This is a genomic window from Ruegeria sp. CDSA246, from assembly GCF_059611225.1.
On sequence record NZ_JBXWPD010000015.1, the window covers coordinates 57,672 to 113,011 of the forward strand.

Sequence of the window (55,340 nt, forward strand, 5' to 3'; positions counted from 1 at the left end):
GCACCACTAGGGCTGTGGACCGTGTCGATGCCACCTGATGCAACGGGTCGGTTTTGATTGTTGAGACCAACTGCTTGAAATTTGCGGCAGTCAGCATGGCTCAGAACCGTGTTGGTTATCAGGTCTAGTTGCTCAAGCCCAATGGTCAGGTTGGAGGAATAGGGTTCCGCATGCACACGATTAAACCCAGCCAGACCTGAATTGGTGAGCGTGTTGACTGCGGCACCAATTGTTGAGCCACTACTGAGCCCCGTCCCCGGTGACGTGTTTGTGGTATTAGCAACCGCTCCAGCGAGGTTGCTGGCATTTGGCGAACTGGTAACTGCCGGGTTCTGCGGCAAGCTTGAGACCGGTTGTGCAGTGAATGCAATGTCGACCTGACCATCTGCCGTGGGCGTATTGGCTATCGTAAGGTTAGACAAAGCTGGCAGAGATCCACCTGCAACGAGCGTCGGTGAGTCTCCATCAAAACTTGAAGCTCGAAAAACAGTATAATTGTTGCCGGCAGCGTAGTCTTGCGCAGTCAGGCCGGGCCGAGCAGCTTCGACTTGTATGGTAGCTTTGTTGATACCAGTGACTGCGTCTGTTGACGAAACCAGATCCGCATTTTGTGCCGCTGTGGGGTCGACTTCCGACAAAATCGTCGACCCTGCATCGAAGGAAATTGCACTATTAATATTCAACGTCCCAATCGAGGAGCCCGGTGAAAGAACAGCGCCATTTCTCACGTTGAAATTGAATGCGTTCACGGTGCCGTTGCCGGCCAGAGTACCAAAGTTATCAAAATCGACCGTGGTCAGACTGCTGGATGCATCGAGTCGTAGCGTTGTGCCGCCACCTATCACCATATCGCTAGTGGCCGACATCGAACTGTTGGTCAGAGTAAAATCAGACGCTTCAGCAACTCTTGTCTGAATATTGAGCACACCAAAAGCGATTTCTGTCGCGTTAGTGACTGTCAAATCATCGTAGGTCAATGGAGTATCTGACTGGAAGTAAACCTCTGTAGGATCAACATCGCCACCGTTTGCAGGTGCAAATGTCATGGATCGTCCTGATCCAATCGAAGTCCCTACAATATTGACTCGTAGTGTGCCGTTGATTTGCGTCGTCAAGGCCTCCCGTGAAACAAAGTCGCCGCTCCCAGCCGCTACATCGACGTTCAACAAAGTCAGTACCGATGCTCTGTCTGGATTTTGACTCTGCCCCGGGACATAAAGCTCAATTTCCCCAGAAGGCGTTATGGAAGAATTACCAATCAGAAGCGCCGTGATGGGTCCGTTTGGAATTGGCAGGCAGGTTTTCACAGTAGAAGATATCGTCTGCCCGCTAAGAATAGTCTCTGTTCCAGCAGTGTATTCGTCACGGGGAGCACCAACTTCGACGCAAGATTGCGAACTTTGGGCCCAGGCATCGCCCGGCAATAGCAAATAAGCCAAGGCACCCAACGTGGAACTAGAGACAATTAAGCGCTGAGCGTACCTTGCTGAATTTGCCGGGTCCTTTGTTTGCATTAGCGTTCTCCCCTAACTACACAAGTTAGGCTACACCCGTTTTTGATATGCAGTGCATTTTTTTTAAGTATTTCGGAAAAGTCGAACGATTGACTGCTTTGGGCTCAAATCTGACGTCTGAAGTTAAATGACCCCGCACAATTTCGTGCGGGGTCCTTCTGTGTTTTTCCTGTTGAGTTTAGTTCCCACCAGTCACCGACCCGATCGACCAGAACATCGTCTCGCCCGAGGCATCGTCGACACCGTCATTGTCGGTCATCACAAACGCTTCGCCCGAGGGCAGGATGGCCAGACCTTCGATCTTGTCCAGAACGTAACCACCGGTTGAGGTCAGGTCAGGCAGCAGGTCGCGGACCTCTTGCTTGCTGACCACGGGCAGGGGACCGCCTAACGGGGCCGGGGTCATCTCTGACAGCGGGATACGGTAGACCTTTTTGGTCACGGCGCGGTGGTCATGTTGATTGTCGCGCTCGATGACATAGACATGGTCACCAAATGCCACGATTTCCGACAGGCCAACCCAGCCTTTTTCCGGGTCAGCCTTGGGATAGTGCACTGCACCCCATTCCTTGGTGTCCAGATTGTACGCGACCAGTTTCACGTGGTTCTTGGGGTCGTCCTTCCATTCGCGCTGAACGGCCATCCACAGGGTGTCGCCAACCTTGGTGATGCCCTCAAAGCCAAAACGCTTTTCGACTGCCATCAGTTCCGGCGGCAGGCCGATCTCGCCTTTGCGATCCTTGATCAGGCCATCAGCGGACACGTGGTAGATCGCGTGCGGGATAACACGGTCGGTGCGCCCTTCGGAGGCGACGTAGAATCCGCCTTTACCGTCCAGCGTGATGCCTTCCAGATCCAGCTTCTGCGCCGGGTTGCCGTCCTGACGGTGGATGCGGATCACATCCACGATGCGGGCGGGTTTCTGGCTGGGGTCGATCTTGAAAATCGAAGGCTGGAAGCCATAAAAGCTGTCGTTGACCGCGTAGATCATGCCGTCCTCATCAGACACCAGACCGGACAGCGCGCCCCAGCCGATCAGCTCATCCGTGCCTGCGGACGTCAGATGCGGATAGGTGGCCGGGGCGTCCTGATATTCGTAGATCTTCACGTGTGCACGCGGGCCACCGTCTTCGATCAGGTCCTTTTCATTAGCCGAGATCAGCAGGTTACGTTTCGGGATCGCAACATAACCTTCGGGACCAACGCCTGAAGGCAGCAGCTGTTTCAGAACCGGGTTGGCCGGATCGGTGGCGTCATAGACACCCACGACCGAGGCGCGCTCGGCTCCTACAAAGATCATTGGTGTGTCACCGAAGGTCGCTGCGGTCACACTTTCAGGCTCAACACCTTTGGCGTCCGAGCGTTTGTCGGGATAGTGACCGATCTGGATGATGGCTTTCTCGAAACCGGTACCGTTTTCGTAAACTACGGCGCCGTCCTTGTGGAAGATCGTCCAGCCACGCGAACCGCCCTCGTAGTCGCCTTCGTTGGCGGTGGCGAAGTGGTTCTCGTCGACCCATTTCACCGCGTCCGGTTCACGCAGACGGCCCGGCTGACTTTCGGTGAAAACCAGTGCGCCGCGCTCATCGGTGGCGTCGATACCATCCAGATCTACGCTACCGGCCGAGAAATGGCTGATCACCTTGCCGTCTTTGTCCACGACCGCGATGTGGTTGTTTTCCTGCAGGGTGACGACAGTTTCGCCCAGACTATTGATGTCCACGAACTCGGGTTCGGGGTCGGTGGAGGCAACGTCGGCCAGACCGGTCAGCGAGGCCATCTTCATGCCCGCGCAATCCAATGCGCCGTCTTTCAGCGGCACCAGAGCCAGTGTTCCGGCAGGCAGCTGAGGGAGGACCCCGTCGTTCAGGTCTTCGTCACGCTCATTCTCGATGGCTACGGAAACAAAGTTGCCATCCGGGGCAATCGCGACACTGTCGGGCTGACCACCCAGATCACAGGCACCGGTTTCCACCTTGCCCGCAATATCGACCGAGATCAGCTTGCCCGAAGGGACAGTATAGCTTTCCGAAGTGTTCACGCCCACAAAAGCCGTCGTGCCAACAATCCCCACGGATGTCGGCTCACCACCCACGTCCATCGCACCCAGTGGCGCGGGGTTCGCGGGGTCGGTGATATCGACCATACCAATCATACCCAGCGGGCTGTCCGTATAGACCAGCGTCATGCCATCAGCAGTCGCCGCGATGATCTCGGGCGAGGTTTCGCGGGTGGTATCCGCCCCCTCGGCCATATTTTTGACGACGGGGAAAGACGCAATTCGGTTGAAATTCATTTCTGCCGCTGCCTGACCGGCGGTCAGGGCAAGGGCAGATGTCAGGCAGACACAGCGCAATGACATCGGGTGGTATCCTCTCTCACTTGGATGAGAGGGGGATGAACGCGGGTCATTGCAGGAATGTGACGGTTTGTTTGCAGTTTTGTGACAAACCAAAAGGCCCCGGCGCTGTACACCGGGGCCATTTTCAGATCAGACCGACAGGCAGACGTACTTCATTTCAAGATAATCTTCCATGCCGTGATGGCTGCCTTCGCGGCCCAAGCCGGATTGTTTGACACCGCCAAACGGGCCGAGCTCGGTCGAGATGATACCGGTGTTCACGCCGACGATGCCGTATTCCAGCGCCTCGGCCACTTTGTATACGCGGCTCAGGTCCTTGGCATAGAAGTAGGACGCCAGACCAAAGATGGTGTCATTGGCCATCGCGATCACATCGTCTTCGTCCTCGAACTTGAACAGCGGTGCCAGCGGGCCAAAGGTCTCGTCCTGCGCGACCATCATGTCCTGAGTCACGCCAGTCACAATCGTCGGCTGGAAGAAGGTGCCACCCAGATCATGCGGTAGACCGCCGGTCAGAACCGCGCCGCCCTTGTCGGTGACGTCCTTGATGTGCTCTTCAACCTTGACCACTGCTTCGGCGTTGATCAGCGGGCCGGTGGTTGTGCCTTCGGCCAGGCCGTCGCCGATCTTCAGTGCTTCGACCGCCGCTTTCAGCTTGGCCGCGAATTCGTCGTAAACACCGGCCTGCACATAGATGCGGTTAGCGCAGACGCAGGTCTGGCCGTTGTTGCGGAATTTGCACATCATCGCGCCTTCGACGGCCGCATCCAGATCGGCATCGTCAAACACGATGAACGGCGCGTTGCCGCCTAGTTCCATCGAGCATTTCATCACCTGATCAGCGGCCTGTTTCAGCAGGATACGACCCACTTCGGTCGAGCCGGTGAAGGTCAGCTTGCGCACGCCGGGATTTTCGCAGAATTCCTTCCCAATCTCGCTGGCGCTGGAGGACGGCAGAACGTTGAACACGCCTGCCGGGATACCAGCCTGTTCGGCCAGAACGCCCATGACCAATGCAGACAGCGGTGTTTCCTTGGCCGGGCGCGCAACAAATGCGCAACCTGCTGCCAGCGCCGGAGCTGCCTTGCGGGTGATCATCGCATTGGGGAAGTTCCACGGCGTGATCGAGGCCGCAACTCCGATCGGCTGTTTCAACACCATGATCCGCTTGTCGCGCTGATGGCCCGGGATCGTCTCGCCATAAACGCGCTTTGCCTCTTCGCCGAAAAACTCGATGAACGACGCACCATACCCAATCTCACCAACGGCCTCGGCCAGCGGCTTGCCTTGCTCGGCGGTCAGGATTTTGCCCAGATCTTCGGCGTTTTCCATCATCAGGTCGTACCAGCGACGCAGAATCACGGCGCGTTCCTTGCCGGTCAGCTTGGCCCATTCCTTTTGCGCGGCCTCGGCCTGTGCGATCGCGCCGGCGACCTGCGCGCGGCTCAGGTCCGCGACTTCGGCTACGACGTCGCCGCGCGCCGGGTTGGTCACGGCAAAGGTGCCATTGTCCCCGTCGACCCACTGACCGCCGATATAGGCTTTGGTTACAAGCAGATCGGGGTTTTTCAGGATTGATTTCAGGTCGGTTGTCGCGTCCAGCATGGGTCAGCCTCCGGCAATAAAAATTTGTTAGCACTCAAACATGTGCCTCCCGGATTGTCTATGGCCACCCGTGGGGTCAGATCAATCCAGTTTTCGTATGGTAAACGTGACGTTTTTTGCCTACCGGGGCGCATTCATGCGATCTGAGGTCAAAGTGTCAACCCGCCTATCTTTTTTTCGTGGAGTTTGCCAAAGTTCCACAGGATTGGATGCCCAAGGGGATGTAAATGATCGTAACATCCCCTATCTTGTTGGGTGCATAAATAAAAAAGGAATAGGACAGATGTCGAACCAGCAGTTTGATGCGTTGATTGAGGAAACGCAGCAAAAAGTGCGCGAAAGCCAGTCTCAGATCGAAGGACTGACATCCCGGATTGAAGCCGCGCGTTCTAAGATCGGCTCTGCCGAGGCCGACATCGACATCGAAAATGCCACGCTTGAGGACGTGCACGCCCATACCGAGGTGATGAATGCAAATATCGCCGAGCTGATCATGGGTCTGGACGACGTCACCAGCGCCTTTTCCAAGGATTTCGATGAGATGCGCTCGAAGTCCGGGTGGGAGACGTTTGTCGGCATCTTCTCGAAAGGCAAATCAGAATCGATGCGGCAGGAACGGATGCGTACCGCCAATATCGACGATAAGCTGCAGGACCTGATCGCCAAATCCGACGTGATCGTGCAATTGCTGCAAGGGCAGTTGTCGGTGCTGGAAGAGCAGCGGGTGAAGGTCGAGGAAAACCTGACCGGTACGCTGGACGACCGCGAGGCCACTGTTGCTGAACTAGAGGCGCTGCGGGCCGAGATTCAGGATATGGATCCGACGATCATCACTCTGGAAAACAAGATCAGTGTCGAACAGGACGCCGCCGCGCGTACGCAGCTGGAAACCGAACTGGCCGAGCTGAACAAGCAATACAACGCCAAGGTTCAGGAAGAGCAGGTCAAACTGGCCAAGTCACAAACGCTCGAACGCTACATCGAAAAGGGCAAGACCTGGGTCGACTCCTTACAGAACCAGGCGGCGACGCAGATGGTGCTGATCAACAAGCTGCAGACAGACACGCAACAGCGTGTGGTGCTGTATGACGCCCTGACCAAATCGCTGAAAACCGCGCAACAGCAGGACGTGGCCCACCGCATCAACGAGATCGGCGTACAGACGGATCAAGAGGCGCAAACCGCCATGGCCGCCATCGGCACCGCGACCAACCAGAAGATGGCCGACATGCTTGAGGCGCATGAGGACCATATGGTCTTTGCCCGTGATGTGCTGGAGAAAAAGGCCAAGGCAGACGAACGCTTTGCCCGCCGGTTCGCCTCGATTGTGGAGAAGCACGATAAGAATCTGTATGGGGGCTGAGGTAGTTGTTTACCAAAACCGTTCGCAACAAGATCGCCCGCATAGTTGGGTACTCATCGCTTTTTCTGTGCCTGTTAGGGATTTTCTTGGGGACCAACGCGGTTCTTGTCATTGGAATTTGGGGTTGCGCGTTCGCGTTTTGCATCGTGTCGCCAATACCGAGTGGCTCAGATGCAAGAGAGATTGGCGAAGAGCACAAAATTAGTTTCGCCAATGCAATTGCGGTCAAAGCCGTTTGGGGTTCAATGTTGAGGAAATATGGCTTTTCCATTGTTTGTTTGGCCATCGGCACCTTTGCGCTGCTCCGTTGGGGCGTACCGTGGATTGGAATTCTGGGAATCTATGCGACTGCATTTCTGAGCTTTTTCAAATCAGCCATAGTCGAAGTTGAGCAATCGCAAGTCAGCACATGACAGACCCCACCCAAGACCATGTCGGCCTGACCGACACCTTCGCCTCGCGCCGCTATTTCCGCAAATTTGAGGTGATCACCGTGCACCTCCTGCGCGTGGCCGCGACGATGGAGGCTGAGGGCGCGATCAGCAAGCAAGAGGTGCGGATCGTATCGCGCTACCTCTCGGGGCTGCTCTACACTTTTCGCGCGCTCAGCATGAAATACCTGCTGGTCGGGCGCGATACGGGCCGGTTCTTTGGCAGCCTGGCTATGGACAAGCGCGACAGCGGCTTTCCGGTGGCGGCCGAGCTGCTGACCATGGCCAATGACGCGCAGCAGGCGCAGGTGCATCTGGCGAATATGCCCTCGGAAGACGACCTGAAAACCGACATGGTGCGGACGATCATTGGCAATCAAGAAATCCCCACCAAACTGCAATTCGCCCTGTCGCAAAGGCTCTATTACGAGGAATTGCTGAAGGGTCAGCTGTTCTGGGCCCGCAACGATCCCGAATGCCACTGGATCGGGAATGAGGGCGAACGGCGCAAGTTCATGATCCACTGGGCGGTCTATGACAGCCAAATCAACCTTCCGGTCATCTACCTGATGCAACTTGAGGACAGCGGCAAAACCGCCCTGCCTAAAGACCAGCGCCGCTGGCCTGTAGTGCAGGCGCATCTGATGGCGCAAAGCTTAGGCGGTCTGAAACTGGTGACCATTGCCAAAGGCTTCGATCAGGATTTCGACGACCTGCACCCCAAACATCTGCGCCGGATCCATGTGGGTCCGATGTATTCCTCGGCCTATACCGAGCAAACCGGCCCGTTGCGGCAGGTGCTTGAGGACGCACAGGCACCGCAAGGGCAGGACTGGGCGCTGGCCTGGACCACTGAGGAGCTGGAAAGCGAAGAGGTGATCGAAGAACGCGCCGGGTGGTTTTCCACAGTCGAGCGCGAGGTTTTTGCGCTGGACCCGTTCGGCGGGCAGGGGGCCGAAACCGGGGCTACGCGCACACAGCGATCAATCATTCTGCCCCAGCGCCCGTTTCAGGTGCTGGCTGAACGCAACCCGCCGGGATTTGGGGATGTGCGCAAATTCGTGGTCAGCAAGAGCGGGCAGGTGCTGCGCTATTAGTTTGGCCTCCGGCGGGAGTATTTTTGAAAAGATGAAGCAAGGGCGGTTTTGAAATGAGTTTGACGTCAGATCAGATGGAATTGCGCGAGGACGATATTCGCAAGCATTATCCGGCAGCGACCGCCTTGCTGAATGGGTTCGAACACGCGCCACGGATAGCCAAAGCGGTTGAGGTGGCGACCGAGCGGTCTCCGGGCGTTTCAACTGGACGGCGGTTCCGCTCCACGACGCCGGGGCTGGTGACACGCCGAACCGTGCGCGCAGCCGGAGTGCATCTGGTCGAACGAATTGAGGCCTCAGATGATGGCGATGTGTTGGTCTCGCCGCCTCAGGCGACCACGCAGCAGGCCATCCGCCGCGCCATTGCCATCGCTCTGGCTGTGGGTGAGGCCTATGCGGAACAGACCTCGCTGGCTGATCTGAAACGCGCGAATCTTGCTGGAGACTTGCCCGCCGCGCGCAAGACCGAGTTCTCGGAACTGCTGACGGCGGAAGCTCTGATCACCTCGCACACCTTCGGAAATGCACTGGCCTATCTGATGTCCTCGCATCTGGGTGAAACCACCGCCGATATCGGTGAGATCGAAGAGGTCCTGACCGACAACGGCCAACTCGCCCTGCACGGCGCGCTGTGGGAGCTGGATCAGACGCTGGCCAAACACGCGCCCGACGATGCTCATCTGATCGCTGCGACCAGCGCCTATGCCGAGCAACTGATGGAAAAGGCCACCCTGCGCGCGCAATCCGCAGGCCATCTGGCCCCGTTCCAGAACGCCGCCTGGCATATTGAAGCCGACGACCTGACGATCCGAGGGTTCGAACCGGCCTCCAAGGCCAAATCCACCACCCTCACCATGACGTTCAAGAAACCGAACGAGGTGGTCGGCAACCATATCGCCAAGTATCAGGCCATGAAGCTGGCCAAGATGGTGATGGCCTATGACTTCGACCGCCGCCTGAACCCGTTCGCGGAACTCGGCGGGTTCATCTTTACCTTCATGGGCGACGGCAAACCGGGCACCGGCAAAACCACCCTGATCCAGATGATGGCCGGGCTGATCAACGACTATTGCCAGAACGCGGGCTATCCGTTCCGTTATCAGAACCTGAGCACCGACAATATCGACAGCTATCAGGGCAAGTCCGGCCAGAACGCCAAGGCGTTTATTAACACGATCATCGACCCCTCAGTCATCGGGTTCGGCACCATCGACGATATCGACCAACTGGCAGGCAAACGCGGCGACCGGCAGTCGTCAGCTGGGCAATTGGAAATCACCGCCGTGCTGATGGAGAGCTTTGCCGGCGCCAACACCGTCGTGCGCGGCAACTGCACCTTTGGCATGTTCTCGAACTACCCCGAGAATGTGGATGACGCTCTGCGCCAGCGGGCGGGCGCGCGGTTCCTGGTGGACGGGCCGCAGACGCGCGAGGATTACATCGACATCCTGCACCTGCTGATGGGCCGCAACCACGACATCCCGCTGGGCGAACACGAGGCCTATGCCGCGCAGGAAATCAAAAAGGCTGTCGCTGCCAGTTTCGAAAGTCATTCCCGCCCGCACGAAGAGGCTCTGCTGCAGGTCTATGACCGGGTCTCCAGCGATATCGGCCAGATGGATACGATTGCCAAGATGGGCACCTACCTCAAGGCGATCCAACAAGCGGACGAGCGCTTTACCGGCCGCGCGATCAAGAACATCACCGACGCGGTCAAGGTCCGCGCGATGGATTTCGAACTGCCCGATGAGTGGATGGAGAACCCCGACCTGTTCCTGTTCCGCGACTACGACACCAAAAAGGCGATGATCGAAGAGCTGCGCCAGCCGATCACGGTTGAGATGGTGATACAAGAGATCAACCGCTACGCCGACAGTGAGTTCCGCTATGCCGACAAGAGCGACGAGGTAGCCATCGAAAACGCCGTTCGCGAGATGGGCCGGATGGAAGAGGCCAAGCGGCGGTATTTGGAGGGGAAGAATGCGTAGCGTTATCGCGGCAACCATTACCCTACTCTGCTTACCGCAAAAATTCGAAAAATGGACTTTAGAAAAGAGGTTTAGGTATTCTCAGCGGTTATGGAGAAACTTAGACTCAACCATAAAATTTGCTATTTGGATAACAGCTAGCTTTCTTGTGCTGATTTTTCTTTTTTCCTTCGCGTCGGGTTGCCCAGAGGGGGCAGAGTGCTCCGGGTCAAAGTACTCTTATTTTTGGTCGGCCAGACCCAATGAGGTCGGTGACACGCTTGCTGGCGTAGCTGGTTCATTGGCCTTCTTTTGGTTGATTGTGACAGTAATGCTGCAGGGAAAAGAACTGGCCGCCCAAAGGAAAGAACTGCGTTTGTCGCGTCAGGAGTCAGCAAAGATGGCGGATGCACTTCAGGAGCAGGCTGGAGTGTTTCGGGACGAGCTGAAGCAACGTCAGTTCCTGCAGAAGAAAGAAGAGTTGGATGAGCTTCTTAAGGCGTTAATAAATAAATCAAAAATGGCTCGGAAGGAGAAGTATGTCTGGCACTTCCATGACCAGCCCAATTCGTTGATCAAAAGGAAGCGTTCTCTTTTGATCGTCCCGGATGATGAACCTATTGATCAAGTCGTAAGGAGAATATCTTTATATGTTAAAGGGACTTACCACATTTTGGATGAGGTTGCTTTTCAAGGTAAATTCTTGGAGAAGCCAAAGTATCCCGAACGGTTGTACGACCTCTTGGAGGTGTTGGAGAAAATAATACTTTTAAAGCGAGAGTTGTCGGCGGCCCAAAGAACCAGATTTTCGGAGCTTGAGGTCGAAGCGTTTTATGCCTCTTTGAGAGATATTCACGGCAACGACAGTTTTTGGGAGAGCGCATAACTGTGATCCGCCTCATCGAAAAAGGCCTGATGTTCGGCAACCTCGTCCACATCTCCAGCCCGGCTCTGGTCGAGCGGTATAACCGCGCGTTGCAGCATCTGGCGGGCAAGACCACGGCGCTGACGGATTTCCATGTCGATATCTCCGGCTATTCGCCGGAGGTGGGGATTGAGCTGGAGGATGAGCTCTACCTCAACCCCAACGGGGTCAACCGGCAGTTCATCCTCCTGACAACCGAGCAGAAACGCGCGCCGCTGCTGAACGTCAAATTCTCAACCTCGCGCGATATCCTGCGCGAATTCATCGAGATGAACGAGGCGCAACTGTTTGCCCTGACCGCCACCGATGCGGTGGCCGGAGAGCTGGTGAACTCGGTCATCAAACTCACCACCCCGCGCGATCTGCTAAACCTGCGCAAGATTGAGGTTGAGGCTGACACCGCTGGCGGCACCCTGCGCAAGGCACAGCAACTAGCGGGCATGGTCGAACGGTTCAAAACCGAAGAGGATGCCTGGTTCGACGATGTTCTGATCGCCAAGATGATCGAAACGGCCAAAGAAACCGGCGACGTCACCCGCAACCCCGTCCGCCTACGTCATACCGCGTTCGAGCAGCGCAATTTCTGGACAGCGCATTTCGACGGGCTCTACCTGTTCCCGGATCTGGATCACCCGGCGGTGATCTGTATGGGCGCCAGACCCGACGATATGCCGATCAAATACGTTTTTGACCCATCTCAGCGGAACCAGATTGCCAAGTTCCTCGGGCTAAACGGCTTGGTCGAAACGATCATCGATGCGCGCGGTGTCAATTCCGCCGCAATCTTGCAGCAAAAGATGGATTTTCTGACCGTAGACGCCGCAGCCGATGCAGGCGTTGACCTGACAGGGTTGGATCGCGGTGACATGCGACGGCTGGCGCGAAACCATTCGGATCGTCTGCCCGAGGCTTATCACGGTCTGGCACAACTGCTGCGCTGGGCGAAGGATGGCGGACCGTGGCCGCGTATCACCTCGGATCACCCGGCCTATTTCTATACGTTGCGGGCAACCAACACACCGAACCGCGATCTGGTGAACATGTTGCTGGCGGAACTGGCCCCGTTGGACCCGCGTCAGGTGTTCATTTGCCATAAGGAACTGTTCTACCGCACCTATGCGACTTGGCCCGAGGCTAAAAAAGCCTATGTTGCCGACTTCCTTGCGCGCGAGTATCAGGTGGATAAGGCTGGCGCCCGGGCCGCACTATTCGGCCACGAACCGGACATGAGCGGCAATGACCGGATCAGCGAAGACATCATCGCACGCGTCGGCCCCTGGGGCGCAGTAGGGAGAAGTTAAATGTTCGTCGCGCTGCGTTTTTTGATCCCGTTGCTGGTCGTTCTGACGGTCATTTATGTGGGCGTATCAATCTATTCCCGCTGGGTACGGCGCAGTAAGCTGATCGCCCATTGGAAAAAAAAGGGTCTGACCGGCGACCGCGATGCATTTGTCCAGCGCGGGCTCAAAAAATACGACGGATCGTTTCGCCGCAAACTGATCCTTGGGGTTTACGTGGTGCCGCTGGGCCTGATCGCAATCCTGATTTATGTTACGAATTTCATGTGAGGGTTTCGCTGATGCGTTACGTCAAATGGGCTATCATCATCATGTTCTGGGGCACGATTGCGGCGGTGTTGAATTACACCCTTCCGCAGCACGATGTGGTACGGATTTCGGATACCTATGAAAAACGGATCGACCCCGGTGAGAACAGCATCTTCTGGTCGGTTCATGACGTCGGCAGTGATGCGACAACACCAAACCGCGATGTGTTTTTCATTCAGACCCGCAAGACCAACGGCAAGGTCATGGTTTATCGGAACGAAGACACCGGCTGGGGCTGGCCACCTTATTTCAAACTAAACTCGTCGAACCTGCAGGCCGAAGCAGCAGACTTGAAATCAACAACCGAAGCGCCTCGCTGGGTGGTTGTTCGCCACTACGGTTGGCGCAGTGAGTTCCTGTCAATTTTCCCGAATGCAGTAAAGATTTGGTCAGTAGACAGCCAAGACGTTCGGATCATTCCCTGGTTCAATATCATTTTTCTGACCGTTTTCTTCGCGATTGTTTGGGCCCTTTGGGTCCGCTGGCGCCGGTTTCGCGAGGCGCGGGTCGATCCCGTGATCGAGAATATGGAAGATGGCCTTTATGCCGCCGGCGACGCCATAGAAGAGCAGGGCAGCAGGTTCAGAAAATGGCTAAACAGCTGGAAATCCAAATAGGTTTTGGTGGGGCCATTTGGCCTCTCCGTCAGCCTTGGCGGTGACCTGTTGGGCTGAGTTCCTCAGCGTACGATAAATTCGGCGTGCAACGCTCCGGCGGCTTTGATCGTCTTCAGAATGTCGATCATGTCCCGGGGCGACACCCCAAGCGCATTCAGACCTGCCACAACTTCGGACAAGGTTGCCGCTTCGGGTATTTCAGCCAGTCCGGTGCCTTCCTCTTCTTCTATTCCCGCGATTGTTCTGGGCACCACAACGGTTTCACCTCGTGCGAAGGGGTTGGGTTGGACTGCGATCGGCGCTTCTTCGACCGTGAGCGTGAGATTGCCCTGCGAGACCGCCACACGGGATATCCGCACTTCCTGACCCATCACAATCGTGCCCGAACGCTGATCGACCACGACGCGGGCCTTGGTTTCGGGTTCGACCAGAATGTTCTCGATTCGCCCAAGAGCGTGGGCAGTCGAAATTGCCCGCGTTGCCGCTATGTTCAGCTCAACTGTCCCGGAATCCCGCATGATGGCCACTGCACTGTTGAATTCGGAATTAATGGCAAGCTCGATCCTGCCTGCCGTAGTAAAATCAGGCTCTCGCAAAGCAAGGCGCATCTGGGTAAGCGCCGATAGTTCGAAATCGATTTCACGTTCCACCCTTGCCCCAGAGGGGATCACGCCGGATGTGGGAACGCCCTGCACCACCGAGGCAGCCTCTCCCTCAGCCGACACGCCGCCTGCCAAAACGGTGCCTTGCGCAACAGCGTAAATCTGCCCGTCGGCGGCGTTCAATGGGGTCATTATCAACGTTCCACCCAACAGGCTTTTGGAATCTCCGATGGCAGAGACCGTCACGTCGATTTGCCCGCCAACACGTGAGAAAGGCGGCAGGCTTGCTGTCACCAGAACGGCGGCCACATTTTTGGGGCGAAAATCCTCACCGTTGACGTTGACGCCCAACCTTTCGAGAATGTTGGACATGATCTCTTCGGTAAAGGGTGAATTTCTTAGCCCGTCACCGGTTCCATTCAGCCCTACAACCAGACCGTAACCGACCAGATCGTTTCCGCGGACTCCGTCGAAGTCCACCAAATCTTTCAGTCGGATAGCGCCGGCGGAGGCCAGGCCAGGAAGCAACATCAGAAGAAAAACAAGAACTCTCATCTCAGGAAATTCACTAGTGACAGGTTCGCGTTGCGAACGGTGACCGAATACACGCTTTCCAGTTGGAACTGCACGGTTTGCAACTGAGTGGCGGTTTCATAGGGATCCGCCGCGATCAATGTGCTTCGGCTGCTTTGTAGGCTAGTCCGCGCCGCGTTATTTCGTGTTTGCGCCTGTTCGATTCGGGCCTCGGTCGCGCCGACATCGGCGCGCAGCCCCACCAACTGATCCTTGGCGTTGACCAGATCGACGCCCAATTGTTTGAACAAGGCCGTTCTTTGTTGCATCGGGACATTCAGACCGCTGTCCGCGACCACGGCTGCGACCGCGATGTCGCGAAGTGCAGCTTTGATGGCTGGGTCGGTCGCTGTCACAGGAATTGAAACGCTTTCATTCTCGGATATCTGCATGGGGGCCAGTTTTGTGCCGGATCCCTGATAAATTACCGCATCGAACCCGGTAGGATCGTTGAACCAATCCTCTGCCCTCTGCCGGATGTCCGCGACAGTAGCTGCGCCCGTCAACTCGGCCTCTAGCGCGGTGATCAGCGTGTCAGCGGACGGAAGCGGAGAGACATCCGTTGCGGTGCCCGAGTAAAGGCTGCGCCCTCCGGCGCGGGTGTTCAACGCGGACACGATTGCGTCCAGTTCGTTTCTGGCCTGAGCCGACGCGTTTTCGTGGGTCACCGCCTGATTCGAGGTGCCAAAGGACAGAAGTGAGGCGGTAATCCCCTCAACAGCGCCGGCAACTGTGTTCAGGCTCAGCTGCATCGCATCCGTGAACAACCCGGCTTCGGCGGTCGATACTTTGAACGCATCCAGTCTGGACAGGCTGCGATCCAGATCCAGCAGATGAGAGTAATCACCGTCCAGATGGCCAGGCAAGTCCTGAACCCGTCCGGATGACAATTCGTAGGACAGTGTTTCGATCTGGTTTTTGATCTCGGTCGACCGGGTTCTCAGCGTCAAACCACGCGCCAGATCACCAATGGATGTCAAATTCATCGTCATAACCTCAGCAAAGTGTCCATCATCTCATCCAGGGTCGAGATGAGCCGCGCATTCGCGGCGTATGTCTTTTCGATCTGCATCAGGTTTTGCAGTTCGGTGTCGGTATCCACGCCACGTTCAGCTTCGATCTTGGCCATTTCCAGTTGCGAGTGCTTGGCGAATGTCATGCGCCCCTCGGCGGCATGGGCGTTTGCCCCAGCCTTAGACAGCAGTGCCTCGGCAATTTCCGCAGCTCGCATGTTGCCGGTGCCATATAACCCCCCGGCAACAGGACGGGCATCGTTCAGGACCGCGCTAAAGGCCCTCAGCTGCGTTGCATCGCCTGGATCCCCCGGAGTGGCGGCGCCGAGGCCCGTCCGCAATTTCCAGCTGTCACCACCAGCATCGGGGTCCAACGCCACGTTCAAGCGTATGCGCGAAGCCAATCCGATTGCCGCAGTTGCGTCGTAGCGATTGCCATCATCGGTGAACACGCCGGGATCAGTTGCCGCGACGGTCGGATCAAGACCGGCGGTCTCGAACCGTTCGATCAGGTCTTGGGCGGCGGTGTCCAAGTGTACTTGAGCCTCAACCGCCAGTTCATCGCGAATCTCGAACTGAGCCGCCAGCGCACCGCCCCTAAGCTGCGCACCATTGCCGCCGGTACGCACAGGCTGCCCGTTCATTTCAAGACCTGACAAAAGGCTGTTGGCAAATGTCATGTGCGGCTTGGTTTCGCCGGTAGTCGTAAAACTGAATTCTGCTGCCTGCCCCTCTAAAAGGATCAGGCCGCCGTCTGAATATAGCGACACACGGTCGTTATCCCGCGCTACGACTTTGACCGGCATCAGCTCGTTCACTTGATCAATCAATACTTGACGCTGATCGAGCAAGGCATTGATATCGCTGCCGGAGTTCTTGATGCTGGGGATCTTATTGTTCAGCTTTTCGATATCCTGCAAGGACTGGTTCAGGCGGTTGACCTGCTTGCCGATGGTCCTGTCTGCGTCCGACCGCGCCTGACGTAAACCTTCGGATGCCGCGTTAAGGCTGTCCGCCAAATCCCGGGCAGCGCGGGCCGCCTGATCCAGCCGCACTTTGGAATCGGGCAAGCTGGCGGCCGTTGTCATATCGTTCTCAAATTCGGTCAACCGAGAGGCAAAGGATTTGGGGTCATCAACCGAACCCACAGCCTTATCAAAACGGGTGTAGAACTCTGAGATTGCGCTGGCACCGGCAAGACTTGCGTCGGAATCGCGCCGGTTGGCGATCAGGGCCGGGTCCTGATGGCGCGTCACACCGACGGTGCGCACGCCGTTGCCTGAGATCGGACTTGTTGCCAATTCCAGCGAGCGACGCGCATAGCCCGGTGTCAGGGCGTTGGCGATATTGCCCGAGACAACTGCGGCCCCGCGGCTTGCGGCGGTCAGACCGCCCAACGCGTTGTTCAATGCTGTCGTCATGTTCATCGGACAGGTCCTTTCCCTAGCTCAAAGCCCCGGATCAACGTTTGATGTTTGTGGTTTCCTGCAGCATCTCGTCGACGGTCTGGATCACTTTGGCGCTTGACGAAAATGCCCGTTGCGTCTGGATCATTGATGTCAGTTCAGTTGCAACATCTGTCGTCGATTCTTCGCGCGCAAAGGACACCAGATCGCCCGTTGGCCCATCGCCCGCGTTCCAAAGGAAGAACGTTCCGCTGTCGTGGGATGGGGCATAGGTCTGATTATCCAACGCCGTTAGCCCATTCGGGTTGGGAACATCGACAAGCGGAATCTGGTACACGCGCCGGCTAACACCGCTGTCGTATTGCGCGTAGACATACCCGTTTTCATCCACTTTCACGCCTGTCATCGTTGCAACGGGGGCACCGTCGCGCGTGATCGATACGGGGGCAAATGTATCCGACAGCTGGGTAATTCCATCTTTGTCGCCAATCTGACCGATATTAATCTCCATCGGCCCGCCATCCACGTTCACCACAAAACTGCCATTTGCCGGATCGTAAGCACCACCCGAAATGGTGGTCACGCTGGCCAGCGTGCCGCCTGCGGTTCGGCTGTCGGTGAAGGTCAGGCGGTACTCTCCGATCACCGCACCGCCAGATGCGGTATCGCGCAGTGTCATCGTCCATTCATTGCTGGAGCCCGTACCGGGCACGGTCGGGACCAATTCAATATTCACGGATTCCGATTTTCCGAGGTTGTCAAAATACTCAACAGACAAAGGCTGTGCGTCACCCGGTGCGCCGGCATCCGTCGCCGTAGCCGGAAGGTTCATGCGAAGGTTCATGCTTGTGGTCGGTGAACCGGTTAGTTGGTTGACGCTGAGTTTGACGGGTTCCAGCGCAGCTGCCGTATCCCTTGGCACATTAGGGATCGATCCGTCCGGGCCAGCGGGCCAACCCAACAAAACAAGCCCCGATTGCGTCACCAGATGACCCTGCTCATTGGTGCGGAACGAGCCAGTTGTGGTCAGAAGCATCTCATTCGAGTTTGACGCCACCTGAGAGCTGGGTCGCACGGGCAGCAGGCCACGGCCGCGCACTGCCAAATCGGTTGAATTGTTCGTTGTGACCAGCGATCCACGCTGGTCGATCATGCGTTGACTCGTGGTTCTGACGCCGCCTGCCGAATAGCTTCCACCCTGACCGGAGGTGACCATCGAGTGAAAGTCGGTCTCAACCCGTTTGTAGCCAAAGGTGGACGAGTTGGCGATATTGTCAGAGATGGTCGCCAGCCGGTTCGCGTTGGCCTTCAAAGCGGCCACACCGGCATTCAGCGAAGAGGAAATTGTCATTGGCACGCCCTTCTGTTGCGTCAAAACGTGATGCAACAGCTAACGTGCTGGCCCTTAACAGCACGCTAACAGGTAAAATGCGTTCTATCCTTTTGGGTCTAGGGCGTGCGCAGGAAAATGATCTCGATCCGGTTGTTGCGAACCGCCATTGGGTTTTTTGCCGTCAACTCGCGGTCCGCGTGGCCCGTGACCCGATCCAGCCTTTCGGCGGACAAACCCTTGCCTTGCAGCATCTGACGCGCTGCCTGCGCGCGGGCCGTCGACAGATCCCAGGCCGGGTTTTGCGCCAGGACAACCGGCGACGCACGCACATGTCCTTCGACGGCGACTGCATTCTGCACCAGGTCCGAAGACCGCGCCACCAGCAACGCCAGTGCGCGCATCATGGCGGTGGGCTTATCGGTCCCCGATTCGAACAGCGGCTGATCCTCGGTATCGAACAGTTCGACAACCAAACCTTCATCTGTGACCCGCGTGACGATGTGTTTCAGGACCTTGTCCGAGACCAGGCTTTCACCGGTGCGCCCCAAAAGCTTGGCTTCAAGCGTCGAGAAATCCTCAAGGTTTTCCTTGCCGCCCTCGGCGTTCACGCCAACCGAACCACGCGCCTGCCGCGCAACGGTTGGGCTTTTCTGGCTGGCACCCGAGCCGTCCATCACCATGGTTTTTTCCGAGAACATATTGTTGCCACCAAAGGCCCCGCCCCCGCCGCCTGACACCGGGTTCACGGGGATTGTCGGAGAAAAGTAATCCGCCAGTCCTTTGCGTTGTTTTTCCGTCGTTGCATTCAGCAGCCACATCAACATGAAGAACGCCATCATGGCCGTGACAAAGTCGGCATATGCGACTTTCCACGCGCCACCGTGGTGACCATCGCCACCGGACACACGTTTCTTCTTGATGATGATTGGCGCCGCATTGGATTGCGCACCCATCTCCACCACCTTTTTATCACCCGATACCGAGGTATCAGCGCAGGTCTTAAGGCAGGCTTAACGTTTAAAACTGTCGAGATATCTCTACTGAGCCAAAACGGTTCCTGCCCTACGCAGGATCAGCTGCAGGTGGTTGAAGCTGTTCTGGATGTCTTCCGTTTCGGGTTTGGCAAAAAAGCCGTCCAGGTCATCATGAACACGCACCGCTTGATCGAGAAGTGGGTCCGCGCCCTCGGAGTAAAGCCCGGCCCTGATCATAACTTCGGATTGCTCATAGCTGCCAACCAGTCGGCGGGTTTGGGATATCAACAGGTTCTCTTCCGCCGTGGCCGCACTCGGCAGGCTGCGCGAGACCGAGCGGCTCAGGTCAATGGCCGGAAACCGGCCGCGTTCGGCGATCTCACGGCTCAGGACAATGTGGCCGTCCAGAACGCCACGCAGGATATCGGCAATGGGTTCATCCATATCAGATCCTGCAACCAGAACGCTGAACACTGCTGTGATGTCGCCCTGCTCTTCCGTGCCTGTCCCGGCCCGCTCGCACAGGGCGGCAATTAAAGGGGTTACAGAAGGGGGAAATCCGCGCAGCGAAGGCCGTTCGCCCATAGCCACGGCAATCTCACGATGCGCCTCGGCAAACCGAGTGACCGAATCCGCCAGAAACAGCACGTTCAGACCCTGATTGCGCAGGTATTCTGCCACCGACATCGCGGACCAGGCACATCGGCGGCGGGCCAAGGCGGACTGATCAGACGTTGCGGCCACAACGACTGACCGCTTCATTACCTCGGAACCCAGTGCATGTTCGACAAACTCGTTGACCTCGCGCCCACGCTCACCCACCAGCGCGACGACGACTGCATCCGCCTGCATAGATCGCGCCAGAGTTGCCAGCAAAGTGGACTTTCCCACGCCCGAACCTGCAAACAAACCAACGCGCTGTCCCTGAACCAATGGCAGCGTGGTGTTCAGCATAGCAAGACCAGTTTCCATTCGGCCACCCAGAGGTTTGCGATCGACTGCCGCTGGCGGGGATCGAATGATGTCGTACGTTTGGATGCCCTGCAGCAGCGGTTTTCCGTCCAGCGGCTGACCGAACGGGTCAATCACCCGTCCCAACCAGTGCATACCCGGCGCAAAGGCGGGTGTTTGCAGCAGAATCACCCTGTCGCCAAGGCAGACCCCGTCTGGTGCCATGGCGGGCAGCACGTGGATCATATCCGATTCGACACGTAGAACTTCGCCTGCCAGATCCGGCCCATTGCGTCGGCGTAAAGTCACATGATCCCCGATCCGGGCATGGGTTTCGAGGCCCTCAACCTCTATGACCCCGCGCGCGACACTGGCCACTCGTCCCATATGGTGCATGGCAGTAAGGCGGTCGAATTCGCATTTCAAAAGCATCGGGTCAAGATCGGACATCGTGGGTTCTCCAACGGTTTCTGAAAACGGTTTTTAAAGGAATCGGGGTTAAGCCTTGATTGAAATTGATCGAGGGAGAAGCCCCGATGTTCTATGACCTGAACGTCTTTAAGACCGCGTACGCAATGGCAACCCATGCCGGGCAACGGCAATCCGTCATTGCACGAAACATGGCCAATGCGGATACGCCAGGCTACCAGCCCCGCGATATCGAGGATTTTCAGAAAGCCTTCGAAAGCTCGGGTCGTGAGGTCGCCATGACTGCGACGCGGGCGGGTCACCTCAACGGTATTGGCGGCCCAAAACCTTGGGCTGAGATTGAAGCCTCGCCTTCGGGTGACCCAAATGGCAATGGCGTTTCTGTCGAGGAAGAGATGCTAAAAGGCGTTGAGGTCAAGCGTCAGCATGACCGTGCCCTGGCGATCTACAAATCTTCAATGAACATTCTGCGCAGCAGCGTCGGCCGGGCATAAGGGGGCCATAGGATGAGTGACTTTTCCCATTCTCTGACGGCCTCTGCCAGCGCCTTGCGCGCACAGGCCGCGCGTTTGCGCCATGTGTCCGAAAACATCTCGAACGCGGATACGCCGGGTTATCGGCGCAAGACGGTTCCGTTTGAGGCCGTGAACAAAGGCGGCAACGAAATGGTGCAGGCTGGGCGGGTCAAGCTGGACCGCCGCGCGCTGTTTCGCATTTACGACCCAAGTCATCCGATGGCCGATGACACGGGTCACTATCGTGGCTCGAACGTCGATCTGATGATCGAGATCGCCGACGCCCGCGAGGCGCAACGCAGTTACGAAGCCAACCTAAAGATGTTCGATCAGACTCGTCAGATGTCGTCGAGCCTGATGGACCTTCTTAGAAAATAAAGGACACCAAAATGGATATCCGAGCAATCAATGCGGCCCAGAGTTATGCGGGCGCGCGCCCCGCAACGCAAGCTGACCCAGACCATGCCGGAATGGCCCAGGGGCTGCGGGCAGGGTTTCAGGACTTTGCCGCGACGCTGAAACAGTCCGAGCAGATGTCGCAGGCCGCAATGACCGGGCAGGCCGATCCGCATGCATTGGTGCAGGCGCTGGCGCAGACCGAACTGGCGGTGGAAACAGCTGTGATCGTGCGCAACAAGGTGGTCGAGGCTTACCAGGAAATCCTGCGGATGCCGGTCTGACGCAATGCTCAGCGAAGGTCTGTTCTATGACATCGTACGTCAGGCGCTTTGGGTCGCGGTCATCACCTCGGTTCCGATCCTGGCGGTGGCGCTGGTTTCGGGCCTGATCGTTGGCCTGTTCCAGGCGCTGACCTCGGTGCAGGAGATGACGCTGACCTTCGTGCCCAAGCTGATCGCCATCGTCATCGTGTTCTGGATCTCAATGGGCTTCATGACCCAGACGCTGGTCACGTTCTTCGCAGGAACACTGATCCCTTTAATCGCAGAAGGTCGCTGATGGATACCGCCTATGTCACCCTGTCCCGGCAATCGGGTCTGATGAACGAAATGCGCCTGGTGGCGAACAATATCGCCAATGCCAACACCACCGGCTACCGCGCGCAAGGTTTGGTTTTCTCGGAATTCGTACGCGATATGTCCGGAAACCCGTCCCTGTCCATGAGCCGCGCCGAAGTGCGCAATACGTCGCTGCAGCAAGGCGTGCTGACCGAAACCGGAGGGCAGTTCGACTTCGCCATCGAAGGGGATGGGTTCTTTATGGTTGAATCCCCCGCGGGCAACCGTCTGACCCGAGCTGGTGCGTTCTCATCCAACGCGGACGGAGATCTGGTGACAATGGACGGGCACCGTGTGCTGGATAGCAATGGCGCGCCCGTTTTTATCCCGCCGGACGCGGCAACCATTGATGTCGGCAGCGACGGTACGCTGAGTGTCGACGGGCAATTGCTGGGACAAATCGGTGTTTACCGCGTTGCCGATCCCAAAACACTGGTGCGCGAAGGCAGCACGCAGTTTCGGGCCGAGGGCGATATTGAACCAGTCGAAGAACCTGTGGTCGTTCACCGTTTTCTCGAAGGATCGAATGTGAATGCCATCGCCCAGGTCTCGCGCATGGTCGAGATCCAGCGCGCCTATGAATTGGGGCAGAGCTTTCTGGAGGCCGAAGACGAACGTGTGCGCGGTGCGCTCAAGGCGCTGATGCGCTGATTTGTACAAGGAGAATTTGACATGCGGGCTTTAAAAATCGCGGCGACGGGAATGACGGCGCAACAGATGCGAGTCGAGACGATCTCGAACAACCTTGCGAATATGAACACCACGGGTTTCAACGCAAGGCGCGCCGAATTCGCCGATCTGCACTATCAGCAGATGGCACGAGCAGGCGCGGTCAATGCCAATGACGGTACGGTTTTGCCAACAGGTATCCAGTTAGGTCTTGGGGTTCGCCCGGCGGCGGTGACCGTGCAGCTATCGCAGGGTGCTTTGTCAGCCACCGGAAGCGATCTGGACATCGCCATCGAAGGGCGCGGTTATCTGGAAGTGACGCTGCCCAACGGCCAGTCCGGCTATACCCGCGATGGCAGCCTGAAACGATCAGCCGAGGGGCTGATCGTAACATCGGACGGGTTTGCCGTAGCGCCCGAGATCACCATTCCCGACGATGCGCGGTCGATCTCGATTAACCCCGCGGGTGAAGTTTACGCCTATTTCGATGACGCGCCAGAGGGGCAACTGCTGGGAGAGTTCACTTTGGCCAGTTTTTCCAACGCCAAGGGGCTCGAGGCGATTGGCAGCAACCTGTTCAAAGAAACCGAAGCTTCGGGCGCGCCCGTGGTTGGCGCACCCGGAGAGGATGGGATGGGCACGCTGCGGCAGGGCTATCTCGAGGACAGTTCGGTCGATGCGGTGCGCGAGGTTACCGAACTGATTGAGGCACAGCGAGGATATGAAATGAATGCCAAGGTCATATCCGCCGTCGATCAGATGATGGGCGCAACGACGCAGGTGCGGTGATGCGGGCTCTGAGTTTTGTTCTGGCCTTGACGGCTCCGATCCCGGCAATGGCTGAAATTGTGGTGTCGAAACGCACCATTCGGGCCAAGGAAATCATTTCAGCCACTGACCTGGAAACCAAGGATCAGATGGTTCCAAACGCGGTGAGCAATGTGGACTTTCTTGTTGGGCAAGAGGCGCGCGTCGCCCTCTACCCCGGGCGTCCTATTCGTGAGGGCGATTTCGGTCCGCCTGCAATTGTGGATCGAAACGATCTTGTCGTTCTTGTTTTTGACCGCCGCCCCCTGTCCATCACCGCCGAGGGTCGCGCGTTGGGCCGTGGCGCGGTCGGGGATCGAATCCGGGTCATGAACCTGTCGTCACGCACAACCGTAACCGGACGTATCCGGTCGAACGGCCAGATCGAGGTAAAATGATGTCAGTACTTCCTAAAACTCTGTTGGTTGCCGTTCTCACCTTGTCGGGCTGTGGCCGTGTGGATCACCTTGGCAAACCACCAAGCTTTACGTCCAATGATGAGTCGCCGGAACATGTGGCGATGCTTTGGCCCGGCTTGCCTTTGCATACGCAGCCGGCGCGCAGTGTCGACAAATCCTCGCTTTGGAGCGGTGGTCAGCAGTCTCTGCTGGGAGATCAGCGCGCGATCAAGAAAGGGGACATCATGACGGTCGTGATCGAGCTGGACGAAAAGGCCGAGATATCGAATGACACCAACCGATCCCGTAGCGGCTCGGAAAGTCTTGAGGTGCCGGGGCTGTTTGGCTTACCGCAACGCGCGGCCGAGCACCTGCCAAATGGCGCATCCCTGGACGAAGCCGTGTCGATCGATTCCTCGTCGACCAGCAAAGGCAAAGGATCAGTGAAGCGAAAAGAAAAGCTGACATTGCGGGTGGCCGCGACCGTGATTGATGTTTTGCCAAACGGTGTGCTTTCGATCTCGGGCTCGCAGGAATTGCGCGTCAACTTTGAACTGCGTGAGCTTTTGGTCGCGGGCTATGTGCGCCCTCAGGATATCTCGCGTCAGAATGAGATTACCTACGACAAGATCGCGTCGGCGCGTGTGTCTTACGGTGGTCGCGGTCAGATCACTGACGTTCAGCAGCCCCGTTACGGGCAGCAAATTCTGGATTCCATTCTACCATTCTGAGGGGAGGGAGTGATGAAAATACTGATCCCGGTCGCCCTTCTTTTCGCGGGCTTGGTTGGCGGCATCGCGGCAGGCGTGTTTCTGGCCCCTTCGGACAATAAGGCAGAAATTGCCAAAGATATGAACGTCGAGTCAAAACAACACAAGACTAAGAAGAAAGACCCGAATGCCACGGCAAAAAAATCCGGCAAAGCGGACAAAAAGGAAGGTTCAGGTACCTATGAATATCTGAAGCTGACCAAGCAATTTGTTGTTCCGATCGTGGAATCTGATCGGATTGCAGCACTTGTCACCATGTCGCTAAGCCTTGAGGTCACACCTGGAATGGCCGAGCCGTTCTATGCCTCGGAACCCAAGCTGCGTGACCGCTTTTTACAGGTGCTGTTCGACCACGCCAATACCGGTGGTTTTGACGGGAACTTCACCCGCTCGGATAACCTGGCCGTCTTACGCCAGGCGCTGCTGGATGAGGCGCGCAAGGATTTAGGGGACGATGTCTCAAAGGTTCTGATCATGAGTGTGAACCGTCAGGATACGTGACGGGTCGGCCGGCCCTGGTTAGATCACGGGCAAATCCTTATTGGGTTTTTTGCATAAATTGGAAACCGCCTGCTTGCGCCCGAATGCGACGCGCAGATTCGTAAGGGCTGTCAGCTTTTGTGCTCGTAACCGCGCAAGCTGCATGTTGAGCTGCCTGCGTGTCGCCGATTCCCACCCGTTCCAAAGAGCATCCGTTCCGGTAATACGGTAACCTTCCGCAGACGCTGTCTCTTGCCGGGTTTGTTGGACTTGGGCGTCAAGTCGGGCCAATTGTTGTTGTACCCGTGCCTCGGCCTCGAGCAACGGGCGCAGGGATTGGAATTCTCGCTGAAACGCGGCTTCGGTAACTTTTGCCAGATCCTGTAGCTGCTTGCGGTTCATCAGATCTGCTCCTTCGCCCGTTTGCGCATCGCCTCGGCAAACCGAATAGCGGCGGCAACGGGGCGATAATGCTCTTCCGAGACCTCCTGCCCGATCTCAACAGTGGCGTGCAGCGCACGTGCCGTTGGCGGATCGGGATGGATCGGGACGCCAGACGCCCCGGCGGCCTCGCGGATCGCGGCGGCCACGGAATCCACGCCCTTGGCCACGCAAACAGGTGCCGATCCGGCGGTTCGGGACCATTTCAGTGCGACGGAAAAATGGGTCGGGTTGACGATCACGACATCGGCTTTTGGCACCTTGGCCATCATTTGATTGGTTGCGATATCCTGGGCGCGCTGACGACGTTGCTGTTTTACATGCGGGTCGCCTTCGGCATCTTTGGTCTCATCCTGGATTTCCTTGCGCGACATCCGGTTCTTGCGCATGTGTTCGGCGTATTGCCAGATGTAGTCGACCACACCGATGGTCAGAGCCACCGCAATGACGATGAACATGAACCGAAACAGCAGATTCATCATAAGCATCACTGAAGACTGGGCTTGAGTCGCGCTTGCAGACAGAATCTCGCTGAGGTTGGCCCGCAGGAAAAGCGCCAGGCATGTGCAGTAAATCACCAGTTTTGCAAAGCTCTTGGCAAATTCGAACAAGCCGCTGCGCCCGAATTTGTTCTTGGCATTGGACGGTATCGAAATGCGCGACATCTTGGGTTTCAGCTTGGTGGGCGCAAAAACCAGCGCACGTTGCGAAATCAGGCTGAGCAGGACGGCGGCGGCGGGCAGGCCAAACAGGATCGAAACAGACAATGCAGCCGTCTGCAGCATCCCCCCGACGGGGCTGGACGCCGAACCTGTTGTCAGCAGTTGGCCAAAATCATCTGCCTGATCAATCAACACGACAAACAACGTTCCCATGTTGCGCACCGCGAATTGCCCCGCAGCAAGCATAGCAACCAGCAAACCGACATAGGCCGCCACAACGTTCAGGTCGTTGGACTTGGCGATTTCCCCTTTTTCGCGCGCCTTCTGCAGCTTTTGCGGTGTCGCCTCAAAGGACTTGTCACTGTCGTCGTCCTGATCGCTCATCTTTTGACCTCAAGCGGGTTCACAATGAAGGCGAACAGGGCATCGGACCACACTGACAAAATCAAAGGGATGCCAGCAAACAGCAGAAACAAACCCGCGAAGGTGATCGCGGGGGCACCGACAAAGGCCACCATCAACTGAGGCATCGCCCGGTTTATGACCCCAAGCGCAAGGTTATAGATCAGCGACGCGATGACGAAGGGCATGGCCAGGCTGAACGCTAGACCAAAACTGCGCGCGATGTGTTTCACGCCCCATTGCGACATATCCGGTGCCAGCGGAGCAACGCCCATTGGAAACAGCGTGTAGCTGTGGATCAGAAATTGCGCGACGCGGATGTGCAAGCCTAGCAGAACCGCCAATGTCAGACCTGCGAGTGTCAACAGATATCCCATTGCAGGAACAGGATCGACAGCGGCCCCGCCCAGAATCTGCGACAGAGATGTCGATTGTGCCGCGATGGACCCCGCAGTTTGCAAGGCAAGCACGAACAGGCGCAGTCCAATGCCCAGTGCCAGCCCGACAAGTGTTTCGGAGCCAATCATCCGCGCCAAAGGCAATAACCCTTGCCCGTGGTCGGGCGCTGGAACGGCGGGCGTCACGATCAGTGTAAATGCCGCGGCGATCCCCAGCTTGACGCGGGTTGGAATGCTGCGTTCCCCGAAGGCGGGTAATAGCGATACCAGCGCCGACACGCGCAGGAAGACGGCAAAGAGGTGCCACAGACCATCTGCCAGTTCCGGCAGCAACGCTGGAGGCACGGCGATCATGCGGGTATCGTTCCGACCAACGCGGGTCTGGCCTCGAGCCCGATTTCCTCAAAGGACAGGACCGGATTCGACACCCCCCGCGCCTGCATGATCGTGCGCAGCAACCGACGCCGACGAGTTGAGGTTACGACTGCCGGAAATACCCCGTGATCGGCGGATTGCGAGACGGCTTCGACGACACCATCTGCCAGTTTGTTGAACAGGTTCGGCGGCAGGGCGACATCCAATCCGGCGTTGGGCGCGTCGATCTGGTACGAGGCAAACGTGTCTTCCCATTCAGGCGAAAGCTGGATCAGCGGAATGGAACCGTCTCCCCGCTTCATGTCAGCAACCAACTGGAATCCCAATCTTTGCCGGACCAGTTCGCAAATCCCTTCGGGTTGCGCCGTCGTCAAGCGCGCCTCGGCCACAGTTTCAAGGATCAGGGCCATGTTACGGATCGAGACTTTTTCCTCCAGCAGCAGGCGCAAAACAGAATGTAACGTGTCGATTGGCACCTTGTCCGGGATCAGCTCGTCCAGCAGCTTGCGGTTCGCTTCGGCCCGAACCGGATCGCTTAGCCGTGTCATCTCGGACAGCAGGCGGCGCAGGCATTTCAAAGTCAGCAGCCGCGCGAAGTTCTGTTTGATGATCTCAAGCAGATGTGTCGCCAAAATCTCGGGGGGAGAAACGATGGTCGCGCCGCTCAGCGCCGCGGCTTCCTGATCCTTTGGTAGAATCCAGCGCGCCGGAGCGCCATAAACAGGTTCGGTCACATCATTGCCTTCAGGCAGCATGTCATGGCCGTCCTGCACCAGCGCCAGTACCAGATCAGGGTTGAGAACACCGCGTGCCTGTTCGACCCCCTGTACCTTGATCACATAGGTTCCCAGTGGCAGTTCCGCCCGGTCTGTCAGGCGAATGTCAGGCAGGATCAGTCCAAAGCCTGAGGCGACATATGTGCGCATATTGGCAATTCGTGCGTCCAGCCCGGTGCCGGGGTTGAGAACCATGCTGACAAGATCAGGGGCGAATTCCAGGTGAACATCATCCAGATCCAGAATGTCCCCGATGGCTTGGGAAACCGGGGTCTCATCCTGCGTCGAGGGCGCATGTTCCGCGTCGGCCTCGGCCTTCTGTTTGCGGTGCACCGAATAGGCCGCATAGCCCAGAACGCCTGCGCCAAGGATGAAGGGCAAAAAGGGCAGGCCGGGCACCAACGCAAATAACACCATCAGCATCGCCACTGTGCCCAGCGCCGCAGGGTGGCGCCCCAGTTGGGAGAAGATCGCGCTGTCGGTCGCACCCTGGGTTCCGCCCCGCGCCAGCAAAAGTGCCGAAGCGATCGAGATGATCACGGCGGGAATTTGCGAGACCAGTCCGTCGCCAACAGTCAGAATGGCATAGGTCTCAAACGCGGCAGAGATGGGCATTCCCTGCACGATCACGCCCATAATCAGGCCCATCACAAGGTTCAGAAGCGTGATCAACAGCCCGGCAACCGCATCACCTTTGACGAATTTCGAGGCCCCGTCGAGCGAGCCGAAGAACGTGGTTTCCTGTTGTTCACGTTCGCGGCGCTCTTTCGCTTGTTGATGATCAATGGCCCCGGCGGACATGTCGCTGTCGATGGCCAGCTGTTTGCCGGGCATTCCGTCCAGAGCAAATCGCGCGCCGACTTCGGCCATGCGGGCCGCGCCCTTGGTGATGACCATAAAATTCACGATCAGCAGCACACCAAACACGACAAGGCCCAGAAAGATGCTGCCGCCCATGACGAAGTTCGCAAAGCCTTCGATCACATCTCCGGCTGCGTTAGGGCCGGTATGCCCCTGACCGATGATCAGCTTGGTCGAGGACACGTTCAGCGACAGTCGCAGCATCAGCGAGGCCAGCAGGATGGTTGGGAATGACGAAAAATCCAGCGGGCGTTCGATGAACAACGTCAGTGTGAAGATCAGAATCGCCAGCGCGAATGAGGCGGACAGGCCAACATCCAGAACCCATGCGGGCATAGGCAGGATCATCATTACGATGACAGTCATCAACGCCAGCGCCAGCAGCACGGTCGGAGAGAAAAGCGAACGGGCGTCGATCTTGGGCACACAAAGCTCCTAGTTGAACTGTATGAAGGCCGTCGCGGCACCAGCCACCGGTACTAGCGATCCCATCGCGCCAGTGTTGGCAGGCTCTGCCCGACGTGGAATTAATGGATCGGCAGCCCCGGTAAACGGATCGCGCGTCGCAAATGCGTTTGGAGTTTGCTGATCCAACTGAGCCAGAACGGTTTGAAAACGCGCCACATAGGCGTTCGCCAAAGCGGGTGTGCGCGAGTGATAGGCCCCGGCGGCAGCTTTCCACGAGCCCAGCTCGGCATATAGATCTTTCAGAAACCGCGCGGCATATGTGGCGTTTTCATCTGGGTCGAACATGGCGTCGATCGAGCGGAACGCCTTGCCGTGCCAACGGTAATTGATCTGGAAGCACCCGATATCAAAGCTGCGTTTGCCTGCTTTGAAGATGTCGAACACATATGATTTTGCCTCGAACTCTGAGGTGAACCAAATGCCCTTTCCTTCAACATTGATCGTCCAGGGCCAGGGTTGCAGTGCCCCGTCAGCTGTGCGGCCCGTTTCAACGCGGACAATGGCGCGCATGACATCTTGTGGCACACCTTCGGACCGGGCGGCGCGCTGGGCGGCGTGGTCGCAGATGCGGGCTGTTCGGGTGTTGGGCATGGCAAAACCCTGCGGCGCAGCCAACAGCGTCACCAAGGTCAGTCCTAAGATCGTTCGATATGGCATTCTGCCGGTCCGGGATTCTGATCAGTCCGGGCCAAGCTAGCTGTGTCAGGGTTTACAGAGGGTTATCGGCCGCTCAGTTTCGGTCGATCCGGCGGCCGAACACGACACTGGTGTTGGTTCGCAAAACCCCGGGGATCTTTGCCAATTCGTCGACCAGAATGTCCAGATCCTCGATCCTGGGGGCTTCGGCGGACAGCAGCAGGTCGAATTCCCCATTGATCGACAGGCAGAGTTTGACCTCGGGATAAGTTTCCAGCCGCTTGATAATACGTTTGGTCTCTTTTTGCTGAACCTCAAGCAAGACAACGACCTGAACGCGCGGGGCGTCTTCGGGCTCGCTCAGAACCACCGAATACCCGGCAATCACGCCGCGTTCTTCCATCCGTTGGATGCGTTCATGCACGGTGGTCCGGGCCACACCGAGTTTCGCCGCGATCTTAGTCGTAGATTCGCGGGCGTTGTGCTGCAGGGCTGTGATGATGCGGCGGTCAAGCTGATCCATAGGGCCAAGGTGTAGTGCAAATACCTTGGGATGCTCAAGGTTTGTCAGCGTGTTCGCCCGACGTGATTTTCTGCCTGGAGCGCGGCCAGATCAGAAGCGCAACACCAAGCCCCAAAAGGGCCGCCACAGTCATCCAGATCAATGTCTGTTCGGTTCCTTTGGTGGTCATCAGCCACCCGGCCATCGGGTACAGTACCAGCCAGCAGGCATGGGACAGGGTGAACTGCGCGGCGAAAACTGCTGGTCGGTCTTCCGGGCGGGCCGTGCGTGTCAGCAGACGGCCGGAGGGTGTCAGAGTGGCTGAATAGCCAAAGCCAGCACCTGCCCATAACACTGCGAGCCCCCACAAAGTCATCTGGGTCGAGGCGAACAACCCCGCTGCAACGGCCATCGTAAGTGTCCCGAATGCTGCACCAGCCAGCATAACGCTGCGATCCTCGTAGTTGTTCAGAAGAGACGGCAGGATGAAGGCCGCCACCATCGAGCCGCCCCCATACCCGGCCAATGCTACGGCCACAGCGCTTTCCGACAGCCCAAGATCAGCGCGCACGATTACGACAGTGTTGACGATAACCATCGCGCTGACTGACGCGGCCGTCCAGGTCAACGCCAGCAAGCCGCGCAACCGTGTCGTACCAAGGTATAGGCGGATGCCACGGGTCGTCCGGTCGTAAATCCCCCTCCGTTTCGTCGGTTTGGGCGAAGGCAGGGCGACCGACACGACAAGGATTGCCGATGCAATGAACCCAAAGCTTGTGCCCCAGAACAGGCTGTCGAAGCTCATGATCAACAACAGCGCTGCAGCCAGAGCGGGACTGAGCAGGCTTTCGAGGTCATAGGCCAGCCGGGACAGCGAGAGGGCTTTGGTATAGTCCTGCTCATCTGTCAGAACATCCGGGATCGTTGCCTGAAAGGCAGGGGTGAAACCGGCAGAGGCCGATTGCAGCAGGAAGATCAACACATAGATCTGCCAGATCTCGGTTACGAACGGCAGACAAAGCGCAACGGCGGCACGCACCAGATCTAGCACCACCAACATTTTGCGTCGGTCCAGCCGTTCCGCAAACGCAGCGGCGAGCGGGGCGACAACCACGTAGGCCACCATCTTGATGGTCAGGGCGGTTCCCAGAACCATACCTGCCGCGTCACCGGCCAAATCAAAGGCGAGCAACCCCAAGGCAACCGTCGCCAGCCCGGTTCCCATCAACGCAACCACCTGAGCCGCCAGTAAATGCCGATAGACACGGTTCTTCAGGACGCTCAGCATCGGTCAGAGGTACTTTGTGATGGTTTTGAAGTCTTCCACGTCCGGGTCTTTGGCTGCGGTGGTTGGTGACAGGCAATGATCAATATGATCGTGGATCAAGGCCCGTTTGGCGTTGGTAATCGCCTTTTCAACCGCAAAAAGCTGCTGTGCGATGTCGGTGCAGGGCTCTTGATCTTCGAGCATGGATATGACCCTGGCCAAATGTCCGTGCGCCCGTTTCAAACGCGCATGGATCTGCGGGTGCGACTCGTGTTTGTGCTGTGTCATGTAATAACCCTATCCCCCCCATAGGGATATGGTCAACGTATCGTACGGGTCCCTGCCGCACTGTTATGGATGGCGTTGAGTTTAGCGACCAAACCTCCTATCTCGGGGACGATACCGGACAAAGGACAAGCCCCGTGGCAAATCATCTTTACAAAAACGACCTGCCGGACGGGTTGGATATGGGCCCTGTTGTGGCCATCGACTGCGAGACCATGGGTCTGAATCCGCATCGGGACCGGCTGTGCGTGATCCAGATGTCAGGCGGCGACGGAAACAGCCACATCGTCCAGGTCGAAAAGGGGCAGACCGAGGCCCCGAACCTGTGTGCGATGCTGGAAAACCCCGACGTGCTGAAACTGTTCCACTTTGGGCGTTTCGATATCGCTGCGATGTACCACGCGTTTGGCGCGCTGGCGGCTCCGGTCTATTGCACCAAGATCGCCAGCCGGTTGGTGCGAACCTATACGGATCGCCACGGGCTGAAGAACCTGTGTCAGGAGTTGATCGGTGTCGATATCTCCAAACAGCAACAAATGAGCGACTGGGGCGCCGAAGCCCTGACAAATGCGCAGCTGGATTATGCGGCTTCGGACGTACTGTACCTGCATCAGCTGCGCGAGGCGTTGGACGGGCGCTTGGCCCGCGAAGGCCGCACCGAAATGGCGCAGGCCTGTTTTGAATTCCTGCCGATGCGTGCGAAACTGGACCTCGCCGGTTGGCCCGAAACGGATATTTTTGCGCACTCATGACCGATACCGAAGCATTCCTGAGAACCGCACGTCAGGTCATCACCGACGAAGCCCGCGCGTTGGACGTGCTGGCCGAAAGCCTGAATGAAGATTTTGCTGATGCTGTGCAGATGATCCTGCATGCTCCGGGCCGCATCATCATCAGCGGTATCGGCAAATCGGGTCATATTGGCCACAAGATTGCCGCCACGCTGGCCAGCACCGGCACGCCGGCCTATTTCGTACACCCTGCCGAGGCCAGCCATGGCGATCTGGGCATGGTGTCGAAAGGCGATGTGGTTCTGGCCATCTCAAACTCGGGCGAAGCGCCGGAACTGGTCAATCTGCTGGCCTTTACCCGCCGCTTTGGCATTCCGTTGATCGGCTTGTCCAGCAAACCGGAAAGCACGCTAATGACGCAGGCGGATGTGCATCTGCTGATCCCGTCGCTGGGCGAGGCTTGCGGTTTTGGCATGGTGCCCTCGATCTCGACCACTTTGACCTTGGCGATGGGGGACGCGCTGGCCATTGCGTTGATGAAGTACCGTGATTTCAAGCCCGAGGACTTCCGCGCCTTCCACCCCGGCGGCAAGCTGGGCGCGCAGCTTTCAAAGGTGCGGGATTTGATGCACGCCGATCTGCCAGTTGTGTCTGAGGGTACCCCAATGAGCGAGGCGCTGCTGGTCATGAGCCAGAAAAGCTTTGGCGTTGTCGGCGTGACGGATGAGACGGGCCGCCTGATTGGCATCGTGACTGACGGCGATTTGCGCCGGAATATGGACGGCCTTCTGGACAAGACCACCAAAGAGGTCATGACCACCAATCCGCTGACCATTTCCCCGAATGCAATGGCGGAAGAGGCGGTGGCGATCATGAACGACCGCAAGATCACTTCGCTGTTCGTGGTAGACCCCGAGACACAGGGCCCAGCCGAGGGGCTGTTGCATATCCACGACTGCCTGCGCGTCGGATTGGGCTAAGCGGAGGGTAGTGCGGTGGACGGACACTCACGCAGGGTACAGTTCTTCAAGGTGGTGCTGCCACTGGTGGCTATCGCTATGCTGTCGACCGTGTTCCTACTGTCGCGCAGCATCGAAACCAATGTGTCCGTGCCCTTCAACCAGCAGGATATCGATGAACGTTTGGCGGATCAGGTGGTGACGCAGCCCAACTACCAAGGAACAACCCGCAAGGGTGAAGACGTTCAAATCGAGGCAAGCCGGGCAACGCAGGGTACTGAGGGCGAAGCGCCAACAGCGGCCGAGTTTCGGGGTCGTTTTGGCCTGCTGAATGGCGGCGTGATCACTTTGGATTCCAACTCTGGCATGATCCGTCCGGACAAGAATACGGCTACCTTTGTCGGGGATGTGGTTATAACAACAACGGACGGCATCGTCGTCACAACGGATCTGTTGAACACCGCGCTGGACGAAATTCAGGGCGACACGCCCGGTCAGGTCGACGGAACCGGTATTATTGGTGATTTTACTGCGGGCAGAATGACTTTTGGGACTGAAAAAAAAGATGGACCGGTCCATATTATTTTTACAGATGGCGTGAAGTTGGTGTATGAGCCTCAAAAAGCAGAAAGATAACCTGTGTTCTATTTTCGATTAGCCCTTGTAAGCGCTGCTCTGGTAACTGGTGCGATCTCTGCGACAGCGCAGGAAACTCAGGTTGCTTTCGGTTCGGCCAATGCCGACCCAAGCCTGCCGGTCGAGGTAACCTCGGAAAAGCTGAACGTAAATCAGGAAGACGGCTCGGCCGAGTTTCTGGGGAACGTGATCGTCATTCAGGGCGAAATGCGCCTGACGGCGGAACGCGTGCTAGTCATTTATAACGAAGACCGTTCAGGCATCGAACGGATGGAAGCGACCGAAGATGTGATTCTGGTCAGCCCTCCGGATGCGGCCGAAGGCGACTGGGCGGAATACACCATCGATTCAGGTGAGATCGTCATGAAGGGCAACGTTCTACTGTTGCAGGGTCCAAGCACGATCAGCGGCGACCAGATGAACGCCAACCTGACCACCGGCAAAGCGACGATGACCGGCAACGTGAAGACCATCCTGCAGCAGGGGGCCAACTGATGGCTCAGCCAAACCTGACGGTAGCCGAAGGCGCGTCTGGCCTGAAAATCGAAAAACTTCGCAAGTCGTACCGAAAAAAGACGGTGATACGCGACGTTTCCATGACCTTGGGTCGATCCGAGGTGGTGGCGCTGTTGGGTCCGAACGGGTCAGGCAAGACCACCACATTCTACTCGGTCGCGGGACTTGTGTTTCCTGAGGCCGGCACTGTTACGATTGACGGTCAGGTTGTCACAACGCTGCCTATGTATCGCCGTGCGCGACTTGGGATCGGATATCTGCCGCAAGAGATGTCGATTTTCCGTGGCATGAGTGTCGAGGACAATATCGCCGCCGTTCTGGATATTACCGTCAACCATGCTCACCGCCGAAAGGAGCGGCTGGAAGAACTGTTGTCCGATTTCTCGATCGAACACCTGCGCCGCGCACCCGCGCTGGCCTTGTCGGGCGGTGAACGCCGCAGGGTCGAGATCGCGCGCTGTTTGGCAGCAGACCCGAAATATCTGTTGTTGGATGAACCCTTTGCAGGTGTCGACCCGATCAGCGTCGGGGATATTCGCCATCTGGTTGCGGACCTGAAAAAGCGTGGAATCGGCGTGTTGATCACCGATCACAACGTGCGCGAAACACTAGAGATCGTGGATCGTGCCTACATCCTGCATGACGGTCAGGTCCTGATGTCCGGCACACCCGACGAAGTGGTGGAAAACGAAAACGTGCGCCGGGTCTACCTGGGCGAAAACTTCCGTATTTCATAAGCTTGCGCAGATTTTCGCCAGGCGCATGGCGGAAATCACGTATATACACGCCTGTTTTGATTGACTCTCCCGCCGTCTCTTGCCTCAATTGGACTATGGCATTTCTTCGGTTCCCGACTGGATCACGACGTCCCTTCCTGGAAGGGGGGCCGGTGCGGTTACCGCAGGATTTGCCGATGTCCCCCACCCGATAAAAACAAGCGCGTCGCATTACGTGACGTCAGAAATGGGTGTGAATTGTGAAGGAGATCACATGCGTTACCAAATCAGCGGAAAACAGATCGACATCGGTGCGGCCCTGCAGACTCATGTGCAGACCGAACTGGGCGAGGTCGTGGGCAAATATGCCCAACGTCCGACAGATGCCAACGTCGTCTTTTCCCGTTCAGCGCATGAATATGTATGCGAAACCACAGTGCATCTTTCCACTGGTCTGACCGCTCAGGCCAAGGCACACGCAACCGAGATTTACGCGGCGTTTGAGGGATGCTGCGACAAGATGGAAACGCAACTGCGCCGTTATAAGCGCCGACTGAAAGACCACCACAAGGATCGGTCCGAGCCTGTTGAACTCTTCGGAGCGTCGTCTTATATCCTCGCCTCTGACGAATCGGAGACGGCTGACGAGCCCGATACTCTGCAGCCCATGATCGTGGCTGAGATGGAAACCAAGATCCCATCGCTGAGTGTTGGAGAGGCGGTCATGCAGATGGAACTTGCCGGTGCGCCGGTGTTGGTGTTCCGGAACGAAAACAAGGACGGATTGAATGTCGTGTACCGTCGCGAAGATGGTAATATCGGCTGGATTGATCCGTAACAGGCAAGACTAGCAAGGCACGCCCCTGCAATTGCAGGGGCCCCGCCGTGGAGCGTGATGATGGAGCTTTCGAGCATATTAAAGCCCGAAGCAGTACGTGTGTTGTCCGCCGCTTCTAGTAAGAAGCGGTTGTTTCAGGAAATTGGAGATGTTGCCGCCGGAACTTTGCATCTGGATGCGCAGACTGTCGTCGATTGCTTGTTGGAGCGCGAAAGCCTTGGACCGACCGGGGTTGGACACGGTGTCGCCTTGCCACACGCTCGGCTGACAGATCTGGACTCTGTTTCGGGTGTGTTTGTAATGCTTGAAAAACCGATTGATTTTGGATCGGTCGACCGGCAGCCGGTGGACATCGCTTTTGCACTGTTTGCGCCGGAAGAGGCGGGTGTCGATCACCTTAAGGCGCTTGCGCTGGTGTCACGTACACTGCGTGATACGTCTGTTTGCACAAAGCTGCGGGCCAACCCTGATCCGGTCAAGCTTTACGCGATTCTGACCGAAGCGCAGTCCATGCAGGCCGCCTGACCTTGCTGAAATAAAAAAGCCCCCGAAAGGTGGGGGCTTTTTTCTTCGAGGCGGCTTTTGGTTACCCGCCTGCTCCCATTTCCAGCGTCCACCAGATTTTCCCGCCACTTTCCTGATGCCAAGAAAAGCCCATTTGTGAGGCTTTCGGGTCCATGATCACGGCTCGGGGGCCAGGTTCCTGCATCCAGGCGGCCAAGGTTTCGGTTTCGGTCTCATAGGTTTCCGAAATCGCCTCACCCAGGAAAGTTCCGTAATAACCAACGCGTTGCGCGCGATCTATGGGCGACGATCCGTCCGAACCGAAGTGCCATGGGCGGTTCTGGCGCGCCATGTCCTTAGAGTGGGTCGCGGCCGCGGCATTCAGCTGCGAGTTCAGCTGCACCGCCTGTAAACCCTGAGCCTGGCGCAAGGCATTTACCGAATCCAGCATACGGAACTGGAGCTTTTCGGGGTTGCCGCGGATTTTGTAGACCGACGGCAGTGGACGGCCATCCGATCCGTAAGTTGGGGTGCTGCTTGGGGTACATGCAGCCAGCGCAACAAAGCAAAGAAACAGTAATGTGATAATACGCGTCATGATCGACCTGATTATTGTGTCGACATACGGCATAGCGCGCCATGCAGCCTTCGGCAAACCTGCAATGGCTGATTCTTGCATGTTTCTGCCGGTTTGATTTGCGATTGACGCATTCTGGCAATAAAATACGTGAAAATTTCAGGACAACTTTCGCAAAGGACCGGTCACTATGGTCAAGAAACCCATTCATTCATCTAGCCGCCGAGCATTTCTGGCCGGCGCTTCGGCCTTGTTGGCATCGCCGGCGATTGCCCAGTACGTTCCTGGTGACCCACTGCGCCCAGCCCCCGAGGCCGAGCCAGACGTGCGTCGCAATGTCTCGGGGTTCCGCGCCCTGGATTGGCAGCCTTATTTCTCGAATACGAGAAATGGGGCCATTCTGGTCGATACGGTGTCCCGAGCGCTGCATTATTGGTCAGATGATCAATCTGTATACAAACTCTACCCCTCATCCGTTCCGCTGACCGAAGAATTGACCCGCCGGGGCCGCACCAGCGTCATCCGCAAAGTTGAGGGTCCCAGTTGGTCGCCGACACCTTCTATGAAGAAACGAAATCCCGAATGGCCGGACCATATTCCACCGGGCCCTGATAACCCATTGGGAACACATGCTTTATACCTGAGTTGGAAATACTACCGGATTCACGGAACGCATGACACGCGCAAAATCGGTCGCCGGTCGTCGAACGGATGCATCGGCCTGTTCAACGAAGATATCGCTGAACTGTTCTCGATGGCGAAGGTCGGCACGCAAGTGTTGCTAATATGACGACATTTTCGCGCACGAACCCGCTTGTGGCTCAAGTTGCAATTGCATTCCAGCCATATAGCTGATTAGAAAAAAACCACGAGGTAAGTCTTAGGTGTGCGGATCCGATTGATGGAGCCGTGCAAACTCTGGAGGTTAATATGAAAAAACTCGTTCTCGCCGCTGCATTTACTGCTGCTGCTTCGACCGCTTATGCCGGTAACCTGGAAGAGCCGGTTGTTGAAGCACCGGTTGTTGTAGAGGAAACTCAGGGTTCGTCGCAGGGTATCATCCTGCCGCTGGTCCTGCTGGTCGTAGTTGCCGCAGCTGTTGCAGCAAGCTAATTTGACGAGCTAAATCTAGAGAAAAGGCGGTGGAGTGATCCACCGCCTTTTTTCATATTTATTTGGTGGGAATCGGTCAGTCGAGCCAGCCCTTTAGATTGTCTTCGATTACCTTGCCCAGTGCGCCAATGTGCGAATCATCGTCATTGAGGCAGGGGATATAGGTAAAGGTCTGACCGCCAGCCTCTTCAAAGCTTTCCTTGATCTCTTCGTTGATCTCTTCAAGCGTCTCGATGCAATCGGCGGAAAACGCGGGCGCTATCACGGCGATGTTCTTCTTTCCCTGCCGCGCCAGATCAGCCACGTGATCCACGGTATAGGGTTTCAGCCATTCCTCGGGACCGAATCGCGATTGGAAGGTTGAGACCAGCTGATCGTCCGACCAGCCCAGCCGTTCCTTCAGCAATCGGCTCGTTTTCGCGCATTGGCAATGATAGGGGTCGCCCTGCTGCAAATAGCGCTCTGGCATGCCGTGATAAGAACAAACCAAGATATCCGGTTTGGTCTCCAGCGCGGAATAGGCTTTTTCCACTGACCCGGCCAAAGCGTCGATATAAGCAGGCTCGTCGAAGTAGGCTGAAACGGTGCGAGACGCAGGTTGCCAGGCTTCGTCCATCAGCGCGCGGAAGAACTGATCATTGGCTGTTGCAGTCGTCGCGCCCGCATATTGCGGGTAGAGCGGGAAGAATAGGATGCGGTCGCAGCCTGCGGCAACCATCTCACGCACTTTGGATTTGGTCGAAGGGTTACCATAGCGCATGCAGAAATCGACCATCACCTGATCGCCATAACGTTCCTGCATTGCGTCTCGCAACTTGGCTGTCTGGTCCTTGGTGATCGTCATAAGCGGGCTTTCGCCCTTGTCGTGGTTCCAGATCGACTTGTAGGCCTCACCCGAGCTGAACGGGCGCTTGGACAGGATGATGCCTTGCAGAATCGGCTGCCACTTCCACTTGGGATAGTCGATTACGCGCTGGTCCGACAAAAACTCATTCAGATACCGGCGCATCGGCCAATAGCTGTAGTCATCCGGCGTACCGAGATTGGCCAGCAGAATGCCGACGCGGCCCATTTTGACCTTTGGATGGTCTGCGGCGGCATGATCGGGGCGAGTGGCGTCAAACATCTGTTGCTTCCTGAGATTTCTCTGTACTGGCCTGAGATAACCGGAAAAGCCCGGTCGTCAATTGGACAGTTTACCTTCTTTTGTGCCCAGCGCATCCGCAAGCCGGGCTTTGGCTGATCCGGGGCGCAATGGTTTCTGTTGGCTGTCATCGGGAGACCAGCCGGTCAGGCAGATCAATTCATAGGTGGCGGCCAACCGCCCCCCGGGCGTTGAGAAGTTGTCGGCATAGACCTGCTGTGCGCGCGTAAAAACCTGTCGCTTGGTGGGTTGTTTCATGCGCCCGGACAGGCTGTTGGTCTCACCCATGGCGCGCAGGTCATGCATCAGGTGCAGTATGTCGCGGTATTCCGCCGTCAGGCGCGCGGTGTCGGCGACCGGCAGCGCAAACCCCGCCCGTTGCAGCAACCCGCCAAGATCGCGCAGCTCGGCCATCGGGACGATACGGGGGCTGAGGCCTCCGGTCACTTCGATTTCGGCCTGTCCCAGTGCGGCGCGCAGCTCGTGCAGTGTTTCACCGCCCAGACACACAACCAACAGCAACCCGTCGGGGCGCAGAGCACGGCGACATTGGATCAGTTGCCCAACAGGATCATTGGCCCAATGCAGCGCCATGGCGTGGATGACCAAATCATGCGCACCGGGGGTCAGATCCAGAACCTCATCATCCGCAACGATCCGCGTCCCGGGCAGCACGTCCTGCCAGATATGAGCAAATGGCGTCACGATCGCCGGGGCCGTAAAGGTTTTGTTAACCATGGAGAGCCGATCCTGCACTTCGTCCACAGCGGCACGATGCAGGAACAGGGCCTCATCCTTCGCGCGGGCGCGGTGCTGGGTAAGGACCTGGCGATCAAACAAAGAGGGTGTATTGGACTCAGGCAGTTTCATAGGGCGCAATTATCGCATGTGGCACCGGATTCAAACCGCTGTCGCGCTGATCTATCCGCCGCGCTGTCTGGGATGCGGGGACCTGACCGAATCGGATTTCGGGCTGTGTGGGCCCTGCTGGCGCGAGACGCTCTTTATCGGTGGAGTTGTTTGCGAAAGCTGCGGGGTGCCGTTACCGGGGGTTTCAGACGGTCACCGGATTGAGTGCGACGATTGCTTGGCTGCGCCGCGCCCCTGGCAAGATGGGCGTTCGGCCCTTTTGTACGATGGCAAAGCGCGGTCGCTGGTGCTGGCCTTGAAACATGGTGACAGGCCCGAACTGGCGCGCCCCGCCGCACGCTGGCTGGCGCGGGCCGGGCAAGAGATGTTCCGCGAAGGGATGCTGCTTGCGCCGGTGCCTTTACACTGGTCCCGGTTGTTGAAACGCCGGTACAACCAGTCCGCCCTACTGGCGCAGCACCTTGGGAAAGAGGCAGGGCTTGAGGTGTGCCCGGACCTTTTGCTTCGCCACCGAAAGACGCCTGTTCTGGATGGCAAAACAGCGGCAGAGCGGGCTGAAGTCCTTAAAAGCGCGATCATCGCCCATCCAAAGCGGCAAGACCGCTTGCGGGGCCGCGATATCCTGCTGGTGGATGATGTGATGACGTCCGGCGCAACACTGGCGGCTTGCGCGCGTGTCTGCCTTGCATCCGGAGCAAATCATATTTCCGTGTTGACCCTAGCGCGCGTTGCCAAGGATGCCTAATTCGCCCAAGATTATGCGAAACGCGAAGGTACGGAATATGAAACCGGTAGAAATCTACACCTCGCCGCTCTGCGGCTTTTGTCACGCGGCCAAACGCTTGCTGAAACAGAAAGGCGTCGAATTCAAGGAAGTCGACGTGCTGATGCACCCCAAGCGCAAGCCCGAGATGATCCAGCGCGCCGGTGGCAAACGAACCGTGCCACAAATCTTTATCGGTGCGCAGCACGTGGGCGGCTGTGACGAACTGTATGAGTTGGAGCGTCAGGGCAAGCTGGATCGCCTGCTCGCAGCTTGATGAAGACCGCGCTGCTGCAAATCACCTCGTCGGATGATCCGGCCGAAAATCTGGACAGGGTGCGCGCCATGATGGCCGAGGCTGCGGAACAAGGCGCGCGGTTCATCCTGACGCCCGAGGTGACGAATTGCGTGTCCACCAGCACCACGCGGCAGCGCGAAGTCTTGCAGCACGAAGAAGATGACCAATCGCTGGCCGGCCTGCGGGATAAGGCCGCTGCGCTGGGTGTCTGGCTGCTGATCGGGTCTTTGGCGATCAAAACCCATGATGCAGACGGTCGGTTTGCCAACCGGTCCTTCATGATCGACCCGCAGGGGCAGATCGTGGCGCGGTACGACAAGATACACATGTTCGACGTGCAGGTCACCGAAACCGAGACCTTCCGCGAATCCAAAAATTACCGCCCCGGCGACAAGGCGGTGATTGCCGACACCGATTTTGGCAAGGTTGGCATGACCGTATGCTATGACGTCCGGTTTCCCGCACTCTACGCGGCACTGGCGCAAGCAGGGGCGCGAATCCTGACGGTTCCGGCCGCGTTTTCGCCGGTCACAGGCGCGGCCCATTGGGAATCGTTGCTGCGCGCCCGGGCGATTGAGACCGGCTGTTGGGTTCTGGCCCCCGCACAAACTGGCGAACACCCTAAAACCCGCGGCAAGACACGCTATACCTATGGCCACAGCATGGTTGTCGCCCCCTGGGGCGAGGTCGTCATCGACGCAGGGACCGATCCGGGCATTCACATTTTCGATTTGCGTGATAGTTCTGTGTCTGAGGCGCGCCGACGGGTGCCCTCACTTACTCACACCCGTCGCTTTGACGGACCCTGATCCAGAACCGGACCATGACTGACGAACACAATGCCCTTGCGGTCACGCTGTTCAGCGAAATCCTGACCGCCGATCAGCTGTTGCGCAACCGGCTTAGCCGGGTGTTGCCCAAGGGCATGGAGATTTCGCATTTCTCGGTGCTGAACCATCTGGTTTTTGTTGGGGATGAGCGTAGCCCGGCCCAACTGGCGGACACATTCCACGTGACCCGAGGGGCGATGACCAACACTTTGGCCAAGCTGGAATGGGCCGGATACATCCACATCCGCCCCGACTGGGACGACGCCCGCCGCAAGATGGTGGCGATCAGCCCGGCTGGCCGGAGAGCGCGCGATCAGGCGATTGCGTCAATCGCCCCACTGATCAACCGCGTGGTCGGAGAGCTTGGGCTGGAGCGTGTCCGCAGCACACTGCCCGTGCTGCGGGATTTGCGGTTGCAGTTGGAGGGGGAGTAGGAAGGTCATGCGTTGGTTTAGGAAGCGACGGAAATCCAGTGTGCTTTCAGAGAACGTGACTTCGCCAACCTCCGCTAACGAAGATCCACAAAATCGATCTCACCTGAAGACTTCAAAACCGAGTGGCGCAATCTGGGTTAGCGATGTTTACCAAAGACATGAGCTCAGCATTGGTTTTGTCACTGTACCAATGTGAAACAAGATCACTTCGATCAAGTTTCGCGACGAAGATGTCTAAATCGCTAAGAAACATAGTGACGGAAATAAGAAGAATGCCCGTGGCGAGCATGTCGACTCAGAAGCAGTGCCGAATGAACTCTATTGGAACCTAAGCGAGGCACCACCGAGCACTATACTTCCGGTGTTCAGTGCAGGGCACCCAATGTTACGTGCGGATGTTGCGGAGATTTTTGAGCACTATGATTTGGGCCAGGCACGCCTGCAAAAAACGCAACTTTTTGGTAATGATACAGAGACCCCGCCTGATTGTGTGGCATATGCTCTAATTTTCAAGAATCAAGGTCATGCAATCGATATTGCAAAGAGCGATGTTGTGCATGTGTGGCCTGGGCGCGAGGTGTTTAAGCCTAAGCCTAAGCCTAAGCCTAAGCCTGATGCCTCACTTGCTGATTGCCTTGTGCCGGATACCAGATCGGTAAATGGTCCAGCAGTCTGGATTGATCCCAATATGTTCAGGTATTTTTTCCTTAGTGACGCACTTGGCAGCGAGCTAACAGCTGCTGGTTTTGGCCCTGCTTTTGGACTGACCCGTTTAGAGTTTTAAGAAATCGTAGGATGGGTGCTTGTACCCATCGCGTCTGTATTGTCGTTGGAATAATGGCTGCAAGCACCCATCCTACCCCGGTTTCACACTCGCCGTCACATAATTCACGCTCAGATCTCGGTCCGAGATCGACCAGCTCCACAGGATCGGGTTGAATACGAACCCTTTGCGATCCACCGGTTCCAGTCCAGCCTGACGCAGCAGGTCGAACAACTCATCCGGGGTGATGAACTTGTTCCACTCATGCGTGCCGCGCGGCAGCCAGCGCATGACGACCTCGGCCCCGAAAATGGCCATCGCATAAGATTTCGGGTTGCGGTTGATCGTGGAACAGATCAGCAAACCGCCGGGTTTCAGCAAGTCTTGCGATGCGGTCAGAAAACCAAGGGGGTCGGCCACATGCTCAACCACCTCCATGTTCAGCACCACGTCGAACTGTTCGCCTGCAGCGGCCATGTCCTCGGCAGTGGTGTGGCGGTAGTCGATCTCAAGCCCGGATTGTTCCGCGTGGATGCGCGCGACGGGCAGGTTGCCTTCGGCGGCATCCGCTCCGACCACTTCGGCCCCAAGGCGGGCCATCGGTTCGCTCAGCAGCCCGCCGCCGCAGCCGATATCCAGCAAACGCAGGCCCTCGAACGGCTTTGCGGCCTTCAAATCGCGATCGAATTCGCCCGCGATCTGCTGTGTGATATAATCCAGCCGACAGGGATTCAGCATGTGCAAAGGTTTGAATTTTCCGTGAGGATCCCACCATTCTGCGGCCATCGCTTCGAATTTTGCGATCTCAGAAGGGTCAACCGTGTTCGGATGCGCTTGCATTCCTGTCTCCGTATGCTCTTTTACGCTTAAGGACTATATAGGGCCATAATGGACAAGTACCCGGACCAAAAGCGCGCAGTTCAATATCTGTACCCGCCGATCGATCCTTTCGATCAGCGTATGGTCGATGTGGGCGACGGACACCGTATCTATATGGAACAATGCGGCAATCCCAACGGCATTCCGGTGGTGATTCTGCACGGAGGCCCGGGCGGTGGCTGCAGCCCCGCGATGCGGCGCTATTTTGATCCGGACGTCTATCGGGTGATTCTGTTTGATCAGCGTGGATGTGGACGGTCACGCCCGCATGCCTCGGTCACGGATAACACCACATGGCATCTGGTGGACGATATCGAACGTCTGCGAACTCTGCTGGATATCGACGACTGGATTGTCTTTGGCGGCAGCTGGGGGGCAACGCTTGCGCTGGTCTATGCGCAGTCCCACCCGGATCGGGTCAATCGCCTGGTGCTGCGCGGTGTGTTCCTAGCGACGCAGGCCGAGTTGGATTGGTTTTACGGCGGCGGCGCGGGAAAGTTTTGGCCCGAGCAATGGGCGAAGTTCACCGCTCTTCTTTCCGACAATGAGCTGAGTGACACCATAGGCGCATTTAACAAGCGCCTGTTCTCGGGGGATCGCGCGACCGAGATCCTGTATGCCCGGGCCTGGTCCAGTTGGGAAAATGCGCTGGCCTCAATCCATTCACATGGCGCAACCGGGGAAAGCCCCGGAGAATACGCGCGCGCCTTTGCGCGGCTTGAGAATCACTATTTCATCAACCGCGCGTTCCTTGAACGGGACGGGCAGATTCTGGACCAGATGGACAGAATCGCACATATCCCCGGCCATATCGTGCAGGGTCGGTATGACATGATCTGTCCGCCTCAGGCCGCGTGGAACCTTGCCCAGCAGTGGCCCAATGGCGAGCTGAAGATGGTGCGTCAGGCCGGGCATGCGCTGTCCGAACCCGGAATTAGCGCGGAATTGGTTCGCATCATGGACCGCGTGGCGGAGGGCGCATTATGACACGCATCGACCGTCGCGCTTTGTTTGCGTCTGGTGCTGCTGCCGCCTTGTTGGCGGCGACGGGCGCTTCGCTGGCGGATACGCCCAAAGTGGGTGGTACGCTGCGCCTTGCCGTGCCCCGCGATGACAGTTTGGAGCAGGTGGCCCGTGGGGCCGTGTTCGACACCCTGACCGAGATTGCACCTGACGGCACCCTGCGCGGAGAGCTTGCGACCGGTTGGCAAACTGATTCCCAAGCCCGCATCTGGAGCTTTGATCTGCGCGAGAACGCTCGTTTTCACGATGGTGCAGTCCTTGATGTAAGGGATGTGATGGCGGTTCTGGGCGATGTCGGGCAGGTCGACGCCTTGTCAGATAATCGCGTGCGTCTGGAGTTGGCTCAGGCCAACCCGGGTCTACCCTTCCTTTTGGCCGACAGCAGGTTCGTTATTACGCGCAACGGGCAAGGTGTCACGCCCTTGCAGGCGGCGAACGGCACCGGATGCTACCGAGTTGAACGGGCGGAGGATGATCGTCATTTCCTTGGGCGCCGTGTGGCGGGCCACTACAAGGATGGATTGGCTGGCTGGGCCGAAACCCTGGAAGTTATCGTGATTCCCGACGCTCGCGTGCGTACCGAGGCGTTGCGAGACGGCTTTGTGGATATCGCGGCACTGCCGCAGGGCGAAGGGTTCAGCCCGCACCGCGGATTGCGCTTTTTTCCAAGCGAATCCGATATGGCGCTGGCTGTAGCAGGGCATGTCGGCATGCCCCGTCAGATCGGAACGGATCGCCCCCTGGATGATGGCCGCGTTGCCGAGCGTTGGTGGTTGATTTAAACGCCGAAAATTCGCCTGACTTCTACTTTGTGCAAAATTTTGCTATTGTACGCGCTGTATTAGCTTAGTTGTTTCGAAAATGGGAGAATTCCCATGAGGGTTGAAAGCTTAAAGAATATATCAATATCCATTTTGTCCGTAGCATTGGCGGTTGTTGCGGTGTTTGCCCTGAAATCAGGTAAAGACGTTACCGTAAAAGTCAGCAAAAACGGGACGATAGAGCTGGATGCCCGCGAAGGGCAGTCGCTGACTCAGTTGCTGGACAAGGGTTTTGAGGCCGTAGAGGCGAACCCCGAAGATAGTGCAGAGACGACAGCGCGGAAACTGTCCGATATGCGGGCTCTGACCCGCACGCTGAAGTCGCATGGTTACTATGCGTTGAACGATTCGGATCTGGTTCACGAGATTAGAGGGCTGGAAAAGGAGGATCCCCTGTCGGCCGGGCTGCGCGACGTGCTGTATGATCTGGAAGGTCCGTTTTCGCTGCCCGGAACACTGCGTGGGGCGGACTCAAGGATGTGGCAGGCCATCGCTGATCTGTACGAGGGTATAAAGTCGGAACCGCGTGGTGACAGCCAGCTATTTGCGACGCTTTACACCAACTTCATTCAGCAAGAGACCGTGTTCAGCCCCTTCAAGCACGAGGTAACGGCCGAGGGTGTGTTATTGCATGACGCAAACGGAAACGAAAAACCGATGGTGTACACCTGCCCTGACAGTTTTTTGAAACCGGGGATTACCGTCCTGATCAAACCGACCGGCGGGTCATCCAATATCATGCGTCAGTTCACGGTGCGGCAAGATCCTGTTTTTCATGCCTGTGCCGCGCGGACACCGTTCGAGTTTTTGTCGGGTTCGGAAATGAAGCTGGGGCTGAACCGGGTGGCCTTTGATCAACTCTTCCCACCGCGGACGGCGAATGCCGAGCAGTTTCAGGGCAGGGGCACTCTTTCGGTGATTATCTACCCACGCAACACGCAGCCTGCGCTTTTTGCATCTTCGGCGGAATAGGAGCTTTCCATGAATAAACTTGCTGTTCTCGCTGCCACTATTGCACTTGTGACCGTCGCTCTGTCAGGCGTGGCACATGCCCAGGGACGTCAATGCCTGTTTGACGGCGAAGTCTACGAAGACGGGGACCGCGTTGGTCCTTACCTGTGTGAAAATGGCGAGTGGATTCTGTCAGACTGATATTGTGATTGCCCATCCGGGCGCTTGGGCTTGCAATCTTGCAGTCGCTTGGCTATATGGCCGTTAACAGCGGCGCGTCGGGCTTCGGTCCGGGGCTCCACCGGAAAAGATCGACGGGCCGCGCGCCCGTTTTTTTGTGCCCGACTGACAGGGTAGAGTACCAGATGACAAATGACCTGATAGCCAAAGCAGCCATCGACCGGCGACTGGCCGAGATCATCACCCCCGTGATCGAGGATCTGGGGTATGAACTTGTGCGTATTCGCCTGATGAGCGGCAAACAAACCACGCTGCAGATCATGGCTGACAAGCCTGATGGCGGTATCGAAGTGGATGATTGCGCCGAGATTTCGAACGCGGTCAGCGCCACGTTGGATGTCGAGGATCCGATCCTTGACGCCTATGCGCTGGAAGTGTCCAGCCCCGGCATCGACCGCCCCTTGACCCGTCTTAAGGATTTTGAGGCGTTCGAAGGATATGAGGCCAAGATCGAAACCGCCGAACTGATCGACGGGCGCCGCCGTTTTAAGGGTGAGCTGGCCGGGATCGAGGGAGATGAGGTCTTGATCAATCTCGCCGAGGGGGACGAGACGATCACCATCGGACTGCAATTCGACTGGCTAAGCGATGCCAAGCTGGTCCTGACCGATGACCTGATCAAGGAAATGCTGCGCCAGCGCAAAGACGCCGGTGCCCTGAACGAAAACGCTTTCGACGAGATTGAGACCGAAGGGTCCGAAGAGGAGACGAACTGATGGCAATCACCTCAGCCAACCAGCTGGAGCTGCTGCAGACCGCCGAGGCCGTGGCCCGCGAAAAGATGATCGACCCCGGTCTGGTTGTCGAAGCGATGGAAGAATCGCTCGCCCGCGCCGCCAAGAGCCGTTACGGCGCCGAGATGGACATCCGCGTCAGCATCGATCGCAAGACCGGTAAAGCAACATTCACCCGCGTCCGCACAGTGGTCGAGGATGAAGAGCTGGAAAACTATCAGGCTGAGATGACCGTCGAGCAGGCCAAGCAGTATATGGAAACGCCTTCGGTTGGTGATGTCTTCGTTGAAGAAGTGCCGCCGGTTGAAATGGGCCGTATCGCGGCACAATCCGCAAAGCAGGTGATCCTGCAGAAGGTGCGCGAAGCCGAGCGTGACCGTCAGTACGAAGATTTCAAGGATCGCGCAGGCACTATCATCAACGGTGCGGTCAAGCGCGAAGAGTTTGGCAATGTCATCGTCGATCTGGGCGGTGCTGAGGCCGTTCTACGCCGCAATGACAAGATCGGTCGCGAAAGCTATCGTCCGAATGACCGTGTGCGTGCCTATATCAAGGAAGTGCGTCGCGAAGTTCGTGGCCACCAGATCTTCCTGTCGCGCACCGCGCCGGAATTCATGGCCGAGCTGTTCAAGATGGAAGTGCCGGAAATCTATGACGGCATCATCGAGGTCAAAGCTGTTGCCCGTGACCCCGGTTCGCGCGCCAAGATCGCCGTGATTTCCTATGACGGTTCGATCGATCCTGTTGGTGCTTGCGTTGGTATGCGCGGCAGCCGCGTGCAGGCCGTTGTAAACGAGCTGCAGGGTGAAAAGATCGACATCATCCCGTGGAACGAAGATCAACCGACCTTCCTGGTGAACGCGCTGCAGCCTGCTGAGGTTTCCAAGGTGGTTCTGGATGAAGAAGCCGGCAAAATCGAGGTTGTGGTTCCCGAGGAACAGCTTTCGCTGGCCATCGGTCGCCGCGGTCAGAACGTGCGTCTGGCCAGCCAGCTGACCAATCTGGATATCGACATCATGACCGAGGCCGAAGAATCGGCGCGTCGTCAGAAAGAATTCGAAGCCCGCACCCAGCTGTTCATGGACAGCCTGGATCTGGATGAGTTCTTTGCCCAGTTGCTGGTCTCCGAAGGCTTCACCAACCTCGAAGAGGTAGCCTATGTGGAGATCGAAGAACTGCTGGTGATCGACGGCGTTGACGAAGGCACCGCGCAAGAGCTGCAAACACGGGCGCGCGAATATCTGGAAGCACAGGCCAAGGCTGCGTTGGAAAGTGCCCGCGCGTTGGGTGCCGAAGACAGTCTCATTGAATTCGAAGGCCTGACACCCCAGATGGTTGAGGCGCTGGCCAAGGACGATGTGAAGAACCTGGAAGACTTCGCCACCTGCGCTGACTGGGAACTGGCCGGTGGTTGGACCACGGTCGACGGCCAGCGAATCAAAGATGACGGTGTTCTGGAACCTTTCGGAGTAACGCTGGAAGAGGCGCAGGATCTGGTCATGACAGCTCGGATCATGCTGGGCTGGGTCGATCCTGCTGACTTGGAGCAGGCCGAAGAAGAAGTTACCGAAGAGGGGGCCGAGGCCTGATCTCAGGCTTCGGGTGGCGCAAATGGGTCGCGGTGGCGTCCATAAGGATCGGTCCGAAGGACCTGAACGCAAGTGCATCGCCACGGGCGAGGTTCAACCTAAATATGGGTTGATCCGCTTTGTGACGGGGCCGGATGGTCAGGTCTTTCCGGATGTCGCGGCGAAACTACCGGGGCGCGGTGTCTATGTCGCGGCGGATCGAAGCGCGTTGGACAAGGCCGTGGGCAAAAAGTTGTTTGCACGTGGTTTCAAGGCACAAGTCAGCGTGCCTAACGATCTCGCGGATGAAGTTGAACGTCAGATTGCGCGCCGTGTGATCGAGTTGGTGAGCCTTGCGCGTAAATCCGGTGATGCGATCGCCGGTTACGAAAAGGTCAAGACGTGGCTGGACCGGGAAGAGGCCCAGATACTGATACAAGCCTCTGATGGATCGGGGCGCGGCAAGTCGAAACTGAGCACGCCGCACTTCGGAACATACATCGGCTGGCTGACGGCGGACGAGTTGGGACAGGCATTTGGGCGCCAAACCGTGATTCATGCGGCGCTCGCCTCTGGCGGACTCGCCAAACGTGTTGTAGAGGAAGCGCAGCGCCTGCGTGGCTTGCGCGAAACGGATGACGGCGGCAGGGGCCGCGCGGAAGGGTAAGAAGCTTTATGAGCGATAATGACGGCAAAAAGACATTGGGTCTTCGTGGCGGGGCACGCCCCGGAAATGTGAAACAAAGTTTCAGCCACGGACGTACCAAGAATGTCGTGGTGGAGACCAAACGCAAGCGCGTGGTGGTTCCCAAGCCGGGTGCCGGCAAGCCAGGTGGCGGAGCAACGCCCTCGGGTGATCCGTCGCGCCGCCCTGCCGGGATTTCCGATGCGGAGATGGCCCGCCGGATGAAGGCGCTGCAGGCCGCGAAGGCCCGCGAGGTCGAAGAAGCCGCCGCCCGCGAGGCAGCTGAAAAAGCGCGTGAAGAAGAACGCGCCCGTCGTCGTGCGGAGCAAGAGGCTAAGGAACGCGAACAGCGTGAGGCCGAAGAACGTGCACGTGCCAAGGCCGAAGAAGAAGATCGCAAGCGCAAAGAGGCTGAAATAGCGGCCCAACGCGCAGCTGCTCCGGCTGCACCGGCAGAGCCCAAGGCGGCTGCTCCGCGCAGCCCGGCCAACAAGCCTGCACCGGCTGCAACGCCGCGGAAAAACGATCGCGAGCGTGAACAGCGCGGCAATCGTGGCAAAGGCCGTGATGACAACCGCCGGTCCGGCAAGCTGACACTGGGTCAGGCAACGGGCGGCGAAGGTAATCGGCACCGCTCTATGGCGGCGATGAAGCGCAAGCAGGAGCGGGCGCGCCAGAAAGCCATGGGTGGTACGGTCGAGCGCGAAAAGGTAATCCGCGACGTACAGCTGCCCGAGGCGATCACGGTGTCCGAGCTGGCCAACCGTATGGCCGAGCGTGTGGCAGACGTTGTCAAATCGCTGATGAACATGGGCATGATGGTCACGCAGAACCAGACCATTGACGCCGATACAGCCGAGCTGATCATCGAAGAATTCGGTCACAAAGTGACCCGTGTCTCTGATTCGGATGTCGAGGACGTCATCAAAGAGGTCGAAGACGACGACAAAGATCTGAAATCGCGCCCACCGGTCATCACCATCATGGGTCACGTTGACCACGGCAAAACCTCGCTGCTGGATGCGATCCGCGATGCGCGGGTTGTGGCAGGCGAGGCGGGTGGCATCACCCAGCACATCGGTGCCTATCAGGTGACAACCGATAGCGGCACCACGCTGTCCTTCCTGGATACGCCGGGCCACGCGGCCTTTACCTCGATGCGCTCGCGCGGTGCTCAGGTCACGGATATCGTGGTTCTGGTTGTTGCCGCCGATGACGCGGTGATGCCGCAGACGGTCGAAGCGATCAACCACGCGAAAGCGGCCGGAGTGCCGATGATCGTGGCGATCAACAAGGTCGACAAGCCAGGCGCGAACCCGGACAAGGTGCGCACCGATCTGCTGCAGCACGAAGTCATCGTCGAGAAAATGTCGGGTGAAGTTCAGGACGTTGAAGTCTCTGCCATCACCGGTCAGGGTCTGGATGAACTGCTAGAAGCCATCGCGCTGCAATCCGAGATTCTGGAGCTGAAAGCCAACCCGAATCGCGCCGCCCAAGGTGCCGTGATCGAGGCGCAGCTGGACGTGGGTCGCGGCCCGGTCGCCACTGTTCTGGTTCAGAACGGCACGCTGCGTCAGGGCGATATCTTCGTCGTGGGTGAGCAATACGGTAAAGTCCGTGCGCTGATTAATGACAAGGGTGAACGCGTCAAGGAAGCTGGCCCCTCGGTTCCTGTCGAGGTACTGGGTCTGAACGGCACGCCTGAAGCGGGCGACGTTCTGAACGTGACCGAGACCGAAGCACAGGCTCGCGAGATCGCGGAATACCGCGAACAGGCCGCCAAGGACAAACGTGCGGCCGCTGGCGCCGCAACGACCCTTGAGCAGCTGATGCAGAAAGCCAAGGAAGACGAGAACGTCAACGAACTGCCAATTCTGATGAAAGCAGACGTTCAGGGCTCGGCTGAGGCCATCGTTCAGGCGATGGAAAAAATCGGCAACGACGAGGTGCGCGTGCGCGTGCTGCACTCGGGCGTAGGTGCGATTACCGAAACCGATGTCGGCCTGGCCGAAGCATCCGGTGCGCCGATCCTGGGCTTCAACGTGCGTGCCAATGCGTCGGCGCGGAACACCGCGAACCAGAAGGGCGTGGAAATCCGCTACTACTCGGTAATCTATGACCTTGTGGACGACGTGAAAGCCGCCGCATCCGGCCTGCTGAGCGCCGAGATTCGCGAAAAGTTCATCGGTTACGCCGAGATCCGCGAAGTCTTCAAGGTTACAGGCGTCGGCAAAGTTGCTGGCTGTCTGGTCACCGAAGGCGTGGCGCGTCGTTCCGCAGGTGTCCGCCTGCTGCGCGACAACGTGGTGATCCACGAAGGCACGCTGAAGACGCTGAAACGCTTCAAGGACGAAGTGGCCGAGGTCCAGTCGGGTCAGGAATGCGGTATGGCGTTCGAGAACTACGACGATATCCGTGCAGGCGACGTGATTGAAATCTTCGAACGCGAAGAGGTTACGCGTACGCTGGATTGATTTTGCTATGCGCTGAAACAGTTAGCGGCGACCCAAAGGGTCGCCGTTTTTCTATGTTTTGCCTAAGGCTTTCCGAATCCAGTCAGAAACACGCATCATTTAATCCTGCTCTATCCTCAAGAGTACAATAACTGCACGTCCGCTTTGCGGGCAAAGCGGCCCTTTATCACAAGTCTGCGAATGACGCTTTGTCACTTTTCGGCGAAGCGCGATAGCGTGCGCTAACGTAACTGTAGCCCCCCGATACTCTCCCATTTGCAGGCGGCATCCTTCAAGCAGGCGTGTACCGCAGCTTTGGTTTGCGGATCGTAAACATCGGTCCTGTCACCCGCAAAGTGACCTGCATTCTTCATTAATTCTTGAATATCCCAGATCACACTGTTGTCGGCTACCGCCAAGGCTTCATCCCATATAACCTGCGCTTCAACCAACCTGCCTTTTTCCTCATAGATGGCGGCAAGGCGAAACAGCGCTTCAATGAACGGTGGGGAAGTTGCATGGCCTGCATCGTAGTTTTCTGGCCGCGCCAAACGGATAGCTTCCTTGTAGCTCGCCTCTGCTTCCTCCAAACGATCTAACTGTTCGAGAATCTCGCCTTTCGTAGTCCAAGGCATATGCCTTTGCGGCCTATAGGCGATCAGCCGGTCCACTGAAGTTAAGGCGCCCATCCAATCCTCCACTTCCATTTGAGCGTCCACTTTTAGTCGCAACCCATCGCTGTAAACAGAAGAGAAGTTTGAATTGTTCCCAATCAACACGTCAGCCGCACATTCGTTTCCGGCGGCCCTTAATTCAGATATTTGCGCTCTGAATCCCTCACCTAATTGCTCGTAGAGTTCCGGGCCTTGTGTCACATACGACAGCTCCTCTAACGCTGCCTCGTATTGCTCAATCTGCATGTTCTGTCTTGCGCGCAACAGCATCAGGTACTCGGGACGATCAGTTGATTGTATCAACAAGTCCAGCGCATTCAGCGCCCCCGCTTGCGGTCCATCCGCATAGTTGGCCAAATGGTTTACGAAAGCCATATCCGGGTTGTTGGGACTCTTGCCTTGTTCTCTTTTTAGGATCTTGTCCAGTGCCGAAGGGTCACGCCCCCCAACCTTCCAGATCACCCACGTCATATACCCAAGTCTCCGGCTTGGTGCGCAATAAAGAGGGTCTAATACCAGAGCCTGCCGGTAGTCAGAAATCGCGGATTCCAAATTCCCAGCCGGCATGCTCAGTCGTCCTCGCCAATACCAAGCCCAAGCCGAGTTCGGATTGAGCTCTAGAGCTTTGTTGATATCCGACATGGAACCCGCGTAATCACCCATAATCCCTTTGAGCCACGCTTGGTCCCGCCAAGTATGATCAATGTGATCGTCAGTTGGGTATTTCGAAATCGCCTTGTCGTGCGCAGCCAGCGCCTCGGCGCAGATTTCGACCTGCTTGTCCGTATGGCGGGCGCTCTTGCAAGCAGCCAGCGTGGAATCGACGCGCTCAAACACCATAGTTTTGAATGGTTTGTAGACGATCAACCCAACTCCAGACGCAGCCACAATAATGGCGAGCAACCGAATTCTATTACGCAAAATCATTTTGTATGGGCATCAGTTTTTTATTAGAAATGCAGCCTTTTGTGTACTGATGCGCGGAATGCATGGCTGAATTAAGGCAATTTGTTTGAAGCGTCTCGCCATCGGACGTTTGTCCAAAGTGCAGCATCGGTTAAAATGCGCTCGAACAAGACGTTCATGGCGTCGCAGCAAATGGCCCTTGCCTATTTCGACCCCG

General features: G+C 57.4%; 61 protein-coding genes (2 of these 61 cut by a window edge). 38 read left to right on the plus strand and 23 right to left on the minus strand.

The features are described from left to right. The 3 genes from AC2FI9_RS18135 to AC2FI9_RS18145 form a co-directional block, all read right to left on the minus strand. Window positions 1-1,514, minus strand: the 5' portion of a protein-coding gene (locus AC2FI9_RS18135; protein WP_496699838.1) for an autotransporter family protein. It extends 859 nt beyond the left edge of the window; the window shows 1,514 of its 2,373 coding nt (coding positions 1-1,514); its start codon is at window positions 1,512-1,514; its stop codon lies beyond the left edge, outside the window. A gap of 178 nt (window positions 1,515-1,692) precedes the next feature. Beyond that, the gene (locus tag AC2FI9_RS18140) at window positions 1,693-3,876 is read right to left on the minus strand and encodes an esterase-like activity of phytase family protein (protein ID WP_496769587.1); all 2,184 of its coding nucleotides are present in this window, start codon (window positions 3,874-3,876) and stop codon (window positions 1,693-1,695) included. Window positions 3,877-4,005: 129 nt separating this feature from the next. Then, window positions 4,006-5,481 carry an NAD-dependent succinate-semialdehyde dehydrogenase gene (locus AC2FI9_RS18145; protein ID WP_496736932.1) on the minus strand — a complete coding sequence of 492 codons (1,476 nt, stop codon included), beginning with the start codon at window positions 5,479-5,481 and terminating at the stop codon, window positions 4,006-4,008. Between the two features lie 283 nt (window positions 5,482-5,764). On the opposite strand from AC2FI9_RS18145, the gene AC2FI9_RS18150 reads away from it, so the two are divergent. The 7 genes from AC2FI9_RS18150 (at window position 5,765) to AC2FI9_RS18180 (ending at window position 13,488) form a co-directional block, all read left to right on the plus strand. Continuing rightward, on the plus strand, window positions 5,765-6,844 hold the full coding sequence (locus tag AC2FI9_RS18150) for a coiled-coil domain-containing protein (RefSeq protein WP_058276579.1): 1,080 nt from the start codon (window positions 5,765-5,767) through the stop codon (window positions 6,842-6,844). Between the two features lie 409 nt (window positions 6,845-7,253). After that, entirely contained in the window at window positions 7,254-8,372 is a 1,119-nt protein-coding gene (locus AC2FI9_RS18155; protein WP_496769589.1) for a hypothetical protein, read from the plus strand. Window positions 8,373-8,425: 53 nt separating this feature from the next. Continuing rightward, on the plus strand, window positions 8,426-10,360 hold the full coding sequence (locus tag AC2FI9_RS18160; protein WP_496769592.1) for an AAA family ATPase: 1,935 nt from the start codon (window positions 8,426-8,428) through the stop codon (window positions 10,358-10,360). Beyond that, window positions 10,353-11,225 carry a hypothetical protein gene (locus tag AC2FI9_RS18165; protein ID WP_496769594.1) on the plus strand — a complete coding sequence of 291 codons (873 nt, stop codon included), beginning with the start codon at window positions 10,353-10,355 and terminating at the stop codon, window positions 11,223-11,225. The genes AC2FI9_RS18160 and AC2FI9_RS18165 overlap by 8 nt, the downstream gene beginning before the upstream one ends. A 2-nt stretch (window positions 11,226-11,227) precedes the next feature. Continuing rightward, window positions 11,228-12,565, plus strand: coding sequence for a DUF6638 family protein (locus tag AC2FI9_RS18170; protein WP_496769597.1), 1,338 nt, complete (start codon window positions 11,228-11,230; stop codon window positions 12,563-12,565). After that, complete coding sequence (locus AC2FI9_RS18175; RefSeq protein WP_496769599.1) at window positions 12,566-12,832, plus strand: hypothetical protein; 267 nt, start codon at window positions 12,566-12,568, stop codon at window positions 12,830-12,832. Window positions 12,833-12,843: 11 nt separating this feature from the next. After that, on the plus strand, window positions 12,844-13,488 hold the full coding sequence (locus tag AC2FI9_RS18180) for a DUF1523 family protein (protein ID WP_496769602.1): 645 nt from the start codon (window positions 12,844-12,846) through the stop codon (window positions 13,486-13,488). A gap of 62 nt (window positions 13,489-13,550) precedes the next feature. Here the strand turns inward: AC2FI9_RS18180 and AC2FI9_RS18185 are convergent, their stop codons facing one another. From AC2FI9_RS18185 to AC2FI9_RS18210, 6 genes are all read right to left on the minus strand, one after another. Continuing rightward, complete coding sequence (locus AC2FI9_RS18185) at window positions 13,551-14,645, minus strand: flagellar basal body P-ring protein FlgI (RefSeq protein ID WP_496726706.1); 1,095 nt, start codon at window positions 14,643-14,645, stop codon at window positions 13,551-13,553. Beyond that, the gene (locus AC2FI9_RS18190; protein ID WP_496769604.1) at window positions 14,642-15,649 is read right to left on the minus strand and encodes a flagellin; all 1,008 of its coding nucleotides are present in this window, start codon (window positions 15,647-15,649) and stop codon (window positions 14,642-14,644) included. The genes AC2FI9_RS18185 and AC2FI9_RS18190 overlap by 4 nt, the downstream gene beginning before the upstream one ends. A gap of 2 nt (window positions 15,650-15,651) precedes the next feature. Next, a complete protein-coding gene (flgK, locus tag AC2FI9_RS18195) occupies window positions 15,652-17,103 on the minus strand; it encodes a flagellar hook-associated protein FlgK (protein ID WP_496769607.1) in 1,452 nt (483 codons plus the stop codon). A gap of 34 nt (window positions 17,104-17,137) precedes the next feature. Further along, window positions 17,138-18,433, minus strand: a complete 1,296-nt coding sequence (locus tag AC2FI9_RS18200) for a flagellar hook protein FlgE (RefSeq protein ID WP_496769609.1) — start codon at window positions 18,431-18,433, stop codon at window positions 17,138-17,140. A gap of 98 nt (window positions 18,434-18,531) precedes the next feature. Further along, window positions 18,532-19,368 (minus strand): flagellar motor protein MotB, encoded by an 837-nt coding sequence (locus AC2FI9_RS18205; protein WP_496769610.1) that lies wholly within the window; start codon window positions 19,366-19,368, stop codon window positions 18,532-18,534. An 84-nt stretch (window positions 19,369-19,452) separates the two neighbouring features. Further along, window positions 19,453-20,772 carry a FliI/YscN family ATPase gene (locus AC2FI9_RS18210; RefSeq protein ID WP_496769691.1) on the minus strand — a complete coding sequence of 440 codons (1,320 nt, stop codon included), beginning with the start codon at window positions 20,770-20,772 and terminating at the stop codon, window positions 19,453-19,455. Between the two features lie 104 nt (window positions 20,773-20,876). Here AC2FI9_RS18210 and AC2FI9_RS18215 point away from each other — a divergent pair, with 104 nt between their 5' ends. Genes AC2FI9_RS18215 through AC2FI9_RS18255 form a run of 9 tightly spaced genes read left to right on the plus strand, consistent with a single transcriptional unit; the run spans window position 20,877 to window position 25,445 of the window. Continuing rightward, window positions 20,877-21,263, plus strand: coding sequence for a FlgB family protein (locus tag AC2FI9_RS18215; RefSeq protein ID WP_496769612.1), 387 nt, complete (start codon window positions 20,877-20,879; stop codon window positions 21,261-21,263). 12 nt (window positions 21,264-21,275) lie between these two features. Further along, window positions 21,276-21,662, plus strand: coding sequence for a flagellar basal body rod protein FlgC (gene flgC / locus AC2FI9_RS18220; protein ID WP_496769614.1), 387 nt, complete (start codon window positions 21,276-21,278; stop codon window positions 21,660-21,662). An 11-nt stretch (window positions 21,663-21,673) separates the two neighbouring features. Beyond that, entirely contained in the window at window positions 21,674-21,964 is a 291-nt protein-coding gene (fliE, locus tag AC2FI9_RS18225; protein WP_113789169.1) for a flagellar hook-basal body complex protein FliE, read from the plus strand. Between the two features lie 4 nt (window positions 21,965-21,968). Next, complete coding sequence (locus tag AC2FI9_RS18230) at window positions 21,969-22,241, plus strand: flagellar biosynthetic protein FliQ (protein WP_496769616.1); 273 nt, start codon at window positions 21,969-21,971, stop codon at window positions 22,239-22,241. After that, window positions 22,241-22,951, plus strand: coding sequence for a flagellar hook-basal body complex protein (locus tag AC2FI9_RS18235; RefSeq protein WP_496769618.1), 711 nt, complete (start codon window positions 22,241-22,243; stop codon window positions 22,949-22,951). Before AC2FI9_RS18230 ends, AC2FI9_RS18235 begins: the two co-directional genes overlap by 1 nt. A 21-nt stretch (window positions 22,952-22,972) precedes the next feature. Beyond that, window positions 22,973-23,758, plus strand: a complete 786-nt coding sequence (gene flgG / locus AC2FI9_RS18240; RefSeq protein ID WP_496769620.1) for a flagellar basal-body rod protein FlgG — start codon at window positions 22,973-22,975, stop codon at window positions 23,756-23,758. Then, window positions 23,758-24,174 (plus strand): flagellar basal body P-ring formation chaperone FlgA, encoded by a 417-nt coding sequence (gene flgA, locus AC2FI9_RS18245; RefSeq protein ID WP_496769622.1) that lies wholly within the window; start codon window positions 23,758-23,760, stop codon window positions 24,172-24,174. The genes flgG and flgA overlap by 1 nt, the downstream gene beginning before the upstream one ends. Beyond that, the gene (gene flgH, locus AC2FI9_RS18250) at window positions 24,174-24,905 is read left to right on the plus strand and encodes a flagellar basal body L-ring protein FlgH (protein WP_496769625.1); all 732 of its coding nucleotides are present in this window, start codon (window positions 24,174-24,176) and stop codon (window positions 24,903-24,905) included. The genes flgA and flgH overlap by 1 nt, the downstream gene beginning before the upstream one ends. A 12-nt stretch (window positions 24,906-24,917) precedes the next feature. Next, the gene (locus AC2FI9_RS18255; RefSeq protein WP_496769627.1) at window positions 24,918-25,445 is read left to right on the plus strand and encodes a flagellar basal body-associated FliL family protein; all 528 of its coding nucleotides are present in this window, start codon (window positions 24,918-24,920) and stop codon (window positions 25,443-25,445) included. An 18-nt stretch (window positions 25,446-25,463) separates the two neighbouring features. Here AC2FI9_RS18255 and AC2FI9_RS18260 read toward each other — a convergent pair whose 3' ends face one another. The 8 genes from AC2FI9_RS18260 to AC2FI9_RS18295 all read right to left on the minus strand — a co-directional run bounded on the left by AC2FI9_RS18260 (window position 25,464) and on the right by AC2FI9_RS18295 (window position 32,500). After that, a complete protein-coding gene (locus tag AC2FI9_RS18260; RefSeq protein WP_496769629.1) occupies window positions 25,464-25,826 on the minus strand; it encodes a hypothetical protein in 363 nt (120 codons plus the stop codon). Next, window positions 25,826-26,911: a flagellar type III secretion system protein FlhB gene (gene flhB / locus AC2FI9_RS18265; RefSeq protein ID WP_496769631.1), complete on the minus strand. Its 1,086-nt coding sequence runs from the start codon at window positions 26,909-26,911 to the stop codon at window positions 25,826-25,828. The genes AC2FI9_RS18260 and flhB overlap by 1 nt, the downstream gene beginning before the upstream one ends. Further along, window positions 26,908-27,681 carry a flagellar biosynthetic protein FliR gene (locus tag AC2FI9_RS18270; protein ID WP_496769633.1) on the minus strand — a complete coding sequence of 258 codons (774 nt, stop codon included), beginning with the start codon at window positions 27,679-27,681 and terminating at the stop codon, window positions 26,908-26,910. Before AC2FI9_RS18270 ends, flhB begins: the two co-directional genes overlap by 4 nt. Then, window positions 27,678-29,765, minus strand: a complete 2,088-nt coding sequence (flhA, locus tag AC2FI9_RS18275; RefSeq protein WP_496769635.1) for a flagellar biosynthesis protein FlhA — start codon at window positions 29,763-29,765, stop codon at window positions 27,678-27,680. The genes AC2FI9_RS18270 and flhA overlap by 4 nt, the downstream gene beginning before the upstream one ends. Window positions 29,766-29,774: 9 nt before the next feature. Further along, window positions 29,775-30,464 (minus strand): lytic transglycosylase domain-containing protein, encoded by a 690-nt coding sequence (locus AC2FI9_RS18280; protein WP_496769637.1) that lies wholly within the window; start codon window positions 30,462-30,464, stop codon window positions 29,775-29,777. Window positions 30,465-30,537: 73 nt separating this feature from the next. Then, a complete protein-coding gene (locus AC2FI9_RS18285) occupies window positions 30,538-30,966 on the minus strand; it encodes an Lrp/AsnC family transcriptional regulator (RefSeq protein WP_109311283.1) in 429 nt (142 codons plus the stop codon). A gap of 34 nt (window positions 30,967-31,000) precedes the next feature. Further along, complete coding sequence (locus AC2FI9_RS18290) at window positions 31,001-32,233, minus strand: MFS transporter (protein ID WP_496769639.1); 1,233 nt, start codon at window positions 32,231-32,233, stop codon at window positions 31,001-31,003. Between the two features lie 3 nt (window positions 32,234-32,236). Next, window positions 32,237-32,500 (minus strand): metal-sensing transcriptional repressor, encoded by a 264-nt coding sequence (locus tag AC2FI9_RS18295; protein ID WP_496769641.1) that lies wholly within the window; start codon window positions 32,498-32,500, stop codon window positions 32,237-32,239. 134 nt (window positions 32,501-32,634) lie between these two features. Between AC2FI9_RS18295 and AC2FI9_RS18300 the strand changes: the two genes are divergently transcribed. The 7 genes from AC2FI9_RS18300 to AC2FI9_RS18330 all read left to right on the plus strand — a co-directional run bounded on the left by AC2FI9_RS18300 (window position 32,635) and on the right by AC2FI9_RS18330 (window position 37,418). Then, a complete protein-coding gene (locus tag AC2FI9_RS18300) occupies window positions 32,635-33,249 on the plus strand; it encodes a ribonuclease D (protein ID WP_496726685.1) in 615 nt (204 codons plus the stop codon). Continuing rightward, on the plus strand, window positions 33,246-34,208 hold the full coding sequence (locus AC2FI9_RS18305; protein WP_496769643.1) for a KpsF/GutQ family sugar-phosphate isomerase: 963 nt from the start codon (window positions 33,246-33,248) through the stop codon (window positions 34,206-34,208). Before AC2FI9_RS18300 ends, AC2FI9_RS18305 begins: the two co-directional genes overlap by 4 nt. A 15-nt stretch (window positions 34,209-34,223) precedes the next feature. After that, window positions 34,224-34,823 carry an LPS export ABC transporter periplasmic protein LptC gene (gene lptC, locus AC2FI9_RS18310; protein ID WP_058272998.1) on the plus strand — a complete coding sequence of 200 codons (600 nt, stop codon included), beginning with the start codon at window positions 34,224-34,226 and terminating at the stop codon, window positions 34,821-34,823. Between the two features lie 3 nt (window positions 34,824-34,826). Further along, a complete protein-coding gene (locus AC2FI9_RS18315) occupies window positions 34,827-35,318 on the plus strand; it encodes an LptA/OstA family protein (protein WP_058272997.1) in 492 nt (163 codons plus the stop codon). Beyond that, window positions 35,318-36,076 (plus strand): LPS export ABC transporter ATP-binding protein, encoded by a 759-nt coding sequence (gene lptB, locus AC2FI9_RS18320; RefSeq protein WP_058272996.1) that lies wholly within the window; start codon window positions 35,318-35,320, stop codon window positions 36,074-36,076. Before AC2FI9_RS18315 ends, lptB begins: the two co-directional genes overlap by 1 nt. Before the next feature lie 253 nt (window positions 36,077-36,329). Continuing rightward, window positions 36,330-36,893 carry a ribosome hibernation-promoting factor, HPF/YfiA family gene (gene hpf / locus AC2FI9_RS18325; protein ID WP_058273067.1) on the plus strand — a complete coding sequence of 188 codons (564 nt, stop codon included), beginning with the start codon at window positions 36,330-36,332 and terminating at the stop codon, window positions 36,891-36,893. Window positions 36,894-36,953: 60 nt separating this feature from the next. Then, entirely contained in the window at window positions 36,954-37,418 is a 465-nt protein-coding gene (locus AC2FI9_RS18330) for a PTS sugar transporter subunit IIA (protein WP_058273066.1), read from the plus strand. 61 nt (window positions 37,419-37,479) lie between these two features. Here AC2FI9_RS18330 and dalA read toward each other — a convergent pair whose 3' ends face one another. Beyond that, entirely contained in the window at window positions 37,480-37,995 is a 516-nt protein-coding gene (dalA, locus tag AC2FI9_RS18335; RefSeq protein WP_058276578.1) for a divisome-associated lipoprotein DalA, read from the minus strand. Window positions 37,996-38,164: 169 nt separating this feature from the next. On the opposite strand from dalA, the gene AC2FI9_RS18340 reads away from it, so the two are divergent. Both AC2FI9_RS18340 and AC2FI9_RS18345 read left to right on the plus strand, forming a co-directional pair. After that, window positions 38,165-38,764, plus strand: coding sequence for a L,D-transpeptidase (locus AC2FI9_RS18340; protein ID WP_496736884.1), 600 nt, complete (start codon window positions 38,165-38,167; stop codon window positions 38,762-38,764). A 140-nt stretch (window positions 38,765-38,904) separates the two neighbouring features. Further along, window positions 38,905-39,087, plus strand: coding sequence for a hypothetical protein (locus tag AC2FI9_RS18345; RefSeq protein ID WP_496726682.1), 183 nt, complete (start codon window positions 38,905-38,907; stop codon window positions 39,085-39,087). A gap of 76 nt (window positions 39,088-39,163) precedes the next feature. Here AC2FI9_RS18345 and hemH read toward each other — a convergent pair whose 3' ends face one another. Both hemH and AC2FI9_RS18355 read right to left on the minus strand, forming a co-directional pair. Further along, window positions 39,164-40,213, minus strand: a complete 1,050-nt coding sequence (hemH, locus tag AC2FI9_RS18350) for a ferrochelatase (protein WP_496769646.1) — start codon at window positions 40,211-40,213, stop codon at window positions 39,164-39,166. Window positions 40,214-40,270: 57 nt separating this feature from the next. Continuing rightward, window positions 40,271-41,101, minus strand: a complete 831-nt coding sequence (locus AC2FI9_RS18355; protein ID WP_496769648.1) for a methyltransferase domain-containing protein — start codon at window positions 41,099-41,101, stop codon at window positions 40,271-40,273. 16 nt (window positions 41,102-41,117) lie between these two features. Here AC2FI9_RS18355 and AC2FI9_RS18360 point away from each other — a divergent pair, with 16 nt between their 5' ends. From AC2FI9_RS18360 to AC2FI9_RS18380, 5 genes are all read left to right on the plus strand, one after another. Further along, window positions 41,118-41,846, plus strand: coding sequence for a ComF family protein (locus AC2FI9_RS18360; protein ID WP_496769650.1), 729 nt, complete (start codon window positions 41,118-41,120; stop codon window positions 41,844-41,846). Window positions 41,847-41,883: 37 nt separating this feature from the next. Then, window positions 41,884-42,141: a glutaredoxin 3 gene (gene grxC / locus AC2FI9_RS18365; RefSeq protein ID WP_108861637.1), complete on the plus strand. Its 258-nt coding sequence runs from the start codon at window positions 41,884-41,886 to the stop codon at window positions 42,139-42,141. Continuing rightward, window positions 42,141-42,971, plus strand: a complete 831-nt coding sequence (locus tag AC2FI9_RS18370) for a carbon-nitrogen hydrolase family protein (RefSeq protein WP_496769652.1) — start codon at window positions 42,141-42,143, stop codon at window positions 42,969-42,971. The genes grxC and AC2FI9_RS18370 overlap by 1 nt, the downstream gene beginning before the upstream one ends. 14 nt (window positions 42,972-42,985) lie before the next feature. Continuing rightward, entirely contained in the window at window positions 42,986-43,426 is a 441-nt protein-coding gene (locus AC2FI9_RS18375) for a MarR family winged helix-turn-helix transcriptional regulator (RefSeq protein ID WP_496726678.1), read from the plus strand. Between the two features lie 382 nt (window positions 43,427-43,808). Then, entirely contained in the window at window positions 43,809-44,210 is a 402-nt protein-coding gene (locus AC2FI9_RS18380; RefSeq protein ID WP_496769656.1) for a hypothetical protein, read from the plus strand. 72 nt (window positions 44,211-44,282) lie between these two features. Here the strand turns inward: AC2FI9_RS18380 and ubiG are convergent, their stop codons facing one another. Beyond that, complete coding sequence (gene ubiG, locus AC2FI9_RS18385; RefSeq protein WP_496769658.1) at window positions 44,283-45,029, minus strand: bifunctional 2-polyprenyl-6-hydroxyphenol methylase/3-demethylubiquinol 3-O-methyltransferase UbiG; 747 nt, start codon at window positions 45,027-45,029, stop codon at window positions 44,283-44,285. 48 nt (window positions 45,030-45,077) lie between these two features. Between ubiG and pip the strand changes: the two genes are divergently transcribed. The 8 genes from pip to infB all read left to right on the plus strand — a co-directional run bounded on the left by pip (window position 45,078) and on the right by infB (window position 53,564). Further along, window positions 45,078-46,055, plus strand: a complete 978-nt coding sequence (gene pip / locus AC2FI9_RS18390) for a prolyl aminopeptidase (RefSeq protein WP_496769661.1) — start codon at window positions 45,078-45,080, stop codon at window positions 46,053-46,055. Further along, window positions 46,052-46,873 (plus strand): ABC transporter substrate-binding protein, encoded by an 822-nt coding sequence (locus AC2FI9_RS18395; protein WP_472722370.1) that lies wholly within the window; start codon window positions 46,052-46,054, stop codon window positions 46,871-46,873. The genes pip and AC2FI9_RS18395 overlap by 4 nt, the downstream gene beginning before the upstream one ends. Window positions 46,874-46,966: 93 nt before the next feature. Beyond that, the gene (locus AC2FI9_RS18400; RefSeq protein WP_109311266.1) at window positions 46,967-47,884 is read left to right on the plus strand and encodes a hypothetical protein; all 918 of its coding nucleotides are present in this window, start codon (window positions 46,967-46,969) and stop codon (window positions 47,882-47,884) included. Window positions 47,885-47,893: 9 nt separating this feature from the next. After that, entirely contained in the window at window positions 47,894-48,064 is a 171-nt protein-coding gene (locus tag AC2FI9_RS18405; RefSeq protein ID WP_496726673.1) for a hypothetical protein, read from the plus strand. Window positions 48,065-48,228: 164 nt separating this feature from the next. Then, window positions 48,229-48,819 (plus strand): ribosome maturation factor RimP, encoded by a 591-nt coding sequence (gene rimP / locus AC2FI9_RS18410; RefSeq protein WP_058276577.1) that lies wholly within the window; start codon window positions 48,229-48,231, stop codon window positions 48,817-48,819. Further along, window positions 48,819-50,426, plus strand: coding sequence for a transcription termination factor NusA (nusA, locus tag AC2FI9_RS18415; protein WP_496769663.1), 1,608 nt, complete (start codon window positions 48,819-48,821; stop codon window positions 50,424-50,426). Before rimP ends, nusA begins: the two co-directional genes overlap by 1 nt. 22 nt (window positions 50,427-50,448) lie before the next feature. Next, entirely contained in the window at window positions 50,449-51,072 is a 624-nt protein-coding gene (locus AC2FI9_RS18420) for an RNA-binding protein (protein ID WP_496769665.1), read from the plus strand. 8 nt (window positions 51,073-51,080) lie between these two features. Then, window positions 51,081-53,564 (plus strand): translation initiation factor IF-2, encoded by a 2,484-nt coding sequence (gene infB, locus AC2FI9_RS18425; RefSeq protein WP_058272980.1) that lies wholly within the window; start codon window positions 51,081-51,083, stop codon window positions 53,562-53,564. Between the two features lie 221 nt (window positions 53,565-53,785). Here infB and AC2FI9_RS18430 read toward each other — a convergent pair whose 3' ends face one another. Together AC2FI9_RS18430 and AC2FI9_RS18435 are read right to left on the minus strand one after the other, a co-directional pair. After that, window positions 53,786-55,144, minus strand: coding sequence for a tetratricopeptide repeat protein (locus tag AC2FI9_RS18430; protein WP_496769667.1), 1,359 nt, complete (start codon window positions 55,142-55,144; stop codon window positions 53,786-53,788). 182 nt (window positions 55,145-55,326) lie between these two features. Beyond that, window positions 55,327-55,340 carry the final stretch of an alpha/beta hydrolase gene (locus AC2FI9_RS18435; protein WP_496769669.1) on the minus strand. It continues 814 nt past the right edge of the window, so only the last 14 of its 828 coding nucleotides appear in the window; its start codon lies beyond the right edge, outside the window; it ends in the stop codon at window positions 55,327-55,329.

Coding starts and splice junctions, on each gene's coding strand:
- AC2FI9_RS18360 (WP_496769650.1), top strand. CDS start 41,118: ATGTGGCACCGGATTCAAACCGCTGTCGCGCTGATCTATCCGCCGCGC.
- AC2FI9_RS18235 (WP_496769618.1), top strand. CDS start 22,241: ATGGATACCGCCTATGTCACCCTGTCCCGGCAATCGGGTCTGATGAAC.
- AC2FI9_RS18405 (WP_496726673.1), top strand. CDS start 47,894: ATGAATAAACTTGCTGTTCTCGCTGCCACTATTGCACTTGTGACCGTC.
- AC2FI9_RS18155 (WP_496769589.1), top strand. CDS start 7,254: ATGACAGACCCCACCCAAGACCATGTCGGCCTGACCGACACCTTCGCC.
- AC2FI9_RS18180 (WP_496769602.1), top strand. CDS start 12,844: ATGCGTTACGTCAAATGGGCTATCATCATCATGTTCTGGGGCACGATT.
- ubiG (WP_496769658.1), bottom strand. CDS start 45,029: ATGCAAGCGCATCCGAACACGGTTGACCCTTCTGAGATCGCAAAATTC.
- AC2FI9_RS18420 (WP_496769665.1), top strand. CDS start 50,449: ATGGGTCGCGGTGGCGTCCATAAGGATCGGTCCGAAGGACCTGAACGC.
- AC2FI9_RS18205 (WP_496769610.1), bottom strand. CDS start 19,368: ATGGGTGCGCAATCCAATGCGGCGCCAATCATCATCAAGAAGAAACGT.
- flhB (WP_496769631.1), bottom strand. CDS start 26,911: ATGAGCGATCAGGACGACGACAGTGACAAGTCCTTTGAGGCGACACCG.
- AC2FI9_RS18190 (WP_496769604.1), bottom strand. CDS start 15,649: ATGAATTTGACATCCATTGGTGATCTGGCGCGTGGTTTGACGCTGAGA.
- flgC (WP_496769614.1), top strand. CDS start 21,276: ATGAGTGACTTTTCCCATTCTCTGACGGCCTCTGCCAGCGCCTTGCGC.
- AC2FI9_RS18270 (WP_496769633.1), bottom strand. CDS start 27,681: ATGATCGCCGTGCCTCCAGCGTTGCTGCCGGAACTGGCAGATGGTCTG.
- AC2FI9_RS18160 (WP_496769592.1), top strand. CDS start 8,426: ATGAGTTTGACGTCAGATCAGATGGAATTGCGCGAGGACGATATTCGC.
- AC2FI9_RS18165 (WP_496769594.1), top strand. CDS start 10,353: ATGCGTAGCGTTATCGCGGCAACCATTACCCTACTCTGCTTACCGCAA.
- nusA (WP_496769663.1), top strand. CDS start 48,819: ATGGCAATCACCTCAGCCAACCAGCTGGAGCTGCTGCAGACCGCCGAG.
- AC2FI9_RS18150 (WP_058276579.1), top strand. CDS start 5,765: ATGTCGAACCAGCAGTTTGATGCGTTGATTGAGGAAACGCAGCAAAAA.
- AC2FI9_RS18295 (WP_496769641.1), bottom strand. CDS start 32,500: ATGACACAGCACAAACACGAGTCGCACCCGCAGATCCATGCGCGTTTG.
- AC2FI9_RS18330 (WP_058273066.1), top strand. CDS start 36,954: ATGGAGCTTTCGAGCATATTAAAGCCCGAAGCAGTACGTGTGTTGTCC.
- lptB (WP_058272996.1), top strand. CDS start 35,318: ATGGCTCAGCCAAACCTGACGGTAGCCGAAGGCGCGTCTGGCCTGAAA.
- AC2FI9_RS18305 (WP_496769643.1), top strand. CDS start 33,246: ATGACCGATACCGAAGCATTCCTGAGAACCGCACGTCAGGTCATCACC.
- AC2FI9_RS18145 (WP_496736932.1), bottom strand. CDS start 5,481: ATGCTGGACGCGACAACCGACCTGAAATCAATCCTGAAAAACCCCGAT.
- AC2FI9_RS18280 (WP_496769637.1), bottom strand. CDS start 30,464: ATGCCATATCGAACGATCTTAGGACTGACCTTGGTGACGCTGTTGGCT.
- AC2FI9_RS18175 (WP_496769599.1), top strand. CDS start 12,566: ATGTTCGTCGCGCTGCGTTTTTTGATCCCGTTGCTGGTCGTTCTGACG.
- AC2FI9_RS18430 (WP_496769667.1), bottom strand. CDS start 55,144: ATGATTTTGCGTAATAGAATTCGGTTGCTCGCCATTATTGTGGCTGCG.
- fliE (WP_113789169.1), top strand. CDS start 21,674: ATGGATATCCGAGCAATCAATGCGGCCCAGAGTTATGCGGGCGCGCGC.
- AC2FI9_RS18290 (WP_496769639.1), bottom strand. CDS start 32,233: ATGCTGAGCGTCCTGAAGAACCGTGTCTATCGGCATTTACTGGCGGCT.
- AC2FI9_RS18375 (WP_496726678.1), top strand. CDS start 42,986: ATGACTGACGAACACAATGCCCTTGCGGTCACGCTGTTCAGCGAAATC.
- AC2FI9_RS18255 (WP_496769627.1), top strand. CDS start 24,918: ATGAAAATACTGATCCCGGTCGCCCTTCTTTTCGCGGGCTTGGTTGGC.
- AC2FI9_RS18200 (WP_496769609.1), bottom strand. CDS start 18,433: ATGACAATTTCCTCTTCGCTGAATGCCGGTGTGGCCGCTTTGAAGGCC.
- rimP (WP_058276577.1), top strand. CDS start 48,229: ATGACAAATGACCTGATAGCCAAAGCAGCCATCGACCGGCGACTGGCC.
- AC2FI9_RS18230 (WP_496769616.1), top strand. CDS start 21,969: ATGCTCAGCGAAGGTCTGTTCTATGACATCGTACGTCAGGCGCTTTGG.
- flgA (WP_496769622.1), top strand. CDS start 23,758: ATGCGGGCTCTGAGTTTTGTTCTGGCCTTGACGGCTCCGATCCCGGCA.
- pip (WP_496769661.1), top strand. CDS start 45,078: ATGGACAAGTACCCGGACCAAAAGCGCGCAGTTCAATATCTGTACCCG.
- grxC (WP_108861637.1), top strand. CDS start 41,884: ATGAAACCGGTAGAAATCTACACCTCGCCGCTCTGCGGCTTTTGTCAC.
- AC2FI9_RS18345 (WP_496726682.1), top strand. CDS start 38,905: ATGAAAAAACTCGTTCTCGCCGCTGCATTTACTGCTGCTGCTTCGACC.
- AC2FI9_RS18355 (WP_496769648.1), bottom strand. CDS start 41,101: ATGAAACTGCCTGAGTCCAATACACCCTCTTTGTTTGATCGCCAGGTC.
- AC2FI9_RS18185 (WP_496726706.1), bottom strand. CDS start 14,645: ATGAGAGTTCTTGTTTTTCTTCTGATGTTGCTTCCTGGCCTGGCCTCC.
- AC2FI9_RS18340 (WP_496736884.1), top strand. CDS start 38,165: ATGGTCAAGAAACCCATTCATTCATCTAGCCGCCGAGCATTTCTGGCC.
- hemH (WP_496769646.1), bottom strand. CDS start 40,213: ATGTTTGACGCCACTCGCCCCGATCATGCCGCCGCAGACCATCCAAAG.
- dalA (WP_058276578.1), bottom strand. CDS start 37,995: ATGACGCGTATTATCACATTACTGTTTCTTTGCTTTGTTGCGCTGGCT.
- AC2FI9_RS18285 (WP_109311283.1), bottom strand. CDS start 30,966: ATGGATCAGCTTGACCGCCGCATCATCACAGCCCTGCAGCACAACGCC.
- AC2FI9_RS18140 (WP_496769587.1), bottom strand. CDS start 3,876: ATGTCATTGCGCTGTGTCTGCCTGACATCTGCCCTTGCCCTGACCGCC.
- flgH (WP_496769625.1), top strand. CDS start 24,174: ATGTCAGTACTTCCTAAAACTCTGTTGGTTGCCGTTCTCACCTTGTCG.
- hpf (WP_058273067.1), top strand. CDS start 36,330: ATGCGTTACCAAATCAGCGGAAAACAGATCGACATCGGTGCGGCCCTG.
- AC2FI9_RS18395 (WP_472722370.1), top strand. CDS start 46,052: ATGACACGCATCGACCGTCGCGCTTTGTTTGCGTCTGGTGCTGCTGCC.
- AC2FI9_RS18215 (WP_496769612.1), top strand. CDS start 20,877: ATGTTCTATGACCTGAACGTCTTTAAGACCGCGTACGCAATGGCAACC.
- AC2FI9_RS18380 (WP_496769656.1), top strand. CDS start 43,809: ATGTTACGTGCGGATGTTGCGGAGATTTTTGAGCACTATGATTTGGGC.
- flgK (WP_496769607.1), bottom strand. CDS start 17,103: ATGAACATGACGACAGCATTGAACAACGCGTTGGGCGGTCTGACCGCC.
- AC2FI9_RS18210 (WP_496769691.1), bottom strand. CDS start 20,772: ATGCTTTTGAAATGCGAATTCGACCGCCTTACTGCCATGCACCATATG.
- AC2FI9_RS18370 (WP_496769652.1), top strand. CDS start 42,141: ATGAAGACCGCGCTGCTGCAAATCACCTCGTCGGATGATCCGGCCGAA.
- infB (WP_058272980.1), top strand. CDS start 51,081: ATGAGCGATAATGACGGCAAAAAGACATTGGGTCTTCGTGGCGGGGCA.
- AC2FI9_RS18400 (WP_109311266.1), top strand. CDS start 46,967: ATGAGGGTTGAAAGCTTAAAGAATATATCAATATCCATTTTGTCCGTA.
- AC2FI9_RS18260 (WP_496769629.1), bottom strand. CDS start 25,826: ATGAACCGCAAGCAGCTACAGGATCTGGCAAAAGTTACCGAAGCCGCG.
- flgG (WP_496769620.1), top strand. CDS start 22,973: ATGCGGGCTTTAAAAATCGCGGCGACGGGAATGACGGCGCAACAGATG.